General features: G+C 67.9%; 56 protein-coding genes (2 of these 56 cut by a window edge). 27 read left to right on the top strand and 29 right to left on the bottom strand.

Annotation, left to right across the window (positions count from 1 at the left end; all coding sequences use genetic code 11):
• From AC5LXK_RS16375 to AC5LXK_RS16365, 3 genes are all read left to right on the top strand, one after another.
• A protein-coding gene (locus tag AC5LXK_RS16375) for a cysteine-rich CWC family protein (protein WP_493389739.1) crosses the window boundary here: on the top strand, positions 1 to 92 show its end. Its footprint begins 133 nt before the window's first position; the window shows 92 of its 225 coding nt (coding positions 134-225); its start codon lies off the left edge, out of view; its stop codon occupies positions 90 to 92.
• Between the two features lie 91 nt (positions 93 to 183).
• On the top strand, positions 184 to 1,602 hold the full coding sequence (locus AC5LXK_RS16370) for an ATP-binding protein (RefSeq protein ID WP_493389738.1): 1,419 nt from the start codon (positions 184 to 186) through the stop codon (positions 1,600 to 1,602).
• Between the two features lie 13 nt (positions 1,603 to 1,615).
• Entirely contained in the window at positions 1,616 to 2,158 is a 543-nt protein-coding gene (locus AC5LXK_RS16365; RefSeq protein ID WP_493389737.1) for a response regulator transcription factor, read from the top strand.
• A gap of 67 nt (positions 2,159 to 2,225) precedes the next feature.
• Here the strand turns inward: AC5LXK_RS16365 and hslU are convergent, their stop codons facing one another.
• The 8 genes from hslU to dapF form a co-directional block, all read right to left on the bottom strand.
• Entirely contained in the window at positions 2,226 to 3,569 is a 1,344-nt protein-coding gene (gene hslU / locus AC5LXK_RS16360) for an ATP-dependent protease ATPase subunit HslU (RefSeq protein WP_493389736.1), read from the bottom strand.
• Between the two features lie 10 nt (positions 3,570 to 3,579).
• Positions 3,580 to 4,116 (bottom strand): ATP-dependent protease subunit HslV, encoded by a 537-nt coding sequence (gene hslV / locus AC5LXK_RS16355; RefSeq protein WP_006477497.1) that lies wholly within the window; start codon positions 4,114 to 4,116, stop codon positions 3,580 to 3,582.
• A gap of 234 nt (positions 4,117 to 4,350) precedes the next feature.
• Positions 4,351 to 4,767 (bottom strand): RNA polymerase-binding protein DksA, encoded by a 417-nt coding sequence (gene dksA, locus AC5LXK_RS16350; RefSeq protein WP_006477498.1) that lies wholly within the window; start codon positions 4,765 to 4,767, stop codon positions 4,351 to 4,353.
• Between the two features lie 495 nt (positions 4,768 to 5,262).
• Entirely contained in the window at positions 5,263 to 6,342 is a 1,080-nt protein-coding gene (locus tag AC5LXK_RS16345) for a CobW family GTP-binding protein (RefSeq protein WP_493389735.1), read from the bottom strand.
• 193 nt (positions 6,343 to 6,535) lie between these two features.
• Complete coding sequence (locus tag AC5LXK_RS16340; protein ID WP_493389734.1) at positions 6,536 to 7,750, bottom strand: class I SAM-dependent rRNA methyltransferase; 1,215 nt, start codon at positions 7,748 to 7,750, stop codon at positions 6,536 to 6,538.
• 76 nt (positions 7,751 to 7,826) lie between these two features.
• A complete protein-coding gene (xerC, locus tag AC5LXK_RS16335; RefSeq protein ID WP_493389733.1) occupies positions 7,827 to 8,747 on the bottom strand; it encodes a tyrosine recombinase XerC in 921 nt (306 codons plus the stop codon).
• Between the two features lie 13 nt (positions 8,748 to 8,760).
• On the bottom strand, positions 8,761 to 9,486 hold the full coding sequence (locus AC5LXK_RS16330) for a DUF484 family protein (RefSeq protein WP_493389732.1): 726 nt from the start codon (positions 9,484 to 9,486) through the stop codon (positions 8,761 to 8,763).
• A 37-nt stretch (positions 9,487 to 9,523) separates the two neighbouring features.
• A complete protein-coding gene (gene dapF / locus AC5LXK_RS16325) occupies positions 9,524 to 10,393 on the bottom strand; it encodes a diaminopimelate epimerase (RefSeq protein WP_493389731.1) in 870 nt (289 codons plus the stop codon).
• A gap of 226 nt (positions 10,394 to 10,619) precedes the next feature.
• Between dapF and AC5LXK_RS16320 the strand changes: the two genes are divergently transcribed.
• Positions 10,620 to 10,883, top strand: coding sequence for a HigA family addiction module antitoxin (locus tag AC5LXK_RS16320; protein ID WP_493389730.1), 264 nt, complete (start codon positions 10,620 to 10,622; stop codon positions 10,881 to 10,883).
• Between the two features lie 30 nt (positions 10,884 to 10,913).
• On the opposite strand, the gene AC5LXK_RS16315 is transcribed toward AC5LXK_RS16320, so the two are convergent.
• A complete protein-coding gene (locus tag AC5LXK_RS16315; protein WP_493389729.1) occupies positions 10,914 to 11,798 on the bottom strand; it encodes a lipid A biosynthesis lauroyl acyltransferase in 885 nt (294 codons plus the stop codon).
• Positions 11,799 to 12,061: 263 nt separating this feature from the next.
• Here AC5LXK_RS16315 and metK point away from each other — a divergent pair, with 263 nt between their 5' ends.
• The gene (gene metK / locus AC5LXK_RS16310) at positions 12,062 to 13,249 is read left to right on the top strand and encodes a methionine adenosyltransferase (protein WP_006482984.1); all 1,188 of its coding nucleotides are present in this window, start codon (positions 12,062 to 12,064) and stop codon (positions 13,247 to 13,249) included.
• A gap of 110 nt (positions 13,250 to 13,359) precedes the next feature.
• Here metK and AC5LXK_RS16305 read toward each other — a convergent pair whose 3' ends face one another.
• On the bottom strand, positions 13,360 to 13,701 hold the full coding sequence (locus AC5LXK_RS16305) for a hypothetical protein (RefSeq protein WP_493389728.1): 342 nt from the start codon (positions 13,699 to 13,701) through the stop codon (positions 13,360 to 13,362).
• Positions 13,702 to 14,053: 352 nt separating this feature from the next.
• Here AC5LXK_RS16305 and AC5LXK_RS16300 point away from each other — a divergent pair, with 352 nt between their 5' ends.
• Positions 14,054 to 14,827, top strand: coding sequence for a phytanoyl-CoA dioxygenase family protein (locus AC5LXK_RS16300; RefSeq protein WP_493389727.1), 774 nt, complete (start codon positions 14,054 to 14,056; stop codon positions 14,825 to 14,827).
• 149 nt (positions 14,828 to 14,976) lie between these two features.
• Here AC5LXK_RS16300 and AC5LXK_RS16295 read toward each other — a convergent pair whose 3' ends face one another.
• On the bottom strand, positions 14,977 to 15,183 hold the full coding sequence (locus AC5LXK_RS16295; protein ID WP_175885856.1) for a DUF3185 family protein: 207 nt from the start codon (positions 15,181 to 15,183) through the stop codon (positions 14,977 to 14,979).
• 185 nt (positions 15,184 to 15,368) lie between these two features.
• On the opposite strand from AC5LXK_RS16295, the gene mgrA reads away from it, so the two are divergent.
• Positions 15,369 to 16,412: an L-glyceraldehyde 3-phosphate reductase gene (gene mgrA / locus AC5LXK_RS16290; protein ID WP_493389726.1), complete on the top strand. Its 1,044-nt coding sequence runs from the start codon at positions 15,369 to 15,371 to the stop codon at positions 16,410 to 16,412.
• Positions 16,413 to 16,520: 108 nt separating this feature from the next.
• Here the strand turns inward: mgrA and AC5LXK_RS16285 are convergent, their stop codons facing one another.
• Both AC5LXK_RS16285 and AC5LXK_RS16280 read right to left on the bottom strand, forming a co-directional pair.
• Positions 16,521 to 16,706 carry a hypothetical protein gene (locus AC5LXK_RS16285; protein ID WP_493389725.1) on the bottom strand — a complete coding sequence of 62 codons (186 nt, stop codon included), beginning with the start codon at positions 16,704 to 16,706 and terminating at the stop codon, positions 16,521 to 16,523.
• Between the two features lie 303 nt (positions 16,707 to 17,009).
• Positions 17,010 to 17,897, bottom strand: a complete 888-nt coding sequence (locus tag AC5LXK_RS16280; protein ID WP_493389724.1) for a DMT family transporter — start codon at positions 17,895 to 17,897, stop codon at positions 17,010 to 17,012.
• Positions 17,898 to 18,226: 329 nt separating this feature from the next.
• Here AC5LXK_RS16280 and AC5LXK_RS16275 point away from each other — a divergent pair, with 329 nt between their 5' ends.
• From AC5LXK_RS16275 to AC5LXK_RS16265, 3 genes are all read left to right on the top strand, one after another.
• Complete coding sequence (locus tag AC5LXK_RS16275) at positions 18,227 to 18,481, top strand: hypothetical protein (protein ID WP_493389723.1); 255 nt, start codon at positions 18,227 to 18,229, stop codon at positions 18,479 to 18,481.
• Positions 18,482 to 18,583: 102 nt separating this feature from the next.
• Positions 18,584 to 18,796 (top strand): hypothetical protein, encoded by a 213-nt coding sequence (locus tag AC5LXK_RS16270; RefSeq protein WP_011353523.1) that lies wholly within the window; start codon positions 18,584 to 18,586, stop codon positions 18,794 to 18,796.
• Between the two features lie 58 nt (positions 18,797 to 18,854).
• On the top strand, positions 18,855 to 19,877 hold the full coding sequence (locus AC5LXK_RS16265; RefSeq protein WP_493389722.1) for a serine/threonine protein kinase: 1,023 nt from the start codon (positions 18,855 to 18,857) through the stop codon (positions 19,875 to 19,877).
• An 81-nt stretch (positions 19,878 to 19,958) separates the two neighbouring features.
• Here the strand turns inward: AC5LXK_RS16265 and AC5LXK_RS16260 are convergent, their stop codons facing one another.
• Positions 19,959 to 21,401: a coniferyl aldehyde dehydrogenase gene (locus AC5LXK_RS16260; protein ID WP_493389721.1), complete on the bottom strand. Its 1,443-nt coding sequence runs from the start codon at positions 21,399 to 21,401 to the stop codon at positions 19,959 to 19,961.
• A gap of 1,015 nt (positions 21,402 to 22,416) precedes the next feature.
• On the opposite strand from AC5LXK_RS16260, the gene AC5LXK_RS16255 reads away from it, so the two are divergent.
• Positions 22,417 to 24,057 carry a GMC family oxidoreductase gene (locus AC5LXK_RS16255; RefSeq protein ID WP_493389720.1) on the top strand — a complete coding sequence of 547 codons (1,641 nt, stop codon included), beginning with the start codon at positions 22,417 to 22,419 and terminating at the stop codon, positions 24,055 to 24,057.
• Positions 24,058 to 24,086: 29 nt separating this feature from the next.
• Here the strand turns inward: AC5LXK_RS16255 and AC5LXK_RS16250 are convergent, their stop codons facing one another.
• From AC5LXK_RS16250 to fliF, 6 genes are read right to left on the bottom strand one after another with little or no spacing between them, the layout of a single operon-like run.
• On the bottom strand, positions 24,087 to 25,436 hold the full coding sequence (locus tag AC5LXK_RS16250; protein WP_493389719.1) for a flagellar hook-length control protein FliK: 1,350 nt from the start codon (positions 25,434 to 25,436) through the stop codon (positions 24,087 to 24,089).
• Between the two features lie 31 nt (positions 25,437 to 25,467).
• Entirely contained in the window at positions 25,468 to 25,926 is a 459-nt protein-coding gene (gene fliJ / locus AC5LXK_RS16245) for a flagellar export protein FliJ (RefSeq protein ID WP_493389718.1), read from the bottom strand.
• 5 nt (positions 25,927 to 25,931) lie between these two features.
• Positions 25,932 to 27,446, bottom strand: coding sequence for a flagellar protein export ATPase FliI (gene fliI, locus AC5LXK_RS16240; RefSeq protein ID WP_493391235.1), 1,515 nt, complete (start codon positions 27,444 to 27,446; stop codon positions 25,932 to 25,934).
• Between the two features lie 32 nt (positions 27,447 to 27,478).
• Complete coding sequence (fliH, locus tag AC5LXK_RS16235; protein WP_493389717.1) at positions 27,479 to 28,162, bottom strand: flagellar assembly protein FliH; 684 nt, start codon at positions 28,160 to 28,162, stop codon at positions 27,479 to 27,481.
• Positions 28,155 to 29,150, bottom strand: coding sequence for a flagellar motor switch protein FliG (fliG, locus tag AC5LXK_RS16230; RefSeq protein ID WP_493389716.1), 996 nt, complete (start codon positions 29,148 to 29,150; stop codon positions 28,155 to 28,157). The genes fliH and fliG overlap by 8 nt, the downstream gene beginning before the upstream one ends.
• Positions 29,140 to 30,903, bottom strand: coding sequence for a flagellar basal-body MS-ring/collar protein FliF (gene fliF, locus AC5LXK_RS16225; protein WP_493389715.1), 1,764 nt, complete (start codon positions 30,901 to 30,903; stop codon positions 29,140 to 29,142). The genes fliG and fliF overlap by 11 nt, the downstream gene beginning before the upstream one ends.
• 249 nt (positions 30,904 to 31,152) lie before the next feature.
• Here fliF and fliE point away from each other — a divergent pair, with 249 nt between their 5' ends.
• From fliE to AC5LXK_RS16195, 6 genes are all read left to right on the top strand, one after another.
• Positions 31,153 to 31,497 carry a flagellar hook-basal body complex protein FliE gene (fliE, locus tag AC5LXK_RS16220; RefSeq protein WP_059232946.1) on the top strand — a complete coding sequence of 115 codons (345 nt, stop codon included), beginning with the start codon at positions 31,153 to 31,155 and terminating at the stop codon, positions 31,495 to 31,497.
• A gap of 280 nt (positions 31,498 to 31,777) precedes the next feature.
• Complete coding sequence (gene fliS / locus AC5LXK_RS16215) at positions 31,778 to 32,212, top strand: flagellar export chaperone FliS (RefSeq protein WP_493389714.1); 435 nt, start codon at positions 31,778 to 31,780, stop codon at positions 32,210 to 32,212.
• Positions 32,209 to 32,541, top strand: a complete 333-nt coding sequence (locus AC5LXK_RS16210) for a flagellar protein FliT (protein WP_493389713.1) — start codon at positions 32,209 to 32,211, stop codon at positions 32,539 to 32,541. Before fliS ends, AC5LXK_RS16210 begins: the two co-directional genes overlap by 4 nt.
• Positions 32,542 to 32,653: 112 nt before the next feature.
• Positions 32,654 to 34,000 carry a flagellar hook-length control protein FliK gene (gene fliK, locus AC5LXK_RS16205; RefSeq protein WP_493389712.1) on the top strand — a complete coding sequence of 449 codons (1,347 nt, stop codon included), beginning with the start codon at positions 32,654 to 32,656 and terminating at the stop codon, positions 33,998 to 34,000.
• Positions 33,997 to 34,314, top strand: a complete 318-nt coding sequence (locus tag AC5LXK_RS16200; RefSeq protein WP_174994159.1) for an EscU/YscU/HrcU family type III secretion system export apparatus switch protein — start codon at positions 33,997 to 33,999, stop codon at positions 34,312 to 34,314. The genes fliK and AC5LXK_RS16200 overlap by 4 nt, the downstream gene beginning before the upstream one ends.
• A gap of 269 nt (positions 34,315 to 34,583) precedes the next feature.
• Positions 34,584 to 35,318 carry a PepSY-associated TM helix domain-containing protein gene (locus tag AC5LXK_RS16195; RefSeq protein WP_493389711.1) on the top strand — a complete coding sequence of 245 codons (735 nt, stop codon included), beginning with the start codon at positions 34,584 to 34,586 and terminating at the stop codon, positions 35,316 to 35,318.
• 63 nt (positions 35,319 to 35,381) lie between these two features.
• Here AC5LXK_RS16195 and AC5LXK_RS16190 read toward each other — a convergent pair whose 3' ends face one another.
• The 9 genes from AC5LXK_RS16190 to AC5LXK_RS16150 form a co-directional block, all read right to left on the bottom strand.
• Positions 35,382 to 36,407, bottom strand: coding sequence for an XdhC family protein (locus AC5LXK_RS16190; protein WP_493389710.1), 1,026 nt, complete (start codon positions 36,405 to 36,407; stop codon positions 35,382 to 35,384).
• A 267-nt stretch (positions 36,408 to 36,674) separates the two neighbouring features.
• Entirely contained in the window at positions 36,675 to 38,081 is a 1,407-nt protein-coding gene (bcaP, locus tag AC5LXK_RS16185) for a branched-chain amino acid transporter BcaP (protein ID WP_493389709.1), read from the bottom strand.
• Positions 38,082 to 38,304: 223 nt separating this feature from the next.
• On the bottom strand, positions 38,305 to 38,961 hold the full coding sequence (gene rqpR / locus AC5LXK_RS16180) for a response regulator transcription factor RqpR (RefSeq protein WP_493382967.1): 657 nt from the start codon (positions 38,959 to 38,961) through the stop codon (positions 38,305 to 38,307).
• Positions 38,962 to 38,968: 7 nt separating this feature from the next.
• Positions 38,969 to 39,784 carry a quorum system sensor histidine kinase RqpS gene (rqpS, locus tag AC5LXK_RS16175; protein WP_493389708.1) on the bottom strand — a complete coding sequence of 272 codons (816 nt, stop codon included), beginning with the start codon at positions 39,782 to 39,784 and terminating at the stop codon, positions 38,969 to 38,971.
• A 417-nt stretch (positions 39,785 to 40,201) separates the two neighbouring features.
• On the bottom strand, positions 40,202 to 40,972 hold the full coding sequence (locus AC5LXK_RS16170) for a ferredoxin--NADP reductase (RefSeq protein ID WP_493389707.1): 771 nt from the start codon (positions 40,970 to 40,972) through the stop codon (positions 40,202 to 40,204).
• A 227-nt stretch (positions 40,973 to 41,199) separates the two neighbouring features.
• Positions 41,200 to 41,847, bottom strand: a complete 648-nt coding sequence (locus AC5LXK_RS16165) for a LysE family translocator (RefSeq protein ID WP_493389706.1) — start codon at positions 41,845 to 41,847, stop codon at positions 41,200 to 41,202.
• Between the two features lie 108 nt (positions 41,848 to 41,955).
• Positions 41,956 to 42,771 carry an endonuclease/exonuclease/phosphatase family protein gene (locus tag AC5LXK_RS16160; protein WP_493389705.1) on the bottom strand — a complete coding sequence of 272 codons (816 nt, stop codon included), beginning with the start codon at positions 42,769 to 42,771 and terminating at the stop codon, positions 41,956 to 41,958.
• A gap of 5 nt (positions 42,772 to 42,776) precedes the next feature.
• Positions 42,777 to 43,265, bottom strand: a complete 489-nt coding sequence (locus tag AC5LXK_RS16155; RefSeq protein WP_493389704.1) for a hypothetical protein — start codon at positions 43,263 to 43,265, stop codon at positions 42,777 to 42,779.
• Positions 43,266 to 43,411: 146 nt separating this feature from the next.
• A complete protein-coding gene (locus AC5LXK_RS16150) occupies positions 43,412 to 44,131 on the bottom strand; it encodes a nitroreductase (protein ID WP_493389703.1) in 720 nt (239 codons plus the stop codon).
• A gap of 249 nt (positions 44,132 to 44,380) precedes the next feature.
• Here AC5LXK_RS16150 and AC5LXK_RS16145 point away from each other — a divergent pair, with 249 nt between their 5' ends.
• From AC5LXK_RS16145 to AC5LXK_RS16100, 10 genes are all read left to right on the top strand, one after another.
• The gene (locus tag AC5LXK_RS16145) at positions 44,381 to 45,361 is read left to right on the top strand and encodes an AAA family ATPase (RefSeq protein ID WP_493389702.1); all 981 of its coding nucleotides are present in this window, start codon (positions 44,381 to 44,383) and stop codon (positions 45,359 to 45,361) included.
• A gap of 165 nt (positions 45,362 to 45,526) precedes the next feature.
• Positions 45,527 to 46,636 (top strand): NAD(P)/FAD-dependent oxidoreductase, encoded by a 1,110-nt coding sequence (locus AC5LXK_RS16140; protein ID WP_493389701.1) that lies wholly within the window; start codon positions 45,527 to 45,529, stop codon positions 46,634 to 46,636.
• 147 nt (positions 46,637 to 46,783) lie between these two features.
• Positions 46,784 to 47,095 (top strand): high-potential iron-sulfur protein, encoded by a 312-nt coding sequence (locus tag AC5LXK_RS16135; protein WP_493389700.1) that lies wholly within the window; start codon positions 46,784 to 46,786, stop codon positions 47,093 to 47,095.
• Positions 47,096 to 47,286: 191 nt separating this feature from the next.
• A complete protein-coding gene (locus AC5LXK_RS16130; RefSeq protein WP_493389699.1) occupies positions 47,287 to 48,594 on the top strand; it encodes an MFS transporter in 1,308 nt (435 codons plus the stop codon).
• A 320-nt stretch (positions 48,595 to 48,914) separates the two neighbouring features.
• A complete protein-coding gene (locus AC5LXK_RS16125) occupies positions 48,915 to 50,543 on the top strand; it encodes an ABC transporter substrate-binding protein (RefSeq protein ID WP_493389698.1) in 1,629 nt (542 codons plus the stop codon).
• 110 nt (positions 50,544 to 50,653) lie between these two features.
• A complete protein-coding gene (locus tag AC5LXK_RS16120) occupies positions 50,654 to 51,664 on the top strand; it encodes an ABC transporter permease subunit (protein WP_175847253.1) in 1,011 nt (336 codons plus the stop codon).
• A gap of 4 nt (positions 51,665 to 51,668) precedes the next feature.
• Positions 51,669 to 52,586 carry an ABC transporter permease subunit gene (locus AC5LXK_RS16115; RefSeq protein WP_493389697.1) on the top strand — a complete coding sequence of 306 codons (918 nt, stop codon included), beginning with the start codon at positions 51,669 to 51,671 and terminating at the stop codon, positions 52,584 to 52,586.
• A gap of 2 nt (positions 52,587 to 52,588) precedes the next feature.
• Entirely contained in the window at positions 52,589 to 53,584 is a 996-nt protein-coding gene (locus tag AC5LXK_RS16110; protein ID WP_493389696.1) for an ABC transporter ATP-binding protein, read from the top strand.
• The gene (locus AC5LXK_RS16105) at positions 53,581 to 54,594 is read left to right on the top strand and encodes a peptide ABC transporter ATP-binding protein (RefSeq protein WP_493389695.1); all 1,014 of its coding nucleotides are present in this window, start codon (positions 53,581 to 53,583) and stop codon (positions 54,592 to 54,594) included. The genes AC5LXK_RS16110 and AC5LXK_RS16105 overlap by 4 nt, the downstream gene beginning before the upstream one ends.
• A protein-coding gene (locus tag AC5LXK_RS16100; protein WP_493389694.1) for a TraB/GumN family protein crosses the window boundary here: on the top strand, positions 54,587 to 55,687 show its 5' portion. Its footprint extends 45 nt past the window's final position; 1,101 of the gene's 1,146 nt are visible here — the first part of the coding sequence; the start codon lies at positions 54,587 to 54,589; its stop codon lies beyond the right edge, outside the window. Before AC5LXK_RS16105 ends, AC5LXK_RS16100 begins: the two co-directional genes overlap by 8 nt.

Genomic DNA, 55,687 nt, shown 5'->3' with positions numbered 1-55,687 from the left:
GCGGCACGCTGCCTGCGGCCGGCGCGCGCTGCCGGTGCCCCGAGTGCCTGGCCGACGAGATCGCGCAGCGCATGGCCGGCGCGACCGGCTGACGATGCCGGCCGTGCATGCGGCGCGCCCGGCTCGCGCGAGCCGATCCGGCCCCGCTAGAGGCGCCGCCCGCTAAACGGGTAAACTGCTCGGATGCAACGAATCACCACCACCGGGCGCGTCAACCTCGGTCACCTGTTCTGGCTCCGCAATCTCGCGATCATCGGCCAGCTCGTGACGATCGGTGTCGTGCAGACCTATTTCGGCGTGCATCTGCCGTTGCCGGCGATGCTGATGGTCATCGCGCTCGAAATCGTTTTCAACGCGCTGACCTGGGTGCGCGTGCTGCGCGCGCGGCCCGAGACCAATTTCGAGCTGCTCGGCCAGCTGTGGGTCGACCTCGGCGCGCTGTCCGCGCTGCTGTTCCTGTCGGGCGGGACGACCAATCCGTTCGTGTCGCTGTACCTGCCGTCGCTCGCGATCGCGGCGGCCGTGCTGCCGTGGCACCTGATGATCTGGCTCGCGGCGTTCGCGGTCGCGTGCTATGCGGCGCTCGGCTTCGATTCGGTGCCGCTCAACATGGACAATCCGGCGAACCTGTTCGACTACTACCGTACCGGCATGTGGGCGAACTTCATGGTGAGCGTCGGGCTGATCGCGTGGTTCGTCGCGCGCATGTCGAATGCGCTGCGCCAGCGCGATTCGGCGCTCGGCGAGGCGCAGCAGCGCCTGCTGCGCGACGAGCGGGCCGTTGCGCTCGGCGTGCAGGCGGCCACCGTCGCGCACGAGATGGGCACCCCGTTGTCGACGATCGCGATGCTCGCGGAAGAGTTGCGCGACGCGGCACGTGCCGATCCGGGGCTGGCGCGCTACGAGGCCGACCTGAAGGTGCTCGAGGAACAGATGACGCTCTGCACGTCGGCGCTCGCGCGCCTGCGCAGCCGCGCGAGCGCGCCGGCGAGCCGCCAGTCGGTGGACGACTGGCTCGACACGTTCGTCGAGCACTGGCGCCTGCGGCATCCGCACGTGCAGTTCGAGCTGCTCGGCGCACGTCCGGCGGGCGTGGCGCTCGACGATACGGTCGCGGCCGGCCAGATCCTGACGATCCTGCTCGACAACGCCGCGCGCGCGAGCCCGCAGCGTGTGACGCTCGCCGCGAAGGTCGCGCACGGCGGCACGGCCGACGAGATCGCATTCGAGGTATGCGACGATGGGCCCGGCATTCCGGCCGCGCTGCGCGAATCGCTCGGCGCGATGCCGGTTGACAGCACGCAGGGCGGGCACGGGGTCGGCCTGTATCTCGCGTTCAGTGCGGCCGCGCGGCTCGGCGGCGAGATCGAACTGTTCGATGTCGTGCCGCGTGCGGCGGGCGGCAACGGGCGGGCCGGCGGTGCGGCGAATGGTCACGCCGCTGCTGCACCGAATTCACGCACCAGCGAACGTGCAGCCGAACGGACGGCCGGCACGCCGGACAGCCGCGCGGCCGGCGCCACCGCCGCACGCGGCACGCGGGCCGTGCTGCGCCTGCCGGTCGTGCGCGTCGCGGCGCAGGCTGCCTCAACCAACACGTAGACGGAGAAACCACATGAGCGAGAACAATTTCCTGGTGATCGACGACAACGAGGTGTTCGCGGGCACGCTCGCGCGCGGCCTCGAGCGCCGCGGTTACGCGGTCCAGCAGGCGCACGACAAGGAGGCGGCGCTCCGGCTCGCCGCCGGCGGCAAGTTCCAGTTCATCACCGTCGACCTGCATCTCGGCGAGGATTCGGGCCTGAGCCTGATCGCGCCGCTGTGCGACCTGCAGCCCGACGCGCGGATTCTGGTGCTGACCGGCTACGCGAGCATCGCGACGGCCGTGCAGGCCGTGAAGGAAGGCGCCGACAACTATCTCGCGAAGCCGGCGAACGTCGAGTCGATCCTGGCAGCGCTGCAGACCAACGCGACCGAAGTGCAGGCCGACGAGGCGCTCGAGAATCCGGTCGTGCTGTCGGTCGACCGGCTCGAATGGGAGCACATCCAGCGCGTGCTGGCCGAAAACAGCAACAACATCTCGGCGACCGCACGTGCGCTGAACATGCACCGCCGCACGCTGCAGCGCAAGCTCGCGAAGAAGCCGGTGCGGCAGTAAGCGGCGCATCAACGAAAACGGGCGACCCCCGAAGGGGCCGCCCGTTTTTCATTCGACGCCGCGCGCGTTACAGCACGTAGCGCGACAGGTCTTCGTCCTGCGACACCTCGCCGAGGGCGCGGTCGACATACTTCGCGTCGATCGTCACGCGCTCGCCGGCGTGGTTGCCGGCCGAGAACGACACTTCCTCGAGCAGCTTCTCGATCACCGTGTACAGCCGGCGCGCACCGATGTTCTCGGTCTTCTCGTTGACCGAGAACGCGATCTCCGCCAGCCGGCGGATGCCGTCGTCGGCGAATTCGAGCTGCACGTCTTCGGTCGCGAGCAGCGCCTGGTACTGCTTGACGAGGCTCGCGTCGGTCGCGACGAGGATCGCCTCGAAGTCGTTTACCGACAGCGAATCGAGCTCGACGCGGATCGGGAAGCGGCCTTGCAGTTCGGGGATCAGGTCGCTCGGCTTCGCGAGGTGGAACGCACCGCTCGCGATGAACAGGATGTGATCGGTCTTCACCATCCCGTACTTCGTGTTGACGGTCGTGCCTTCGACGAGCGGCAGCAGATCGCGCTGCACGCCCTGGCGCGACACTTCGCCGCCGCTGCCTTCGTTGTTGCGCGACGTGATCTTGTCGATCTCGTCCAGGAACACGATGCCGTTCTGCTCGACGTTCTGCACGGCCTTCGTCTTCACTTCCTCTTCGTTCAGCATCTTCGCCGCTTCCTCGTCGGTCAGCAGCTTCAGCGCTTCCTTGATCTTCACCTTGCGGCGCTGCTTCTTGCCGCTGCCGAGGTTCGAGAACATCGAGCGGATCTGCTCGGTCATCTCTTCCATGCCCGGCGGCGCCATGATGTCCATGCCGGCCGACGGCTGCTCGAGGTCGAGCTCGACTTCCTTGTCGTCGAGCTGGCCTTCGCGCAGGCGCTTGCGGAAGGTCTGGCGCGTCGCGTTGTTGTCGTCGTTCGCGTGATCGGCATTGCCGCCGAAGCCCACTGCGCGCGGTTGCGGCAGCAGGATGTCGAGGATGCGGTCTTCCGCCTGGTCGGTCGCCTTGCTGCGCACCTTGCGCATCTCGGTTTCGCGCGTCTGCTTGACCGAGATCTCGATCAGGTCGCGCACGATGCTGTCGACGTCGCGGCCGACGTAGCCGACTTCGGTGAACTTGGTCGCTTCGATCTTGATGAACGGCGCATCGGCGAGCTTCGCGAGGCGGCGCGCGATTTCGGTCTTGCCGACGCCCGTCGGCCCGATCATCAGGATGTTCTTCGGCGTGATTTCCTGGCGCAGCGGGTCGGCGACCTGCTGGCGGCGCCAGCGGTTGCGCAGCGCGACGGCGACGGCCTTCTTCGCCTTCGCCTGGCCGATGATGTGCTTGTCGAGTTCCGAGACGATCTCGGCAGGGGTCATGGTGCTCATGGTGCGGTCCTTACTCGATCGTTTCGATGATGCGATTGTGGTTCGTGTAGATGCACATGTCGCCGGCGATGCCGAGCGACTTCTCGACGATCTCGCGCGGCGACAGCTCGGTGTTCTCGACGAGCGCGCGGGCCGCGGCCTGCGCATAGGCGCCGCCCGAACCGATCGCGCAGATGCCGCCTTCGGGGTCGAGCACGTCGCCGTTGCCGGTGATCACGAGCGTGGTGGTGGCATCGGCCGTGATCAGCATCGCCTCGAGGCGGCGCAGCATCCGGTCGGTGCGCCAGTCCTTCGCGAGCTCGACGGCCGCACGGGTCAGGTTGCCCTGGTGCTTCTCGAGCTTCGCCTCGAAGCGGTCGAGCAGCGAGAACGCATCGGCGGTGCCGCCCGCGAATCCGACCAGAACCTGGTTGTTGTAGATCCGCCGCACTTTCCGCGCGCCACCCTTCATGACGATGTTGCCGAGGGTTACCTGGCCGTCGCCGCCGAGTGCGACCTTGTCGCCGCGCCGGACCGAAACGATGGTCGTGCCGTGAAATTGCTCCATCTGCGTTCCTTGAGAAAAACGGGGAAGAGTCGGGCAGCGCGAGGCGCCGCCGCGTGAATCCGCAGTGCGCCGGGAAGCGGCCCGGCGCGCGTCCGTTTCATTTTAGGGCGGGCGCCGGGATATCAAGAGGCGGGAGGCAAATCGGCGGCCGGGAACCGGTGCCGGAAAAACAAAAAGCGCGCGGCAGGCCGCGCGCTTTCGGGAAGCAGCGTGTCTGAGCGGAACGCCGCTCGATCAGTCGCCGAACAGCTTCTGGCGCAACTCGCGGCGCTCCTGCGCCTCGAGCGACAGCGTGGCGGTCGGCCGCGCGAGCAGGCGCGGAATGCCGATCGGCTCGCCGGTTTCCTCGCACCAGCCGTAATCGCCGGAATCGATGCGGGCGAGCGACTGCTGAACCTTCTTGAGGAGCTTGCGTTCGCGATCGCGCGTACGCAGTTCGAGCGCGTGCTCTTCCTCGATCGTCGCGCGATCGGCGGGATCGGGCACGATCACCGTCTCACGCAGGTTCTCGGTCGTCTGGCCTGCATTCTTGAGGATGTCCGCCTGCAACTGTTCGAGCCGATTTTTGAAGAAGGCGAGCTGATCCTCATTCATGTAATCCTTGTCGCTCATCTTCAGGATTTCGGCTTCGGTCAAGAGTTTCTTCGTCATCTGCTTGCTTCTTCAATGTGCGGCAAATCACGAGATATTGCCTGCACTTTGGGATTACCCGCAACCGCGCTTGCAATCATTTGCGATTTGCCGCCGCGGGGCCGAAAGCCTCTGGAAAACCGGTTCTCAAATACCAGGATAGGCCTGGCGCGGAGTTGTGCGCGCTGCGAACCGGTGTGCTGCGCGGCACATTGCATCGGCCGCGGCCGGGAGGCGGATGGGCGATCCGGCGCGGTTGCGATGCCCGGATAACTGGTTCAGCAAGAACCGGGCCTGTTTGTTGCCGTACTCCAGCGGGCACGTATTGTAACTGAATCGCAAGCGGGCGCCGTATCGGGTCGATCCCCGTCGGCTGCGCCAATATCTAGAAAATATAACGCGCAAATCGCGAAAAAGCGATGACGGCGAAACCCTGCCCGGAAAGGGCGCCGCGCGGCCGCCGCAACCGCCCGCGAAGGCGGCCGCGCGCGGGGGCGCGGCGGGTGCCCGCGCGGGTCAGGCGAGGCAGGCGTCGAGGCCGTCGGTGATCAGGTCCTGCGGCAGGTCGACGCCGATGAACACCATCTTGTTGGTCTTCTTCTCGACCGGCAGCCACTTCGCGGCGAGGTCGCTGCCCATCATCTGGTGCACGCCCTGGAACACGACCTTGCGGTCGACGCCCTTCATGTACAGCACGCCCTTGTAGCGCAGCATCCGCTCGCCGTAGATCTGCAGGATGCCGCCGAGGAAGTCTTCCAGCTTGTTCGGGTCGAACGGGCGGTCGTTGCGGTACACGAACGACTTGATCTTGTCGTCGTGGTGCGCATGGTGGTGATGGTGGTGGCCGTGGTCGTGATCGTGCGCGCATTGACCGTGATCGTGGTCGCAACCGGCGTGATCGTGATCATGGTCGTGATTGTGATGGTGGTGCGCGTGGTCGTCTTCGGCGAGGAAATCCGGGTCGATCTCGAGCTTCGCGTTCAGGTTGAAGCCGCGCAGGTCGAAGATTTCCTTGATGTCGGCTTCACCGAAGTTCACGACCTTGATCACGGCCTTCGGGTTCATGTGCATCAGGCGATGCTTGAGGCCGGCGACGGTCTGGTCGTCGACGAGGTCCGATTTCGTGATGAACAGGCGGTCGGCGAACCCGACCTGGCGCTGCACGACTTCGTGTTCGTCGAGCTGCGCGTTCGCGTGCTTCGCGTCGACGAGCGTGATGACCGCGTCGAGCAGGAAATCGTCGGCGATTTCGCTGTCGATGAAGAACGTTTGCGCGACGGGGCCCGGGTTCGCGAGGCCGGTCGTCTCGATCACGATGCGGTCGAAGTCGAGCTTGCCTTCGCGCTTCTTCGCGGCGAGATCGCCGAGCGCGCGGGCGAGGTCGCCGCGGATCGTGCAGCAGATGCAGCCGTTGCTCATCTGGATGATCTGCTCGTTCGAATCCTGCACGAGGATTTCGTTGTCGATGTTCTCTTCGCCGAATTCGTTCTCGATCACGGCGATCTTCATGCCGTGCTGTTCGTTCAGGATGCGCTTGAGCAGCGTCGTCTTGCCGCTGCCGAGAAAGCCGGTAAGGATGGTGACGGGAGTGGCCATGTCGGTCGCCTGTGGTTCGTGAATCGGGGTCAAAACCAGGATGTGCGTCGCGCCCTCGCGCTGCGAGCCGGGGCGCACAACCATCCATTGAAACATACCTGTCAAGCCCCCGCCCGTCGTCCGGACGACAGGGGAAAGCGCGGGCCCGACAGGCGGGGCCGGCGGACAGGCGTGTCCGCCCAGATCGGGGCGATCAGACGATTTGCAACAGCAGGCCCTTCAGATATTCGCCTTCCGGGAACGCGGCGAGCAGCGGGTGATCGACGCCCGCGCCGAGCCGCTTCAGGATGCGCGCGTCGACTTTCGCATCGGCGGCCGCGCCCGCGACGATCTTCTGGAACAGGTCCATGTCGATCGCGCCCGAGCACGAGTACGTGAACAGCAGGCCGCCCGGACGCAGCAGCTTGAAGCCGCTCAGGTTGATGTCCTTGTACGCGCGCGCCGCCCGATCGACGCTGTCGCGGGTCGGTGCGAACTTCGGCGGATCCAGCACGATCAGGTCGAAGCGCTCGCCTTCGTCGACGAGGCGGCGCAGCGTCTTGAACGCATCGGCGTCGAGCCAGGTCGCGCGCTCGGCGTCGAAGCCGTTGGCGACGACGTTCTGCTGCGCAAGCGCGAGGGCATCGCCCGACGAGTCGATCGACACGACGCGTTTCGCGCCGCCCTTGAGCGCCGCGAGCGAGAAGCCGCCCGTGTAGCAGAAGCAGTTCAGCACGTCGCGGTCGGCAGCGTACTGCGCAACCAGCGCGCGGTTGTCGCGCTGGTCGACGTAGAAGCCCGTCTTGTGGCCGTTCGGCACGTCGACGTGATAGCGCACGCCGTTTTCGTTCGAGATCAGCGTCGCGGGCGGCGCGTCGCCCGCCAGCACGCCGGTCGTCTGTTCGAGGCCTTCCTTGTCGCGGATCGACACGTCCGAGCGCTCGTACACGTTCGGGCAGCCCGTCGCGCCGGTGAGCGCCGCGACGATCGCGTCCTTCCACGCTTCGACGCCGGCCGCCATGAACTGGCAGACGAGCTGGCCGCGCGGCGCGGCGCCGGCTTCGGCGGTATCCGCCAGATAGTAGTCGACGATCAGCCCCGGCAGCCCGTCGGCCTCGCCGAACACGAGCCGCACCGCGCCCGTGCCCGACACCATCGTCGTGCGGTGCGCGACCGCGCGCTGCACGCGGCGCTTGAAGAATGCGTGATCGATCGGTTCGTTCTCGTCGAAGCTCCACACGCGCACGCGGATCTGCGACTGCGGGCTGTACGCGCCGCGCGCGAGGAAGCGGCCGTCGTGCGCGCGCACGAGCACGGTCGCGCCGGGCGCGGGCTTGCCGTCGACGCGGTCGATCGCATTGGCGTAGATCCACGGATGGCGGCGCAGCAGCGATTTTTCCTTGGACGGCTTGAGGGTGACGGTTTGCATGATGAGATCGAAATGGGCCGTGCGCGACGCCGGCCGTTGCCGGCCGCCGCACGCGGCGGGTAACACGGGAAGCGCGTCAGTCGCGCTTCTTCGCGCGCGGGTGCGCGCTGTCGTAAATCTTCGCGAGATGCTGGAAATCGAGCGACGTATAGACCTGCGTCGCGGAGACGCTCGCATGGCCGAGCAGTTCCTGCACCGCGCGCAGGTCGCCGCTCGACTGCAGCACGTGCGTCGCGAACGAGTGGCGCAGCACGTGCGGATGGACGTTGGCGGGGATGCCGGCGGCCATCGCCGCGCGCTTCACGCGCTCGCGGACGACGCCCGGCGACATCCGGTTGCCGCGCACCGACACGAACAGCGGATGCGGGTCGTGCTTCACGAATTCGCCGCGCACCGCGAGCCACGCATTCAGCGCGTCGATCGCCTTGCGGCCGACCGGCACCTTGCGCTCCTTGTTGCCCTTGCCGCGCACGGTGACTTCGGCTTCGGCGAGATCGAGCCAGCCTGCCGACCGGTAGCCGTCGGCCTGCGTGTACCTGACGTCGAGCCCGATCAGCTCGGCGAGGCGCAGCCCCGACGAATAGAACAGCTCGAGGATCGCGTGATCGCGGATGCTTTCGGTCGTGCCGGCTACCGGCGCGTCCATCAGTGCGGACGCGTCGTCGACCGACAGCGCCTTCGGCAAGGTCTTCGGGCGCTTCGGCGCGCGCACCGTGGCTACCGGGTTCGCGGGCATGTCGATGCGCTGCGCGAGCCAGCGGTAGAACGCGCGCCACGCGGACAGCCGGTGCGAGATCGACCGGGCGGACAGCCCGCCCGAATGTGCGCGCGCGACCGCACCGCGCATGTCGACCGCCGTCAGTGCTTCGAGCGGCCGGCCGGCCGCGAGCTTTTTCAGCTCGTCGAGTTCGTGCGTGTACGCGCGCAGCGTGTGTTCCGACAGCTGCCTGATGTGCTTCAGGTTCGACAGGTAGGCGGCGACCGGATCGTCTGTCATCGCGTGCGGCGGATCAGTGCGGCAGCAGGCGCGTGAGCGCGGCGCTCGCGAGCGTCGCGATCTGCGCGAGGAAGTCGGTGGCCATGCCGTCGTGGAAGCGGCGCGGATCGGGCGAGCCGAGCACCAGCAGGCCGAACGCGGGCGCATCGTTGCCGGCGAGCGGCGCACGCAGCGCGAGCAGCGCGACCGACGTGGCCGTGCCGTCGCCGGCCGGTGCGGCTTCGGCGCCTTCCGCCGCATTCGCGGCCGGCGCGGCAACCGCGGGCGCGAGCCACTGGGCAGCCTCGAAGCCCGTGTTCGCGCCGCAGTACGGCGTCGACAGCCCGTTCGTGAACAGGCGCACTTCCTCGCCGACCTGGCGGGCGAAGTCGGCTTGCGCGTAGGTGTCGGCGACGTCCCACACGCGCAGCGCCGTCTGCGGCACGTCGAACACGTCGGCGATGCCGTCGGCGATCGTGCGCGGCAGCGCGTACGGATCGCGTTCCGAGATCACGCGTGACGTCCAGCGGCTGAACTTCGCGGACAGGCTGTCGTTCTCGTGGCCGTAGCGCACGAGCTCGGCGAGCCGGCGCTCGAGATGCTTGTTCTTGTCGCGCAGCATCTCCATCTGCCGCTCCTGCAGCGAGATCGCGGCCTTGCCGTGCGGGTTCGCGAGACGGATCGTCGCGAGCAGTTCGGCGTGCTGCGCGAAGAATTCGGGATTGGCGAGCAGGTAGTCGGCGACTTCGCGATCGTTCATGTGGCTGGCGCGTTCAGTTATCAAGGACGTTGCAGGGTCAGGCGTTCAGGTCGATTTCGCCTTCGAACACGGTCGCGGCGGGGCCGGCCATCATCAGCGCGGCGGCTTCGTCGTGCGCGCCGTCCCAGCCGATCGTCAGCGTGCCGCCGTGCGTGTGCACGGTCACGGGCGAATCGAGCAGGCCGCGCCGGATGCCGGCCGCGACCGCCGCGCACGCACCGGTGCCGCACGCGAGCGTCTCGCCCGCGCCGCGTTCGTACACGCGCAGCTTCACTTCGCTGCGCGACACGATCTGCATGAAACCGGCGTTCACGCGCTGCGGGAAGCGCGGATGGCGTTCGACCAGCGGGCCTTCTTCCAGCACCGGATACGCTTCGGCGTCGTCGACGATCTGCACCGCATGCGGATTGCCCATCGACACCGTCGAGATCCAGCGCGTCGCGCCGCCGACGTCGAGCGGCCACAGCGTGTCGCGGCCTTCGTGGCGGCCGTCGAGGCCCGCCGCGTCGAACGGCACCTGCGCCGGCGCGAACACGGGCGCACCCATGTCGACGACGACTTCGCCGTTGTCCTGCAGCGTCAGTGTGATCAGGCCCTTCATGACCTGCACGCGCACGCTGCGCTTGTCGGTCAGGCCGCGGTCGCTGACGAATTTCACGAAGCAGCGCGCGCCGTTGCCGCAGTGTTCGACTTCACCGCCGTCGCAATTGAAGATCCGGTACTTGAAATCCGCACCGTCGACGGTCGGTTTCTCGACGAGCAGCAACTGGTCGGCGCCGATGCCGAAGTGGCGGTTGGCGAGTGCGCGCACCTGCGCTTCGGTGAGCGGCGGCAACGCGCGCGAATAGCCGTCGAGCACGACGAAGTCGTTGCCCGCGCCGTGCATCTTGGTGAACGAGAGTTTCACTGGGTCCGGAATTCCATGGCGAACAAGGCGGTCGGCACGGTGCGAACGGCCGGCGGCCACGCCGGGCGGCTTCGTTCGTCGTGCAGATCTCAACCGCAAATGATACATGCAGCCGACAGGGGCGTCCTGCGCGGGGGCGGTGCTTCGCGTCGTCCCTGCGGGCCGAGCGGGGCGGCATCTGCCGATTGGCCGACTGGTCAGGTGCGCGGCGAGCGGACAAATTGGCGTGGTGTCGCGGGCGCTGCCGGCGCTTGGCCTGACCGTCACCGAGGCCGCGTCGCCGCTCGGCGTGACGCGCGCGGCGCTGTCGCGGATCGTGCCCGGCCATGCCGGCATCTCGCCGGAAATGGCGCTGCGTCTCGAGGCGTGGCTCGGCGCGGAAAACGGGGGCAGGGCCGATCTGTGGCTCGCGCAGCAGTCGGCCCACGATCTGTGGCGGGCGCGTGCAAAGGCCGCGCCGAAGGTGGCGAGAGCGCAGGCGCGCGCATGACGGCACGCCTGCGAGTGTCGCGCGGCAGGGTCAGTACAGGCTCGGCTCGCCGGGCGGGCGCGTCTTGAAGCGCTTGTGGACCCAGTAGTACTGCTCGGGCATCAGCGGGATCTGTTCCTCGAGGAATTCGTTCATCCGCCGCGCATCGAGATCGTCGTCGCCGGTCGGGTAGTTTGCCCACGGCTTGAACACCTTCAGCCGGTAGCCCTTGTAGTTCGGCAGCACCTCGCCGATAAAGGGCAGAACCTGCGCGTGGCCCGTCTTGGCGAACCGGCCGACGGCCGTCAGCGTGCAGGCCGGCACGCCGAAGAAGGGCACGAACGTCGAGTTGCGCAGCCCGTAATCCATGTCGGCGCCGAGCATCACCGGCTTGCGGTCGCGCAGCCAGCGCAGCACGGTGCGCGCGCTGTCGGCCCGGCTCGCGAGTTCCGCACCGAAGCGGCTGCGGCCGGCTTTGGCCGCGGCTTCGATTTCCGGGCTCTTCATCGGCGTGTAGAGCGAGCCGCACGTCCGGCCGAGCGCGAGATTGATCGCCATCGAACCGGCCTCGATGCCGACGAAATGGAACCCGAGCAGCAGCGTCGGCGGCATGTCCGGATCGGTGAGATCGACCTCGCTTTCGACCGTAAACAGCTTGCGATAGGCCGCTTCCGACGCGAACCACTGGTAGCTGCGCTCGACATAGCTGCGGATCGCATGGCGAAAGTGCTTCCCCGCCACTTCCTCGCGCCGCGCGTCGCTCCAGTCCGGGAAGCAGAGTTTCAGATTGGTGTGTACGATGCGCTTTCGCCGGCTGGGGATCTGGTACAGCAGCCAGCCGAGACCATCGCCGAGCCGTGCGGTCAAGCCGTACGGCAGCAGGGCGAGCAGTTTCAGCAAGCCGATGGCGAGGTGCGTGCCTAGACGACCTAGCATGCGAAACCTCCGTGGGACCGGCTGGCCGGCATGTCGAGAACAGGGTGGGAAAACAGCGGAAGATGCAGCACGGGCGGCGCTCTGTGACAATTCAGGAAAGCCGCTATAATACGGTCTTCGCCGAGTTAACTGACAACTTGCGGGGCGAAGCCGGCTGGTGCGATACGCGCTGCCCGGTCCTGGTAATCCGCTAAAGCGTCGCCGCTTCAGGCCCAACGAAGCTGGCTACGTGAACCACCCGTAACCACACAGGAGCCTGAAAAGTGGCAAACGATTATCTCTTCACGTCCGAATCCGTCTCCGAAGGCCATCCGGACAAAGTCGCGGACCAGATCTCGGACGCGATTCTCGACGCCATCCTCGAGCAGGACAAGTATTCCCGCGTTGCCGCTGAAACGCTGTGCAACACGGGTCTCGTCGTTCTGGCCGGTGAAATCACCACGACGGCCAACATCGACTACATCCAGATCGCGCGCGACACGATCAAGCGCATCGGCTACGACAACACCGACTACGGCATCGACTACAAGGGTTGCGCGGTGCTCGTCGCGTACGACAAGCAGTCGCCGGACATCGCGCAGGGCGTCGATCGTGCACACGACGACAACCTCGACCAAGGTGCGGGCGACCAGGGCCTGATGTTCGGCTATGCGTGCGACGAAACGCCGGAACTGATGCCGCTGCCGATCTACCTGTCGCACCGTCTCGTCGAGCGCCAGGCCAGCCTGCGCCGCGACGGCCGCCTGCAATGGCTGCGTCCGGACGCGAAGTCGCAGGTGACGGTTCGCTACGTCGACGGCAAGCCCGATTCGATCGACACCGTCGTGCTGTCGACGCAGCACGCACCGGACATCGAACTGCCGGCGCTGCGCGAAGCCGTGATCGAGGAAATCATCAAGCCGACGCTGCCGGCCGACCTGATCAAGGGCGACATCAAGTTCCTCGTGAACCCGACCGGCCGGTTCGTGATCGGCGGCCCGCAGGGCGATTGCGGCCTGACCGGCCGCAAGATCATCGTCGACACGTACGGCGGTGCCGCACCGCACGGCGGCGGCGCGTTCTCGGGCAAGGATCCGTCGAAGGTCGACCGTTCGGCTGCGTATGCAGGCCGTTACGTCGCGAAGAACATCGTCGCCGCCGGCCTCGCGTCGCGCGCGCTGATCCAGGTGTCGTACGCGATCGGCGTCGCCGAGCCGACCTCGGTGATGGTCAACACGTTCGGCACGGGCCGCGTGTCGGATGCAGTGATCACGAAGCTCGTGCGCGAGCATTTCGACCTGCGTCCGAAGGGCATCATCAAGATGCTCGACCTGCTGCGCCCGATCTACGAAAAGACCGCTGCTTACGGCCACTTCGGCCGCGAAGAGCCGGAATTCTCGTGGGAAGCGACCGACAAGGCGCTCGCCCTGGCCGAAGCGGCCGGCGTCGAGCCGACGGCACGCGTCGCGTAAGCGTCGTTCGCCTGAAATGAAAAACCCCGGCCATGCCGGGGTTTTTTTATGGGTTTCGATCGCCGGCACGATGGCGGCGATCGTCGCGGGCCGTGCCCGCGGACGCGCGTTCAGCGTGCGCCGAACCCGAACCAGCCGTTGCTGGCCGCGAGGCGGCGCGGGCGGTTGACGCGGCGTTGCGGGCCGAGCGCGCGGCGCAGCGCGAGCGCGCGCAGCGACGACGGCTTCTGCAGCAGCGAGCGCAGGCCGGCGCGGCGTGCGAACGCCTGCGCGCTCATCATTGAGAAAAACGCGTGGAACCACGCGCGGATACCATCCAGCCGGCTGTGGGCGTGCGTACGCTCGGCCAGTGCCTGCGTGCGTGCGCGGTGATGGCGCAGCGAGCGGGCAGGAGCAGACGGCACGACGCGCTTCGCAGCGCGGCTGAGACGGGAAGTCAGACGGAATGGCATGTGAACGATGCTTCGCTTGTATGGATGGCGCCCTTGGGAGCGCACTGGTATGAACGGCCTCGGATGACGCAACGGATCTTACCGAAACGCGTTGCGCGCCGCGCCCGCCAGAATTGACAGGCCGCGACAGGCTACAGGGGATTCATGACGGGCAAAAGTCGCGATAAACCCTTGTGCCACAAGGCGTGTGCCGCATACCGCCTGTCGGTGAGGCAGGTGCCGTGCCGAACAGTTCCCTTGAGCCTGATCAAAGCCGCGATTGGCATGCCCCTGCGCACGATAATGGTGCTGTTCGCGGTATCCGGCGCCGATTTACAATCGTCACATTCACACAATAAACGTCTGGCATCCCATGTCGTCTCCATTGCAGTCGGAATCGATCCGCGCGCAAGTCGCGGAATTGCGCGAGCGCGGCTTCGTCGTCGCGCGTGGCCTCGTCGGTGAGCAGCAGTGCGCGGCGCTCAGGCAGATCGCGGAGCGCCAGTTGCGGGAAGCCGCCGAGCCGATCGAGTTCGAGGCCGACCTGCGCTATCCGGGCGCGCCCGAGTCGAAGCATGCGCCGGGCGGCCACACGGTGCGGCGGCTGCTCGATGCGTACTCGCGCGATCCGGCCTTCGCCGAGCGCGCGATCGCGCCCGAAATCGGCGCGTGGATGCGCGAGTATTTCGGGGAAGAACCCGTGCTGTCGCGTGCGCATCACAACTGCATGATGACGAAGCACCCGGCGTACGGCAGCCTGACCGGCTGGCATCGCGATTTCCGCTACTGGGCGTTCGAGCGTCCCGACATGGTGTCGGTGTGGCTCGCGCTCGGGCCCGAAACGAACGAGAACGGCGCGTTGTGGCTCGTGCCGGGTTCGCATACGGCCGAATTCGGGCCGGAAGCGTTCGACGACGCGAAGTTCTTCCGCAGCGACCTGCCGGCGAACCGCAAGATGATCGACGCGGCCACGTGCCCGTCGCTGCAGACGGGCGACGTCGTGTTCTTCCACAGCAACACGCTGCATTCGGCCGGGCAGAACCGCTCCGACCAGGTGAAGTTCTCGCTCGTGTACACGTATCACGGCGCGAGCAACCGGCCGGCGCCCGGCACGCGTTCGGCGTCGAAGTCGGAAGTACCGTTCTAGGCGCGGATCGGGCGGCAGGCGACGCCGCCGCGGTCACCCGATGCTGCGCATCGCGGGTGAACGAAGCAACGGGCGGCCTTGCCGCCCGTTTCGTTTGGTGCGGCCCGCGCGCGCGACGCGGGCCGTGCGTGCGTCGCGCCGCTGCGCGCTCAGCGCTTGCTACCTGGCATCGCGAGGCCGATCAGGCCGGCGAACGACGCGACGGCGCCGCCGACGATCAGCAGGATCGTCTTTGTCGCGGGCGAGCCGGTGAAGAAGCGCGACACGTTGTCGTTGATCGAATGAAACGACTGGCCGCCGAAATACAGCAGCACGACGCCGCCGACGAGCAGCGCAACCGAGATGACCCGGGACATACCAACCTCGCTGAAACGGTGATTCGAGACGCCGCAGTGTAGGCGACGGCCGCGGCCGCGTCCATCGCCGTGCGCGTATCGGTCGCCTTCGTTACCATAGCCGTCGTGCGTTTTCTTCGCCGCCGCCGCGTGATGCACGCGGCCGGTGTGCGCCCCTCCCTCCGACGTCCTGACGGGAAATACTCATGGCCTACGAAGCAGCTTCCGAACGTTATGCCGACATGCAATACCGCACCTGCGGCAAATCCGGGCTCAAACTGCCCGCGCTGTCGCTCGGCCTGTGGCACAACTTCGGCGATTCGACGCCGATCTCGACGCAGCGCGAGATCCTGCGCACCGCGTTCGACCTCGGCATCAACCACTTCGACCTCGCGAACAACTACGGGCCGCCGTACGGCAGCGCCGAAACCAACTTCGGACGGCTGCTGAAGGAGGATTTCAGGCCGTATCGCGACGAACTGCTGATCTCGACGAAGGCCGGCTGGGACATGTGGCCGGGGCCGTACGGCAGCGGCGGCGGGTCGCGCAAGTACGTGCTCGCGAGTCTCGACCAGAGCCTGCAGCGGATGGGGCTCGACTACGTCGACATCTTCTATTCGCACCGCTTCGATGCGCACACGCCGCTCGAGGAAACGGCGGGCGCGCTCGCGTCGGCCGTGCAGCAGGGCAAGGCGCTCTACATCGGCATTTCGTCGTACTCGGCCGCGAAGACGCGCGAGATGGCCGAACTGCTCGCGCAGTACCGCGTGCCGCTGCTGATCCACCAGCCGTCGTACAACATGCTGAACCGCTGGATCGAGAGCGACCTGCTCGGCACGCTCGACGACGTCGGCGCGGGCAGCATCGCGTTCACGCCGCTCGCGCAGGGGCTGCTCACGTCGAAGTACCTGAACGGCGTGCCGGCCGACGCGCGCGTGAACAAGCCGGGCGGCGGCTCGCTGAAGCAGGATCACCTGAGCGCGGACAACCTCGAGCACGTGCGCAAGCTCAACGCGATCGCCGAACGGCGCGGGCAGAGCCTCGCGCAGATGGCGCTGGCGTGGGTGCTGCGCAATGGCCGTGTGACGTCCGCGCTGATCGGCGCGAGCCGTGCGGAGCAGGTGCGCGAAAACGCAGGCGCGCTGAAGAACCTCGAGTTCTCGGCGGAGGAACTCGCGGAGATCGATCGCTACGCGACGGAAGGCGGCATCAATCTGTGGGAAAAGCCGTCCACCGACCAGGCGATCTGACCGGAAGTCGATATGGCATGCGAAATATCGCGTGCCGTATCGCTGTCTGGCAGGCAACACAGCGCATCGCTGCGCCGCAGCGATGCGCGTGATGCACGGATTGCGCCGCTAGATGAGCGCAGGCAGCCCTTCGACGAGCAATACCGCGACGCCGACGCCGAGGAGGACGCCGAGTACGCGCAGCAGGTTGTGACGGAATTCGGTTGCGCACGGTACCGCGCCGAGGAATAGCGCTCCGGCCAGCGCCATCGGAATCAACAGGATGAAGTCGCCGATCGTGAAATAGGTCGTCATGCGTGTCTCCAGGTGTTGACCAAAGTCAGCGCAGCAGCGCTTGATTCGGCCCCATGCCGGGTGTTTCTAGTGTTGGTCCGATCCGTTTGCGAGCGGACCGGTCAATTCGAGTATAGGCAACCGGCGACGTTTTTCGCTATCCGAACCATTAAAAATCAGCGGAAAGCCGCGGGAATCGCTCATTTTTCCTGCAAGCAGGACGAACGCCTTGCACGAATCTTTCCCGTTCCTTTCGATTTTCGCGGAATCGCCGTATGTGTCCGATGCCGGCCGCCGCATCCACGGAGGCGGCGGCCGGCCCGCTTACGCGCGGTCGGGTTGCGTGCGTGCGGCCGGGGCGCGGAACACGAGCGCGAGCCCTGCGATGATGGCGCCCATGCCCGCGAGCGCGAGCGGCTCGGGCCGGTTACCGAGCCAGACGGCATCCATCAGCGTGGTGACGACGGGCACGAGATAGAACAGGCTCGTCACGTTGACGAGATCGCCGCGCTGCATCAACCGGTAGAACAGCAGTTGCGCGATCACCGAGATCACGATGCCGAGCCACAGCAGCGGTACGACGAATGCCCAGCTCACGTCGAACGACACCGGCCGGAACGGCACGATCGCCACGCACAGCGCGAGGCCGATCGCATTCTGCAGCGGCAGCACGTCGGCGGGCGCCGCGCGCACGCGCTTCTGCAGCATCGAGCCGGCAGTCAGCGCGACGAGCGCCGTGAGCGCGCATGCGATGCCAGCAGCCGAGAGGCCGCCCGTACCGCCGCTTACGCCGCGGCACACGACGAGCGCAAGCCCGGTCAGCGACAGCGCGAGCCCCGCGACGCGCACCGGCTGCCAGCGACGCTCGACGATCGCGAGCGTGAGGATCGGCTGCACGCCGAGGATCGTCGCGAGCACGCCGGGCGCGATGCCGCGCTCGAGCGCGAGCAGGTAGAAGATCGAATACCCGCCCATCATCAGCAAGCCGGTCAGCGCGGCCATGCGCCGCTCGCCGCGCGGCGGCAGCCAGCGTTTGCGCATGCAGGCCACCCCGAGCAGCACGAGCGACGCGAGGGCGAAACGTGCGGTGAGAAAGGCGAACGCGGATGCGTGACGCAGACCGAGTTCAGAGAAGATCGCGCCGCTGCTCCACAGCAGCACGAAGAGCGACGTCGCGCCATGCGCGACGAGCGCGCGTTTGAACGAAACCATGTGAATCCACCTGTCGAACGGATCGGAACGTTCCATCCGCGCGCGCAGCGACACGCCGTGCGTTACGACGCACGAACGGAGGCCAACGGACGAATGGAAGACGAAACGGAAGCCGGCTGGTTAGCCGACGCGTGCCACCGGAGGGGGCGGCGCGGCGCAGACGAGCGGCGGTGCGACAGGAGGAGGAAGGACCGACGGATGCGCGCACGCCTGCGGCCGCGAGTCGAACTGCGGCCGGGATTTTGCGAGGGCGGACGTGAGCGGATGCATCGTGTCGGAATGCGGTTGAACGCGAATGAAAGCCAAAGGTACCGCAAGGCAGGCGTCCAGTGCAACAACTGTCGGCGGCCCGGTCATCCGAGATCATCGACGATCCGGCACCGGGCCAGCGCTGCGAGCATGGCGTCAATCGCATGTGCGCGGCGGTGCCGGGCGGTTTCGGCGGGCAGTCACATTCGACAGGGTATGATGGGGGTAACCGGGCAGGCAAGTACGTGCCCGGCGCAGTGGTTGATTGGAGACATTCGACGAATTCGCGGCACTTCGCCTGCTTCTTCTTCTTTTCGCGCTTCGATAAACCGTGAACAATGGGATTACGCGCAACGCTCCGTCGAGGGCAGCGCGGATCGTGCATTTGCCGGCTCGCCAGCGGGCCGGGTTTCAAGATTCAAGAGTGGGGAACCATCATGCATGTCGGGTCGATTGTCTGCACTACCCATATCGCGGTGCCGAAGGGCGCGCGCGGCATCGTCCAGCGCGTCCTGGGCGACATGGCCATGGTGACCTGGTACGCGGGCGTGCCGGGCGAGTCGAAAGAACTCAACACCGAGCCGTTCTTTCTCGAGGACCTGATCGACACCGGCGAATCCGTGCTGCCGGCCGGCGCGGCGCTTCACTGAGCGCACGCGCGGCACCGGACGCTCGTCTTTCGGCCCCGCTGACGGCACAATGCGGGGCATGAAAGACGTCACTTCCGCTCCCGCTTCTCCCGCCGGCCCGCCGTTCGCCGGCCTCACGCCCGAGTGCGTGCTCGATGCGCTCGACAGCGTGCTGATGCCGGCCGGCCTGCGCACCGACGGGCGCCTGCTCGCCCTCAACAGCTACGAAAACCGCGTCTACCAGGTCGGCATCGAAGACGGGCCGCCGGTCGTCGCGAAGTTCTACCGCCCGGCGCGCTGGTCGGACGATGCGATCCTCGAAGAGCATGCGTTCGTCGCCGAACTCGCTGCACGCGAGATCCCGGCAGTGCCTGCACGTGTTTTCGACGGCCGCACGCTGCACGCGTTCGACGGCTTCCGCTTCTCGATCTTCGAGCGGCGCGGCGGCCGCGCCCCCGATCTCGACCGCAGCGACACGCTCGAATGGCTCGGCCGCTTCATCGGCCGGATCCATGCGGTCGGTGCGACCGAACCGTATGTCGCACGTCCGGTGCTCGACATCGGCACGTTCGGCTACGAGCCGCGCGACTACCTGCTCGCGCACGATTTCATTCCGGATGACGTAAGACCGGCGTACGAGACGGCGGTCACGCTCGCGCTCGAAGGCGTCGAGGCCGCGTTCGAGCGCGCGGGCGAGATTCGCCTGCTGCGCACGCATGGCGACTGTCATCCGAGCAACGTGCTGTGGACCGATGGCGGCCCGCATTTCGTCGATTTCGACGACAGCCGGATGGCGCCGGCGATCCAGGATCTGTGGCTGCTGCTGCCGGGCGATCGCGAAGGCGCATCGCGCGCGCTGGCGGACCTGCTCGCCGGCTACGAGGATTTCTGCGAATTCGAGCCGCGCGAGCTGCATCTGGTCGAAGCGCTGCGCACGCTGCGGCTGATCCACTACGCGGCATGGCTCGCGCGGCGCTGGGACGATCCCGCGTTTCCGGCCGCATTCCCGTGGTTCAACACGCATCGTTACTGGGAAGCGCGCGTGCTCGAACTGCGCGAGCAGATCGGCGCGATGCAGGAAGGGCCGCTCTGGCCCGTGTGACGGCGCGCGCGGCATCCACGTCGCGCGGCAGGCTCGCAAGGGCCGCGGCGCGATGCGCGCGGCCCGTCCGGTGCGACTGCGTCAGAATTTCAGCATCAGCTTGATCAGCGCGCCGAAGCGCTTGCCGTACGGCGGCGCGAGCAGGTTGCGCGCGTTCAGGCGCGCCTGCGTGAGCACCGGCTTCATCTTCGAGAACGTCACGAAGCCGTCGTAGCCGTGATACGCGCCCATGCCGCTCGCACCGACCCCGCCGAACGGCAAGCTGCCGCATGCGATGTGCATCAGCGTTTCGTTGATCGATACGCCGCCCGAGATCGTTTCGCGCATCACGCGGTCGATCGTGCCGCCATCCTCGTCGAACAGGTACAGCGCGAGCGGACGCGGGCGCGCATTCACGTAGGCGATCGCTTCGTCGAGCCGCTCGTACGGCACGAGCGGCAGCAGCGGCCCGAAGATTTCCTCCTGCATCAGTTGCGACGCGGCCGGTACCTGCGTGACCGCGCACGGCACGAAGCGGCGCGATGCGGGATCGGACTGCGCGTCGGAGAGCGGATGCAGCTGCGCGCCGGCCGACTGCGCGTCGCTCGCGAGTTGCTGCAGACGGGCGTAGTGGCGCGGCGACACGATCGTCGTGTAGTCGCCGTTCGCCGACAGATCCGGGTACATCTTCGCGAAGCGTGCACGTGCGCGCTCGATGAACGCGGCTTCCATCCCGCGCGGCAGCAGCACGTAGTCGGGCGCGATGCAGGTCTGGCCGGCGTTCAGCGTCTTGCCGGCGACGATCGCATCGACGGCCGCATCGAAGCGCGCATTCGGGCCGACGATCGCCGGCGACTTGCCGCCGAGTTCGAGCGTGACCGGCGTGAGGTTGTCGGCTGCTGCACGCATCACGTGGCGGCCGACGTGTGTCGAGCCGGTGAACAGCAGATGGTCGAACGGCAGCGCGCTGAACGCGGCGCCGACTTCCGCATCGCCGTTCACGACCGCGACGTGGTCGCGCGTGAAGGTCTTGCCGATGAGCTGCTCGAACAGTGCCGACGTGCGCGGCGTCAGTTCGGACATCTTGATGATTGCGCGGTTGCCCGCCGCGAGCGCGCAGATCAGCGGGCCGGCCGCGAGCAGCACCGGGTAGTTCCACGGCACGACGATGCCGACCACGCCGAGCGGCTGCGGAATCACCTTCGCGCGCGCCGGGCGCAGCCACTTGTTCATCGGCTTGCGGATCGACTTCATCCAGCGCTTGCCGTGCTTCAGCGCGTCGTCGATCTCTTCCTTCGCCATCCAGATTTCCGACAGCAGCACTTCCTGCTTCGCGCGATGGCCGAAATCGGCGCTGATCGCTTCGGCGAGCGCATCCGCGTGGTCGATCAGCATCGTGCGCAGCGCGCGCAGGTGCTGCACGCGCGTTTCCCATGCCGGGTACGGTGCGCGCAGGTACGCCGCGCGCTGGTCGTGCAGCAGCGACGTCAGCGCATCGACCGACGGCAGTGCTTGCGGGGCCAGTTCGGGCAGGTCGTTCTTCATGTCGTCTCCTCCAGTTGGGCCTGGCTGGTCGGCCGGCCGTCACGCCGCACGCGCACGCTCGGCGAGCGCGGCGACGCGGATCGGGTGCTGCGGGTCGCGCGGCGCGGGGCCGGATGCGACGTGTGCTCGAAAACCGGTTGCAGCCTGCGGCGGGCGTCGCATCCGCGCGACGGTGCCCACCCCTGAAAGTCGTGCCGGACGGCATGCGTGCACGCCCCGGTGCGGTGGCAATCCCCCACGCGATGCTGCCGTGCACTCGCCTGCCGGTGCACCGAAGCAGGGCGGCGCGACGGGTACGCGATTGCGCGCCGCGGCGCATCGTGCGGTTGCGGCGACATACCGTCCAAACGGTCGGCGACGGCACACGCCGTTCGATTTCGATCGACTGTGCGCATGACGCCGTGCCTCCTCGCGCGGGCAGCCGTTTGAAATGAAATGCAGGCTGCGCGCACGACGTCCGGGCAACCCGGTCGGCACGTGGCCTGCAGAATCCGGCGCTGCATCGTCGTTCCTCCCGTTTCGCGACGGATCGGCTTCTCGTGGCCGGTGTATCGCGCGAAGCGAATCGATATATCTTAAATTTAGTTCACGCAGACGTTTAGAGGAATCGCTCTTGAATCCGCGCGCCGCGTGCGCCGCGGCCATTCCTACAATGCCCGAACACGAGGGTCTGTTTGCAGATGGAACGCGCATGCGTTGCCATGAGAACGGCCGCTCGCGAGGCGCGCGACGCCGCGAATACTGGCGTATTCGCAAGGAGCGCAACGCGGCGAGCGGCCGTTCTCATGGCAACCCCAAATCAAGAAAATCCCTGTCAGGGGAATGCCCGAAATCGCCCGTATGGCGGCGTCGCCCGTCGCTTGTTTGGCTCGGCCAAACGGCGCTCCTCGCTCCTGGCCCTACGAGCGATTTCGGGCATTCGCATGCGTGTTCCATCTGCAAACAGACCCTCCAAAGAGGGGACGCGGTCGCGCGGCGGTGCCGGGCGCCTTCCATGACACGACGGAGACGTGACATGCAATACGACTACATCATCGTCGGCGGCGGTTCGGGCGGGTCGAGCCTGGCAGGCCGTCTCGCCGATGCCTGCCCCGATGCGACGATCGCGCTGATCGAGGCCGGCTCGCATACGGAGCGCAACCTGCTGGTCAACATGCCGGTCGGCATCGCGGCGCTGGTGCCGTACAAGCTCGGCACGAACTACGGCTACGAGACGGTGCCGCAACCGGGCCTCGGCGGGCGACGCGGCTATCAGCCGCGCGGGCGCGGGATGGGTGGGTCGAGCGCGATCAACGCGATGATCTATACGCGTGGCCACCCGGGCGACTACGACGAGTGGGCGCAGCTCGGCGCGACGGGCTGGGGGTGGCAGGACGTGCTGCCGTATTTCCGCCGCGCGGAAGGCAACGAACGCGGCGCCGACGCATGGCACGGCGCGGACGGCCCGCTGTCGGTATCGGATCTGCGCTTTCGCAATCCGTTCTCCGAACGATTCATCCAGGCCGCGCATGCAGCCGGCTATCCGCTGAACGACGACTTCAATGGCGCGACGCAGGAAGGCGTCGGCTTCTATCAGGTCACGCACCGCGACGGTTCGCGCTGCAGCGTGGCGCGTGCGTACATTTACGGCCGCAACCGGCCGAACCTGCACGTGATCACCGATGCGACGGTGCTGCGCGTCGGCTTCGACGGCAAGCGCGCGGTCGGCGTCGCGGTGTCGCGCAACGGACGCGTCGAGACGCTCGGCGCCCGCGCGGAAGTGATCCTGTCGGCCGGCGCGTTCAATTCGCCGCAACTGCTGATGTGTTCGGGGATCGGTCCGGCGGAACAACTGCGCCGGCACGGGATCGCGGTCGTGCAGGATGCGCCGGACGTCGGCACGAACCTGATCGATCACATCGACTTCATCATCAACACGCGCGTGAATTCGTCGGAGCTGGTCGGCGTGTGCCTGCGCGGGATCGCGAAGATGACGCCCGCGCTCGCGCGCTATTTCTCGAGCCGCACCGGGATGATGACGAGCAACGTCGCGGAGGCCGGCGGCTTCATCAAGAGCGATCCGTCGCTCGAGCGTCCCGACCTGCAGCTGCATTTCTGCACGGCGCTCGTCGACGATCACAACCGCAAGATGCACTGGGGTTTCGGCTATTCGCTGCACGTGTGCGCGCTGCGGCCGTTCAGCCGCGGCACGGTCGCGCTCGCGACCGGCGATGCGCGCGACGCGCCGCTGATCGATCCGCGCTTCTTCAGCGATTCACGCGATCTCGACCTGCTCGTGCGCGGCACGCAGGCGATGCGCCGCATCCTGTCGCAGGCGCCGCTCGCATCGCAGGGCGGGCGCGAGCTGTACACGCGGCCGGACCAGAGCGAAGCCGAGCTGCGTGCGACGATCGTCGCGCATGCCGACACGATCTATCACCCGGTCGGCACGTGCCGGATGGGGACCGATGCGCGCGCGGTCGTCGATCCGCAACTGCGTGTGCACGGGGTCGAAGGGCTGCGCGTGGTGGATGCGTCGGTGATGCCGACGCTGGTCGGCGGGAATACGAATGCGCCGTCGGTGATGATCGGCGAACGCGCGGCGGACTTCATCGTCGCGGCGCGCAAGGGCGGTGTGCCGCGCGGCGAAGCGGCTGCCGCGGTGCACGGCCGCTGAACGCGGCGCGCGCACGGCGGCGGTCATGCTCAGGCAAACGTATCGACGAGGCCGGCGCGGCTCACGCTCGCGGCGGCCGGTGCGGATTGCGCAACGTCGGCGGGTGCATCGACGGATGACGATCCGCCGCTTCCGCGCCGCGACGATTGGCCGCCGGCGAAGGTTTGCTGCGGGTTCTGCTGCTGCGAAGCGAAGCCGCCGTCGCTGACGGTCGCGCTACCGAGCCCGAGCCCGCCCGCTTCCATCGCCTCGCGCAGCTTCGGCAGGGCGGCTTCGACCGCGTCGCGCACCTGCGCGTGCTGCGAGACGAACAGCGCGTGCGCATGATTGTCCGCAACGCGCAGCACGACCTGCAGCGGCCCGAGATCGGGCGGATTGAGCGTCAGCTCGGCGGTCTGCTGGTGCGCATTCGACAGGAACACGACCTTCTGGCTCAGGGCATCCGTCCAGTCGGCGGTGCCGACGTGCGGAGCGAGCATTTGCGCGTTGGCGGCGGCGATTGCCCCGGCTGCCGGCGACAGCTGCAGGTTCGCCTGCGCTGCGGCGGCGGCCGATGCGCCGGCTGCGAGCGTCGCGCTGGCGGCCGGATCCGCGGCGTTGCTGGCCGCCGCGAGTGCGTGCTGCATGCCGGACTGCGCGTTCGCGTCGGCCTGCAGCGCCTGCGCGGTGGCTTGCGTCGGCGTTTGCTGGGGCGCGAGCGCGCCCTTCGCGTCCGCGAGCGTGCGGTCGAACGTCGGCACCTTCGGCGTCAGCGGTGCGGCGGCGCTCGAGGCGGTTGCTGCCGGTGCCGAGGGCGTGGCAGCGGCGGTCGTGCCGGTCGCGGGCATCGCAATCGCGCCTGCGCCGCCCGTCAGCTTGGCGAGCGCCGCTTGCAGCGCGTCGCGGCTCGATGCCGGGTCGGTCGGCTGGGCGGCCGCGTCCTTGGTTGCCTGGCTCGCCAGCGTCGCGGTGGCGTCGGGCTGACCGGACACGGCCGCCTTCTGCGCAGCGGCAGCGGCGGTCGCTGTATCGGCCGGCTTCGCGTTGTCCGTGCGCGCCTGCAGCTGCGCCTGTACGGCCGCGGCGGCCGCGAGCGCGGCGGCGTCCGGGTTGGCGGCGGCGTTCGCGGTCGTGTCGTCGGTCGCGTCGTCGTCCGTGCCGGACGGCTTCGCGCCGGCGGCCGGCTTCGACGAAGCCTGTTTCGTCGACACGTCCGGCGTGCCGGCGTGATCCGTATCGCGGCGCGTGACGACGCTTTGCTTCAGCGTCTGCGCGAACGGCGCGGCGGTCGTGACAGCCGAGGCATCGTTGCCGGCGGCGGACGAACCCGAGCCGCGGGCAGCCTTGAGTGCGGCGCCGGCGGTGTCGATCAGTGCGCCGAGCAGGGGCAGGGGTGGCATGTCGGTTCTCTCGTTCGAATGCGGTGGTCGGTTACGACGAGCGGGCCGCGTCGGCCCGCATGCGCAGGATTTTCGCGGCATGTTCGTCGGCGTCGCGCTGTTCGCGCCGGGCGTCGAGCTTCGCTTCCTGCGCCACGCCGCGCGCCTGCAGGATTTCGTACGAGCCGACGGTGCGTTTCTTCTGTTGCCAGTTCGGGCGCGCCTCGTCGATGCGGACTTCCGCCGCGGCGAGCACGTTGCGCTGCTGCGCGATTGCCGCGTCGAGCGTATCGATGAACGCCTGGAAATTGCGCCAGTTGCCGGCCGGCATCCCGCTCTGCGCGGATTGCGCGAAGCGCGCGTGATATTCGTCGCGGTAGCGCAGCAGCGCGTCGAGCTGTTCGGCCGCCGAGGTGCGGTCGCGCTGCGCGGTGCCGAGCTGCTTCGCGGCCGAGTCGAGGTCTTCCTGCGCACGGTCGAGCAGCAACTGAAGGGGAAAGCCGTGAGCCATCTGGATCAGCCTCCGTAAGCGTCGAACAGCGCATCGAGCGCGGTCAGGCTCGATGCGAACGGCGCGCATTCGCGGAAGCCCTGCTGCAGGAATGCCTCGATGCGCGGGTAGAGCGCGATCGCGCGGTCGAGTTGCGCGTCGCGACCGGGCGCATACGCGCCGACCGCGATCAGGTCGCGATTGCGCTGGTAGCGCGACAGCATCTGCTTGAACTGCCGCACGTGGTCGAGATGCGTTTCGTCGATCAGCGCGGTCATCGCGCGGCTGATCGATGCCTCGATGTCGATTGCCGGATAGTGGCCGGCCTCGGCGAGCGAGCGCGACAGCACGACGTGGCCGTCGAGGATCGCGCGCGCCGAATCGGCGATCGGGTCCTGCTGGTCGTCGCCTTCGGTCAGCACCGTGTAGAACGCGGTGATCGAGCCGCCGCCTTCGGGCCCGTTGCCGGTGCGCTCGACGAGCGCGGGCAGCTTCGCGAACACCGACGGCGGATAGCCCTTCGTCGCGGGCGGTTCGCCGATCGCCAGCGCGATCTCGCGCTGCGCCATCGCATAGCGCGTCAGCGAATCCATCAGCAGCAGCACGTGCTTGCCCTGGTCGCGGAAATACTCGGCGAGCGACGTGGCGTAGGCAGCGCCCTGCATCCGCAGCAGCGGCGACACGTCGGCCGGCGCCGCGACGACGACCGAGCGCGCGAGCCCGTCCTCGCCGAGGATCTGTTCGATGAATTCCTTCACTTCGCGGCCGCGTTCGCCGATCAGCCCGATCACGATCACTTCCGCGCTCGTGTAGCGCGCCATCGTGCCGAGCAGCACCGACTTGCCGACGCCGGAGCCGGCGAACAGGCCCATCCGTTGTCCGCGGCCGACGGTGAGCAACCCGTTGATCGCACGCACGCCGACGTCGAGCACGTGATGGATCGGCTCGCGTTCGAGCGGGTTGATCGACGGCGCCGACAGCGGCGCATCGATCTTCGACCCGAGCGGGCCGAGGCCGTCGAGCGGGCGGCCCGATGCGTCGACGACGCGCCCGAGCATCTCCCAGCCGACCGGCAGCCGCTTCGCGCCCGCGAGCGGATCGGTGACGGGCGCGCTTTCGAGCGGCCACACGCGCGCGCCGGGCAGCACGCCCGCGACGTCGGTGGTCGGCATCAGGAACAGGCGGTCGCCGGCGAAGCCGACGACTTCGGCTTCCGCGTGCGGCAGCGTGCTGCCGGGCGGCAGTTCGATCGTGCATTCGGCGCCGACCGACAGGCGCAGCCCGATCGCCTCGAGCACGAGGCCGGCGGCGCGCGTGAGGCGCCCGCACGGCCGCAGCGGCAGCGCGCGGTGGCTGCGCGCGGCGAGCCCGTTCAGGTGCGAGCGCCAGTGGGCGAGATGCGGGTTGTGCGGCGCACGCGGCGCGGCGCCGGCGGTGTCGACGGCCGGCGGCGCTGCGTGCGGCGTGGCGTCGTGTGCCGATTCGTGCGCGGCAGCGGGTCCGAACGATGCGAGCGCGAGCTCGCGTTCGAGCGGCGTCATGCCGTCGTGCGCGAGCGCGTCGGACGGCCGCGTCACCACGTGCTCACCTTGCCGATCGCGGCGGCGACGCGCTGCCAGCGCGTGGGCATCGTTGCGTCGACCTCGCCGGTCGCGGCGTGCGCGCGGCAGCCGCCGCGCTCGATCGACGCGTCGGTGCGCACGTTCCAGCCGAGCGTATCGAGATCGTCCTGCAGATAGGCTTCGACGACGGGCAGGTCGGCCGGATTCACCGCGAGATGCGGCGCGCCGGACAGCGCGGGTTCGGCCGCGAGTACGTCGCGCACGGCCGCGACCAGCGCGGCCGGGTCATGCTTCACGTGCTGGCGCACGACCTGCTGCGCGATGTCGAGCGCGAGCTGCGCGATGTCGGCGGCGAGATCGTGCTCGACGGTCGATACGGCTTCGCGGAACGACGCGGCGAGCGCCGCGAGCTGCGCGGCCTGTTCGCGTGCGTCGGTCTGGCCGGCCTCGAAACCCTGTGCGCGGCCCTGCTCGAAACCGGCCTGGTAGCCGAGCGCCTGGCCTTCGACGTGGCCGGCCGCATGGCCTTCGGCGTGCGCGGCATCGCGCACGCGCTGCAGTTCTTCCGCGAGCGCGGCGGCAGCGGCCGCCGCGTCGTCGGGCGGCGGCGGGGGCGGCGGCGGGTCGAACGACGCCATCTCCCACCGCTGGTAAGCGGTGAGGGTGCCCACGCGATCGCTCGCCGAATCAGACATACGCGTCTTCCGCCTTGCCGCCGATCGCGATCTGGCCGCTCTCGGCGAGGTTGCGCACGATCTGCAGGATGCGGCGCTGCTGCGTCTCGACTTCGGACACGCGCACCGGGCCGCGCGCGTCGAGATCCTCGGCGAGCAGTTCGGCCGCGCGCTGCGACATGTTCGCGAGGAATTTCTGGCGCAGCGCGGGCGGCGCGCCCTTCAGCGCGACGATCAGCGTTTCCGACTCGACTTCCTTGAGCACCATCTGGATCGCGCGGTCCTCGAGGTCGAGCAGGTTCTCGAACACGAACATCTGGTCGACGATCTTCTGCGCGAGATCGGCGTCGTACTGGCGCACGCTCTCGAGCACGCCTTCCTCATGCACGCTCGTCATGAAGTTCAGGATCTCGGCCGCGGTGCGGATGCCGCCCATCGGGCTGCGCTTCAGGTTGTCGCTGCCGGACAGCAGGCCCGTCAGCACGTCGTCGAGTTCGCGCAGCGCGGCCGGCTGGATGCCGTCGAGCGTCGCGATCCGCAGCATCACGTCGTTACGCAGCCGTTCGGTGAAGCACGACGCGATCTCGGACGCCTGGTCGCGGTCGAGGTGCACGAGGATCGTCGCGATGATCTGCGGGTGCTCGTTCTTGATCAGCTCGGCCACGGCGCCCGAGTCCATCCATTTCAGGCCCTCGATGCCGCTCGTGTCGCTGCCCTGCAGGATGCGGTCGATCAGCACGCCGGCCTTGTCCTCGCCGAGCGCCTTCGTCAGCACCGAGCGGATGTACTCGCTCGAATCGAGCGACAGCGCGGTGTGCTGCTCGGCTTCCTTCACGAAGTCCTGCAGCACGTCCTCGACCTGCTCGCGCGTGACGTTCTTCAGCGCGGCCATCGCGGCGCCGATCTTCTGGACCTCGCGCGGCGCGAGGAACTTGAATACCTGCGCGGCCTCTTCCTCGCCGATCGACATCAGCAGCAGCGCGCTCTTGGTCAAGCCTTCAGCGTTCATCGGACACCCAGTTCTTCACGACGGTGGCGACGATCTTCGGATCCTGGCGGGCGATCGTGCGCGCGTAGTCGAGGTTGCGTTCGTAGCGGTTCTTCTCGTTTTCGAAGCCGAGCAGCATCGGGTCGGGCTCCTCCGTCTTGACCGGCGCGGGCAGGCCGTCGAGCGCGACCGGATCGTCCGGTGCCGCGAGGGCCGGCGCGACCGGCTCGGGCGGCGGGAACGCGCGGCGCATCGCCGGGCGCACGAACATGAAGTAGAGCGCTGCCGCGGCCGCCGCGATGCCGAGCCACTTCGCGGCTTGCTTCGCCATCTCGATCATGTCGGGCTGGCGCCACCACGGCAGGTCGGCGTACGGGTCGCTGACGGTCGAGAACGCGCTGTTCACGACGTTCACCGAGTCGCCGCGCTTCTCGTCGTAGCCCATCGCGTCCTTCACGAGCTGCTCGACCTGCGCGAGCTTCGCGGGCGGCAGCGGCTGCATCGTCACGTGGCCCTTCGCGTCTGCGACCGGCTGGTAGTTGACGACGACCGCGACCGACAGCCGCTTCACGCTGCCCATCGGCTGTTCGAGATGGCGGATCGTCTTGTCGAGCTCGTAGTTGGTCGTCTGGTCCTTGCGGTCGCTGACCGGCGTCGTTTGCGGCCCGTTCTGGCCGTTGCCGGCGACGATCGGCGCGGAAGCTGGCTGCGGCGGCGTGTTCGACAACGCGCCCGGCACGCCCGATGCGCCGCCCTGCGCGAGTTCGGTCGCGCTGCTGGTCTGCTGGCTGCGGATCGCGGATTGCTGCGGATTGCCGTTCGGGCCGTAGCTTTCCGACGTCTGCTCGATCTTCGAGAAATCGAGATCCGCGCTGACCTGCGAACGTGCGTTGCCGGCGCCGAAGATCGGCGCGAGGATCGCGTCGATGCGCTTCTGCGTGTTGTGCTCGACCTGCTGCACGTACTTGAGCTGGCTCGCGTCGAGGCCGGAGGCGGACGCGGTCTGGGTCAGCAGGTTGCCGTCCTGGTCGACGATCGTCACGTTCTTTGCCGGCATGTCGGGCACGCCGGACGACACCATCCGCGTGATCGCCTGGACCTGGCCCTCGTCGAGCACGCGGCCCGGGTAGAGATCGATGAACACCGACGCGCTCGGCGCTTCCTTGTCGCGCACGAACACCGACGGCTTCGGGATCGCGAGATGCACGCGCGCGCCGCGCACGGCGTTGATCGATTCGATGGTGCGCTGCAGCTCGCCTTCGAGCGCACGCTGGTAGTTGACCTGTTCGGCGAACTGGCTGATGCCGAATTTCTGGTTGTCCATCAGCTCGAAGCCGACCGAGCCGCCCTTCGGCAGCCCCATCGCGGCGAGCTTCAGGCGCGTTTCATGGACCTGGTTCGACGGCACGAGGATCGCGCCGCCGGCATCGGCGAACTTGTAGGGAACGTTTGCCTGCTGGAGCGCGGCAATGATCGCGCCGCCGTCGCGGTCCGACAGGTTGCTGTACAGCACGCGGTAGTCGGGCGTGCGGCTCCACAGCACGAGCGCGGTGATCGCGGCGATCGCGAACGCGACGACGATCAGGAACGGCAGTTTCGGGTTGCCCTTCATCCGCGAGATGCCGGGAATGCGTTCCGCGAAGCCGCCCAGACCGAAGTCTGCGCCTGCGCCACCCGCGCCCGGCAACGCGGTGGCCGCGGCGGCGCCGGGCGCCGGGCTGGCGAGGCCCGCGCGGGCGTCTGGGTTGATCAGCGAGTTGGCCTGCGAATCCATGCGTCGAGTTTCTCCGGAGCGGGACGACTGAGCTCGCTCGGACGAGCGGGCGGACAATGACACGATGCGATTATCGTGACCCGGGGCGTACTCCGATCGACCGAAAAGAGCGGGGTTTCCCCCGTACTTTCTCGGCTTTGACGCGCGGCGCGCTGCTATCCTTTTTCGCGATCCGGCATGGTGCGCGTGGTGCGGCACCGGCGGACACGCCCGGCGCGTCCGGGTCTCTTCTCTAAGTCTGGGGACAGCATGACTGCGAACGTCAGCGGAATCGGTTCGGTGTTGCAACAGATGCAGTCGATGGCCGCGCAGGCCTCCGGCGGCGTCGCGAGCCCGACGGCAGCGCTTGCCGGCTCCGGCGCGGCGACGGCCGGCACGTTCGCGAGCGCGATGAAGGCATCGCTCGACAAGATCAGCGGCGACCAGCAGCACGCGCTCGGCGAGGCGAAGGCGTTCGAGGTCGGCGCGCCGAACGTGTCGCTGAACGACGTGATGGTCGACATGCAGAAAGCCAACATCGGCTTCCAGTTCGGGCTCCAGGTCCGAAACAAGCTAGTGAGCGCTTACAACGACATCATGCAGATGTCGGTGTGACGCGACGGGCATCCGGGGGCGGCTATCCGACGACGGGCATCCGGGGGCGGCTATCCGGGGACGGGCATCCGGGGACGGCTATCCGGCGACGGGCATCCGGGAGCGGTTAACCGGTGACAGCTTGCCGGACACGGGCAACGGGCCGGTATCGCTTGCCCGGCGGCAGGCCCCGCGCACCTAAAGCTTTTCAAATCCCTTCCGATAACTCCGGTGTGAAGGCCGCGTCGTGCGATGCACGGCGGCGGCTCCCGTATAGCCAAGGCATAACAAGGAGAAGCGCATGTTTTCCCCAGGACACGCTGGAGCCAGTGCATACGCGCGTGTCGGCGTCGAGACGGGGGTGATGGGCGCCTCCCCGCACCGGCTGATCGCGATGCTGTACCAGGGCGCGCGGCAGGCGATTGCGTTGGCGCGCATGCATTTGCAGCAGGACAACGTGTCCGCGCGCGGTGAAGCGATCGGCAAGGCGATCCGGATCGTCGAGAACGGGCTGCAGGCGTCGCTGAACCGCGACGCGGGCGGCGAGATCGCGGACCGGCTCCATACGCTGTATGCGTATATCGGCCGGCGCCTGCTGGAAGCGAACGCGCAGGCGAGCGACGCGATGCTGGTCGAGGTCGACGGGCTGCTCGCCACGCTCGAGGAAGCATGGACGGGCATCGCCCCGGAAGTCGCGCGGATGGCCGCGCAACAGGCAGTGGAAGCGTCAAGATGAATCACAAGGCCGAATACTTCGCACGTTACGAGGCGCTCGCCGCCGTGTCGGGCCGCATGCTGTGCGCCGCGCGCGGCGCCGACTGGAGCGCGCTGCCGGGGTTGCAGGCCGAATTCATGCTGCTCGTCGACAGGCTCAAGGAGGCCGATCCGGGCGTTGCACTCGACGAATCGGATCTCGGCCGCAAGCTCGACCTGATCCGCCGGATCCTGGCCGACGACGCCGCGATCCGCGATCTCGCGAGCCCGGACGTCGCGCGGCTGTCCGCGCTGTTCGAGGCGCGGCGCTCGACCAAGGTATTGACCGATCTCTACCGCGCGCGCGGGTAGGGCCGTTTTCCGGGGAGACGGGCGCGTTGCCGCACGCGCAGTCGCTGCGGGCAGCAACGGCGTGCGGTGCCCGGATTCGCAACGATGTGGCTGAGGTGAGCAGGCTCCGATCATGACCGGTATCGACTCCGTTGCGGCCGCGCTGCTGGCGAGCCGCCTCGACAGCCTGCTGACCGGCACCGTGTCGGCGCCCGCCGGCGGCAGCGCGACCTCGCAGGTCGGCACGCCGGGCGCCGGCGCGTCGTCCCCGCCGCCCGCCGGCAGTCCTCCCGCCGCGCCGCCGGCTTCCACGCAGACCGCGCTGTCCGACGTCGGGCGCGTGCTCGACGCGATCTCGCGCTCGGGCGGCGATGCGACGCCGGCGATCGCCGGTCGCGGGCCGCTGCTGGCCGACCCCACCGTGCTGCTGACCGATACGGTCGTGCCGGTCGCATCCGGCCCGGCGCCGTCTTCCACACCGGCTTCCACCGAGGCATCGTCCGCAGCGGTGGTGCGCGATGCGGCGGCGCTGCTGCCGGTCGTGGCGTTGCGCGCGGCGCTGGCACAGGCCGTGAGCGAAAGCGGCCTCTTCTACGAATCCCATCTCGCGCAGTGGCTGGCCGGCCAGCGCCCGCTCGCGGCGCTGATGCGGGAGCCGCAGGCGCGCCTCGCGGCCGCGCTCGCGCCGGCCGACCCGGATGCCGCGCCGCACGATTCGACCGACGTGCTCGACGAACTGCTCGCGCAGCGCCTGCCGCTGCCGGCGTCCGCGCGGGCAACCGCGCAACCGGGCGCACCGGCCCAGGGCGGCGCGCCGGCGCGCGATCCCGCGCAGGCCATGCAGGCGGCGGCCCGGCAGGGTGCGTCGTCTCCGTCCGGCAGCGCCGATCCGCTGGATGGGCGCGCCGATACGCGCTGGACGCCCGCGCGTGCCGAACTGGCTGCCGCGTCGTCCGATCCGCAGGCGCAGACGCTCGCCACCGTCCACCCGGCCGCGGTGCCGCTCGTCCGGCAGCAGCTCGATGCGCTCGCGACCGATCAGTTCCGCTGGACCGGCGAGGCGTGGCCCGGCGCGCGGCTCGACTGGACGATCGAACCCGACGAGCCGGGCAACCGGGGCACGCGCGGCGGCGGTGACGACGCCGGCGACGGCATCGCGTGGCGCACGCGCCTCACGCTGACGCTGCCGTCGCTCGGCACGGTCGACGCCGAGCTGGTGCTGAACGGCGCGCAGCTCGTCGCGCGGCTGCGTGCGAACCAGACGGGCGCCGACCGCCTCACGCGAAACGAGGGCGCGCTGCGGCAGCGGCTCGAAGGGTCGGGGCTCAAGGTGGGCGGGCTGTCGATCCGTGCGGTCGACGACGGGCCGGACGGCTTCGACCTGTTTGCCGCGCAGGCGGCCGCCGCCGCGTATGCGCGCGGCGCGGCCGGCGGACCGGACGTGCGGGTGCCGGGTGCCGACGACGAGGCGCTGTCATGAGCATGACGTCCCGCAAGCGCGCGGCCGCGCTCGTCTACGACCCGAAAGGCGGCGACGCGGCACCGCGCGTGGTCGCGAAGGGGTATGGCGTGCTCGCCGAGATGATCGTCGCGCGTGCGCACGACGCGGGGCTGTATGTCCATACGGCGCCGGAGATGGTGTCGCTGCTGATGCAGGTCGATCTCGACGACCGGATTCCGCCGCAGCTCTACCAGGCCGTCGCGGACCTACTCGCGTGGCTGTACGCGCTCGATCGCACCGAGCCCGAGCCGGGCGACGCCGCCCCGCGTTTTCCGCTGCCGCCGTTGCGCTGAACGGCCTGCCGCGGCGCGGCTCATTACGAAATGCTGTCTTGGTCTTGCAGAATCATTCTGCTGACATCTTTCGCCTATTTTCCGGTATCGCTCCGCAACGCGGGCTGTTCTCCTGCGATTCTTCGTCTGTCGAATCCGCCGTCGCGTACCCGTACGGATTGAGCCGGGCATTGATTTGTGTAATGATATCCATTCTCATTTTCATGTTGACCGGGCGGCGCGCATTCCCTGCGCGCCGCCCGTTGTTTTGAACGAATGGATACTTTCGCGTGAACGCGCCCGAAACGATCGACCCGCCCAAGGCGGGCATGCCGCGCGCCGGCGTCACCGTGCTGCACCCGGCGGCCCGTCCGCTGGGCGATGACGAGCTGGCCGCGCGCCGCCAGCGCTCGCGTCGCGCAACCTTCATCAAGTGGCTGCGCAAGGTGCACGGCTGGGTCGGGTTGTGGGGCGCGGTGCTCGGGCTGCTGTTCGGCGTGACGGGCGTGCTGCTGAATCACCGCGCACCGCCGCTGAAGATACCGACCGGCGAGCCGCAGGTCGAGGAGATGCAGCTCGCGCTGCCGGATCCGGTGCCGAAGACGCCCGCCGCGATGACGAAGTGGCTGCAGCAGGAACTGCATTTCGACGGCAAGCCGGGGCGCATGCGCAAGGAGCCGGCGCAGGCCGTCGCGTGGGGCGACAAACGCGTGATGCAGCCGGAGCACTGGCAATTCGGCGTGTTCGGGCCGCACCAGAACCTGCAGGCCGAGTACTGGGTCGGCAACGGCTACGTGTCGGTGAAGCGCACGGGCAACACGTTCCTGACAACGCTGAACAACCTGCATCGCGGTGTCGGGATGAACGTCGGCTGGGTGCTGTTGATGGACACGATCGCAGGCTCGCTGATCCTGCTGTCGCTGACGGGCGTGCTGCTGTGGACCGAGCTGAACAAGCGCCGCACCGTCGGTGTCGTGCTGGTGGTCGGTTCGGTCGCCGCGGCGCTGGCTGCCGGCCTCACCTGACCTGACGATCGATGCTCGCGCGCGGCTGCGGCCGGCGCGAGCGTCGTCGGCCGCAGCCGCGGATCAGAGTCCGCAGGCCGCGCCGCTGTTCGCCGCGATTTCGCGCGCGGCCTTCGCGCCTTCGACCTGCAGGATCGTCGGCAGCGACACGTGGTTCTTCGCGGCGGTGATCTCGGCGAGGATCGAGATCGCGATTTCCGGCGGCGTCCGGCTGCCGATGTAGATGCCGGCCGGCCCGTGCAGCCGGCCCAGTTCCGCTTCGTTCAGGTCGAATTCGAGCAGCCGTTCGCGCCTTGCCGCGTTGTTGCGCCGCGAGCCGAGCGCGCCCACGTAGAACGCGGGCGTTTTCAGCGCTTCCATCAGCGCGAGATCGTCGAGCTTCGGATCGTGCGTGAGCGCGATCACGGCCGAACGCGCGTCGAGCTTCATGTCGAGCACCGTATCGTCGGGCATCGTGCGCACGACGCGCGTGCCCGGCACGTCCCACGCATCCGTGTATTCCTCGCGCGGATCGCACACCGTCACCTGGTAGTCGAGCCCGACCGCGATCTGGCACAGATAGCGCGACAGCTGGCCGGCGCCGATCACGAGCATCCGGTAACGCGGCCCATGGATCGTCACGAGCCGCTCGCCGTCGAATGCGAGTCCGTCGGCCGCCTGCGCGGGCGACAGCGACGCGCGGCCGGTCGCGAGCGTCATCGTGCGCGTGACGAGGCGGCCGGCCTCGACCTCCGCGCACAGCGCGGCAACGCCGCTGTCGCGCGTGAGCGGCTCGAGCACGAGCTGGATCGTGCCGCCGCACGGCAGCCCGAAGCGGTGCGCTTCCTCGGCCGTCACGCCGTACTTGAGCGCTTCCGGGCGCGCATCGGCGGCGATTCCGCTCGCGTGCACGCGAGCGATCAGGTCGTCCTCGATGCACCCGCCGGACACGGAGCCGACCACCAGACCGTCCTCGCGTACCGCGAGCATCGCGCCCTCGGGGCGCGGCGACGAGCCCCAGGTCTTCACGACGGTCACGAGCAGCACGCGGCGCCCTTCTTCGAGCCAGCGCGCGCTGGATTTCAGTACATCGAGATCGACGCTTTCCATCATCTTTTCCTGTTGCCGGACGGCCCGTTGCGCGGGACCGTCGTTCGATGGCGGGATTATGAACCGCGCGGCGCGCACGTGCAGGCGCTGCGGCGGAACGTGCGGGCAAATCCGGAGGATCGGGCAAGACATCGCGACGATCGGACAGCGATCGATCGCGGCGACGGCGCGGCGGCCGGTTCGGGGAAGGAAGTTGCCGCGCGGGGCCAGTGGTGGCCCCGCGCGGTGTGGGTCATGGCGCGCGGCACGCGCGCGCCGTGACGGCGCTCAGTGCGCGTCTTGGTGGCCGTGTGCGAGCTTCGAGTGGTGCCGCGAGTACAGGAAGTAGATCACGAGGCCGATCACGAGCCAGATGCCGAATGCGGCCCACGTGACGGGCTGCAGGTTCAGCATCAGGAACAGGCACGATGCGACCGCGAGGATCGGCACCACGGGCACGCCCGGGCAGCGGAACGCGCGCGGCAGGTCGGGGTGCGTGCGACGCAGCACGAGCACCGCGATCGACACCATCGAGAATGCCGCGAGCGTGCCGATGTTGATCAGCTCGGCGAGCACGTTGAGCGGCACGAGCGCGGCGATCAGCCCGAAGAACAGGCCGACGAGCCAGGTCGTCAGGAACGGCGTCGCATAACGCGGATGCACGCGCGACAGCCTCGCGGGCAGCAGCCCGTCGCGCGACATCGCGAAGATCACGCGCGTCTGGCCGTAGCTCATCACGAGGATCACGGTCAGCATGCCGAGCACGGCGCCGAGATCGATGAAGCCCGCGACCCACTTCTCGCCGGCGACCTGCAGCGCGTACGAGATCGGGTGCGAGATGTTCGCGTAATCGGCCGACGGCACGATGCCGGTCGCGACCGCGGCGACCGTCACGTACAGCACCGCGCACACCGCGAGCGACGCGATGATGCCGATCGGCAGGTCGCGCTTCGGGTTCTTCACTTCCTCGGCCGCCGACGACACCGCGTCGAAGCCGATGAACGCGAAGAACATCACGGCCGCCGCGCCGAACACGCCGTTCCAGCCGTGCGGCATGAACGGCTTCCAGTTCGCGGGCGTCACGTGGAACACGCCAACCGCGATCACGAGCAGCACGACCGACACCTTGATGAACACCATGATGTTGTTGATGCGGGTCGATTCGCGGATGCCGATCGACAGCAGCGTCGTGATCACGATCATCACGAGGAACGCGGGCAGGTTGAACCACGTGGTGACGCCCGGCACCGCGCCCGGCGCGGCCGTCAGCACGGTCGGCAGCGACAGCCCGAAGCCCTGCAGCAGCGACTGCAGGTAGCCCGACCAGCCGACCGACACGGCCGACGACGCGAGGCCGTATTCCAGCATCAGGTCCCAGCCGATGATCCACGCGACGAGCTCGCCGAGCGTGGCATACGAATACGTGTAGATCGAGCCGGCGACGGGGATCGTCGACGCGAATTCCGCGTACGACAGTGCCGCGAGGCCGCACGCGATCGCGGCGATCACGAACGACAGCATCAGCGCGGGGCCGGCCTGCACGGCGCCGGTGCCGGTCAGCACGAAGATGCCGGTGCCGATGATCGCGCCGATGCCGAGGAAGGTGAGGTCGATCGCGCCGAGCGCTTTCTTGAGCCCGGCGGCGTGCGCGCCGGCGATCATGTGATCGACGTTTTTCTTGCGGAAGAGAGACATTGCGGATGAATCGCCAGCGCGCGCAGGTGCGAGGGCGCTGACTGAGTGAAAACCCGTAATTTTAGCCGATTTGACGAACAAGACCCGCTGCAGCGCAGCGGCGCGTCGCGGAATCGTCCGATAAAACAAGCGCTTGCGCGCAAAACGGGCGGCGGTTGAAGGCGACGCGGCGTGCGCCGCGTCGTGGGATCGGACGAGTCCGAGGTATCGGGCGAATCGGGTATCAGGCGCCGGCTGTGGGCGCCATGTCGACGAGCTGGTTGCTCATCACGTAGAACGTGAGTTCCGCGTTGTTCGACAGCCGCATCTTCTCGAGCAGCCGCGACCGGTACACGCTCACCGTCTTCACGGACAGCGACAGCGTGTTCGCGATGTCGGTGAGCCGCTTGCCCGACGCGAGCATGCAGAGCGTCTGGTATTCGCGGTCGGACAGCTTCTCGTGCGGCAGCGGCTCGTTCTCGAACGACACGTATTCGGCGAGCGCCTCGGCCATCGCGGGGCTCACGTACTTGCGGCCGGCCGCGACCTGCTGGATCGCGCCGATCATCTGCGCGGCGTTGACCGTCTTCGACAGGTAGCCGGCGGCACCGGCCTTCAGCGCGCGCACGGCGTACTGGTCCTCGCGATACATCGAGAACATCAGCACCGGCGTGCGCGACAGCTTGCGCTTGAGGCGCTTGAGCACCTCGATGCCGTTCGTGTCGGGCAGCGAGATGTCGAGCAGGATCACGTCGAATTCCTGTTTGTCGACGGCCGTCATTGCGTCGCCGCCGGTTTCGGCCTCGGTCACGTCGCGCGCGACGCCGCGGTCGATCAGCAACTGACGGATCCCTTGCCGGACGATCGCGTGATCGTCCACGAGCAGGATGTTCAGGCTCATGACGACCTCACGAAAGCGACGCGCGGCGTGCCGCGACAGGCACCGCGAGGAGCGAATCCCACGCGAAGCGCGCGGTGACGCGCGTGCCCTGGCCGGTTGCCGGCGTGGCCGTCTCGAAGCTGCCGCCGAACGCTTCGCAGCGGGCGCGCATGCCGGCGAGGCCGTAGCCGCTGCGGCGGTTCCGCGCGAAACCGGTCCCATCGTCGGCGACAATCAGCGACAGATGCGTGCCGTCGGTGACGATCCGTACGTCGACCGACGTCGCGCGTGCATGCTTCGCGACGTTCGACAGCGCTTCCTGTGCGACGCGGAACACCGCGAGCGCGCTGGCGCCGGCGATTTGCGTGAGGCGCGCGTCGGCCGCGCACACGAAGCTCGTGCGCAGGCGCGTGCGGGCCGCATGGGTGTCGATCCACGATGAAAGCGCGCCGACCACACCTGCGTCGAGCGCCGGCGTGTCGCGTTCGTCGATCAGCCGGCGATTCGCGTCGGTGGCGGCGTCGAGCGCCTGCTGCGCAAGCTCCAGCGCGCGCAGGCAGCCGTCCGGCGCATCGGCCGGCAGCCACGTTTGAACGTTTGCGAGCGCGAAACGAGCAGCGGTCAATTCGGCGCCCAGTCCGTCATGCAGCTCGCCTGCCAGGTGGCGGCGGGCTGCTTCGTCGGCGGCGAGCAGTTGGGCGGAAAGTGCGGCGATCCGCGCGGCGGAGGCGTCGCGTTTCGACGCTGCGCCGGCGATGGGCGGAGTAACGGCGCCGCTGTGCATGAGCTGCCGCGGCGGGAACGGGGCGTGGGCGCCCGAGGGCGCGTTAAGCGACGTATCCATGACTCTCCCTGCTGTCAGAAAGCGGTTCAGACACCGGCTGGCTGCGTGGATCGGCTGCCGTTTTGATGACGGTTGCCGCCAGAGAATCGCTCCATGCCGAGGTAACAAAAGTTACGTCTTGTAACACTTGCATCCGACCCTTCCACTCTCATTCAAACGGCAACCACGCGCGGCGAATAATATCTCAAAATTTCTGAAAAGGTCATGTCAGGCGGACATTTAAGGGTAAATGTGAATAATCGGATTGAACGTGTTGTAGGAAAAACACTGACACCCGAACACCGGACGATGACGTATCCAAATGTAACTATTTGAGATGGGATGGTCCCAGTTTGTTACGAATTCGCCAAGTGGGGGGCGAAAAAAAACCGGAGCTTTTGCTCCGGTTCTTGATGCGGCACAAATTTCGGGGGCGGATCAGTCCACGAATGCGCGCTCGATCACGTAGTGGCCCGGCGCGCTGTTCTTGCCTTCGACGAGGCCAGCCTGCTTCAGCAGGTCGGTCGTGTCCTTCAGCATCGCGGTGCTGCCGCACAGCATCACGCGGTCGTTTTCCGGCGAGAACGGCGGGACGTCGAGATCCGTGAACAGCTTGCCCGTCGCGATCAGGTCGGTGATCCGGCCTTCGTTGTCGAACGCTTCGCGCGTGACCGTCGGGTAGTAGACGAGCTTTTCCTTGATGATGTCGCCGAGGTACTCGTGGCCCGGCAGGTCGTGCTTGATGTAGTCCATGTACGCGAGCTCGCCCTTCAGGCGGCACGTGTGCGTCAGGATCACCTTGTCGAAGCGCTCGTAGATCTCCGGATCGCGGATGATCGACATGAACGGCGCGAGGCCCGTGCCCGTCGACAGCATCCACAGCGTCTTGCCCGGCAGCAGGTTGTCGGCGACCAGCGTGCCCGTCGGCTTCTTGCCGATCAGCACCGAGTCGCCCACCTTCAGGTGTTGCAGGCGCGACGTCAGCGGGCCGTTCTGGACCTTGATGCTGAAGAATTCGAGGTGCTCTTCGTAGTTCGGGCTGACGATCGAGTAGGCGCGCGCGAGCGGCTTGCCGTCGACTTCGAGGCCGACCATCGTGAATTCGCCGTTGTTGAAGCGCAGGCTCGCCTCACGGGTGCAGGTGAAGCTGAAAAGCGTGTCGGTCCAGTGATGGACGGATTGGACGGTGGCGGTGTCGTATTTGCTCATGGCTTTGAAAACGGACGCGCGTAGCGAACGCGTGTAACGGGCCCAAAAACGGGCAAAAAAACCGAGTGCGACGGCCCGATCGCAGATCGGCCGGCCGGCGCGTCGGACACGCGCCTTCTCGATGACAGACGTTTGAGGAACTCGTTATTTTACCCTGTTGACGCTGATCGCGGGCTTGACCCCCGTGACTGCGCGGATTTGGCGCAACAAATCCTTGCAACGAGCTTTCAGCGATCGGCCGCGAGTTTCGCGCCGAGGCCGACGAGCGCGACGCCGCACAGCGCGTCGAGCGGGCGGCGCACGCGCCGGTAGCCGCGCTGCGCGCGCGGGCTCGCGAACAGGTACGCGACGCACGAATACCAGCCGGCGGACAGCATGCCGATCGTCACCAGTACCGCGCCGTTGAACCACAGCGGCACGTGCGCGGGCAGCATCGCCGCGAACACGCTGGTCCAGAACGCGCACGACTTCGGGTTCGTCAGGCACGTGAACAGGCCGCTGCGATAGGCGCGCAGGTAGTCGCGCGCGTGCGGCGCGGCCAGCGGCACCGGTTCGTCCGGTGCGCCGGACGGCGCGGCGTCGCGGCGCACGCCCGAGCGCAGCAGCTTGAAGCCGAAGTAGACGAGATACACGGCGCCGCCGATCCGGATCGCCTCGTACAGCCATTCGACCTGGTGCAGCACGGCCGCGAGGCCGAGCATCGCGAGCGTCGCCCACGCGATCGACGCGGTGCCGACGCCGAGCGCCGACGCGGCGCCGAGGCTGCGCCGGCCGGCGAGCGACAGTTGCGAAATCATGAAGAAATTCGGGCCGGGCGTGATCGCCGCGACGAGGTAGACGACGGCGATTTGCAGCAGGATCGGCAGGTAGGTCATGGCGGCGCGGCCCGGAGGCAGGCGGTGGCGGAATGGGCAAGCCGCTACTGTAGCGCGCGCCGCTCGGTTGCGCTCCGGCGGCGTGCGATCGGGTCGTGATCCCGGTCGTTATTGCGGATCGAGGCGCAGGCGTGCGATGTACGGCAGGTGGTCCGACAGCCAGGCGGCTTCGCCGGACGGTGCGCGCCATTCGAGCGGCGTCAGGCCGCGCACGAACATCTTGTCGAGCGCGAGCGCCGGCGAGAACGCGGGGAACGTTCGCCCCGATTCGCCGAGCAGCGTCGCGACCTCGGACATCCCGATCTCGCCGAACAGCGCGACCGAATCGTTGCGCCAGTCGTTGAAGTCGCCGGCGAGCATCAGCGGGCCGTCGCCCGCGTTGCGCACGATCCAGTGCGCGATCCAGTGCATCTGGCGCAGCCGCGCGGCGCGCGTGAGCGCGAGGTGCGCGCACAGCAGCGTGACCGGCCGCGCACCCGCGAGCGTCGCGCGCGCGACGAGCAGCCCGCGCCGCTCGAAGCGGTGCGCGGAGATGTCCCAGCGGCCGCCGAGATCGAGCGGATGCGGCGACAGGATCGCGTTGCCGTGCCGCCACGACGGCTTGAACACGTTCGGCCCGAGCGCGATCTGCCAGTCGAGCGCATGCGCGATCTCGGTGGCCTGGCAGTGCCACACGTCGTCGACGGCCTCGTCCATCGGCGCACCGAAGCCGGGCGCGAGCACGGGGCGCGGCATGCGGCGCGCCATCGCTTCCTGCAGGAAATACACGTCGGCGTGCGTCGACTGCATCCAGTTGCGCATCGCGTTCCACGCGGTGAAGCCGAGCGGCGAGCGACCCTTGTGCAGGTTCCAGCTGACCGCGGTGATTTCGTCGGGCGCGGCGTGCGGTTCGGCGAACGGCAGGGACAGGGCGTCGGCGGACATGACGCTCAGTCCTTCGCGACGTGCGCACGCACGCGGTACACGAGATGCGGATGCTGCTCGACGAGCGTCCAGTCGGTCCATGCGTCGCTGCCGACGGACAGGCCGGGGTGGCTCGCGACGATCTGCCGCGGCGACGCGGGCACGCACGGGTCGCTGCGCGTCGCGTTTTCGTCGTCGAGGGTTTCCTGCACGTCGAGCGCGAGCGATACCGTGTTCGCGTTCGGATCGACGGTGAGCGGCGCGACCGTCACCGAGCGCGAGCGCTCGGTCGGCACGACGCGCGCGGCATTGCCGCAGCCGACCGGCACGGCGGACGGATAGCGATGGGTATCGGTGCGGGTCTGACCCACGGTGGTGTTTTGCTGGAACGTGTCGATCGTCTGACCGTCGCGCACCACCTGGATCTCCCACGCGACGACGGCCGGCGCGGGGCTCTGCGCATGGGCGGCGAGCGCAACGCTCGCAAGCAGGACGGCCAGGCCGTGTTTCAGCATGAAACGTCTCCGGAAACGCGGAATAGCGGGGAACGGACGCACATCTTACGCCCGATCGATTTCGATCGCGATGCGACGGGGCGCAGCGCGACGGGTTCGCCGCAAGATGCGGTCCTGTTCGAAAGGTAGGGCCGCGCCGTGCGTTTTCAAGCGAAAAAGCGCGCGAACTCGGCCACCGGCGCGCGCTCGGTGACGAGGCGGTTCTCGATCGCGCCGGGGTCGGCATGGCCGAGCGACATGCCGCAGACGAACTGTTCGTTGGGCGGAATGCCGAGGTGTTCGGCGACGATCCGGTGAAACGGCACGAATGCGGCCTGCGGGCAGGTATCGAGCCCGCGGGCGCGCGCGGCCGTCATCACGCCTTGCAGGAACATCCCGCAATCGAGCCACGCGCCGTGCGTCATCACGCGGTCGAGCGTGAAGAACAGTGCGACCGGCGCATCGAAGAAACGGAAATTGCGCGCGTGCTGCGCGTGCATGCGCGCCTTTTCGTCGCGGCCGATGTTCAACAGGCCGTACAGGTCCCAGCCGACCTTGCGGCGCCGGTCGATGTACGGCGACACCCATTCGCGCGGGTAGTAGTCGTATTCGGCGACGTATTTCTCGTCGCGCGCGGGATCGTCGTGGGCCGCGGTCAGCGCGGCGGCGAGCGCATCGCGCGTGGCGCCCGTCGCGACGTACACGCGCCACGGCTGGATGTTGGTGCCCGACGGCGCCCGGCTCGCCGCTTCGAGGATCGCCTCGAGCGTGTCGCGCGGCACGGGCGTGGGCAGGAATGCGCGGATCGCGCGGCGCGACGTGAGCGCCGCGTCGACGGCGTCGATCGCGGCGGCATCGGCGCGCGGAGAAGCAGCGGGGACGGACATCGGAATACCTTCGGGACGGGGCGTCGGGCGAGGTGCGGGCAGCATGTGCGCGGCGCGCGGACGCCATCGGCGAGCCCGGCGTGCGCCACGTGAATTTTCGATCATACGCCGCGGCGCGCAGCTGTGCAGCGCGCGCCCGCTGTTAGCAGCAGCCTCGCTTGGCTGCTTGCTTGCACGGGGATGCGGGATCGCTACACTGAAATCGTAAGGGTCTGATGGGTGTGTAACGGCAAGTGCAGCGAGGTTGGTATGACGACGGCGATGGTGAAACAGGAACTGGCGGTGGCGTCCTTCAGCACGGTGTACGACCTCGAGCAGGTCGAGACGGCGCTGAGCGACCTGAACGAGAGCGCGAGCGACGCACTGCGCGCCACCTACGAGCGGATGCTCAAGACGGGGAATCTGCGCTTCTGCGTGAAGCCGAACCGGATGCCGTCGTTCGACGAACTCGGCGACGCGTTGCCGAATTTCGGCGAGCCGCTCGACGACGTGCGCAAGCAGGTCGCGCTGTGCCTCGAGACGGACGACCGGCTCGAGCTGATGCCGATCCTGCTGCTCGGGCCGCCCGGGATCGGCAAGACGCATTTCGCGAAGGCGCTCGCGCAACTGCTCGGCACCGCGTACCACTACGTGCCGATGAGTTCGCTGACGGCCGGCTGGATCCTGTCGGGCGCGTCGTCGCAATGGAAGAACGCGAAGCCCGGCAAGGTGTTCGAGGCGCTCGTGAACGGCAGCTACGCGAACCCGGTGATCGCGGTCGACGAGATCGACAAGGCCGGCAGCGATGCGCAATACGATCCGCTCGGCGCGCTGTACGCGTTGCTCGAGCACGACACCGCGCGCGCGTTCGTCGACGAATTCGCGGAAGTGCCGATCGATGCGGGCAACGTGATCTGGATCGCGACCGCGAACGACGCGCAGGCGATTCCGGAGCCGCTGCTCAATCGGATGAACGTGTACGAGATCGCGCCGCCCGATGCGGCCGGCGCGCGCCGGATCGCACAGACGATCTACGACGAGATCCGCACGTCGCATGCGTGGGGGCGGCGTTTCCCCGAGACGCTCGGCGACGATGCGCTCGACGTGCTGGCCGCGACGCCGCCGCGCACGATGCGCCGTGCGCTGCTGCACGCATTCGGCGCCGCGCGGCTCGACGGCCGCGATGCGATCGGGCCGCACGACATCCGTGCCGACGAGGGAGCCGCGAAGCGGCGGCCGATCGGCTTTTGACGCGGCGGCGCGCGCACGACGGCGGCGTGCGCGCGTCGTCGTGCGTGGGGTGTGCGTGGGGGGGGCGGCGTCGTCGCGACGCGATGCGCAGGCGTTCGGCAAACGGTTGAACCGGGACGTACAATTCCTTTCTCTCCCTTCGACGCGCGAGCAGCGCGAACAGTCATGGAGCAGATGGATTGTGTCGTGATCGGCGCGGGTGTCGTCGGTCTGGCGATTGCGCGGGAACTGGCCGCGCGCGGGCGTGAAACGATCGTGCTCGAGGCCGCCGATGCGATCGGCACGGGCACGAGTTCGCGCAACAGCGAAGTGATCCACGCGGGGCTCTACTATCCGCGCGGGTCGCTGAAGGCGACGTCGTGCGTGCACGGGCGCGACCTGCTGTACGAATTCTGCGAGACGCATCACGTGCCGCACCGGCGCGCGGGCAAGCTGCTCGTCGCGACGAGCGCCGCGCAGGTGAAGCAGCTGAAGGCGATCGCCGCGCGCGCGGTCGAGAACGGCGTGCTCGACCTGATGCCGCTGACGCGCGCCGAGGCGCAGACGCTCGAGCCCCAGCTCGAATGCGTGGAGGCGCTGTTCTCGCCGTCCACGGGCATCGTCGACAGTCACCAGCTGATGCTTGCGCTGCTCGGCGACGCGGAGCGCGACGGCGCCGTCTGCGCGCTGAAATCCCCGGTCGAATCGATCGACGTGCTGCGCGGCGGGCGCTTCATCGTGCGCACGGGCGGCGACGCGCCGACCGAGATCGACGCCGCATGCGTGATCAACAGCGCGGGCCTCGGCGCGCAGGCGCTTGCGCGCCGCACGCGCGGCCTCGATCCGCGCTGGGTGCCGCCGCTCTATCTCGCGCGCGGCAACTACTTCAGCCTGTCGGGCCGTGCGCCGTTCTCGCACCTGATCTACCCGATGCCCGATCGCGCGGGGCTCGGCGTGCACCTGACGCTCGATCTCGGCGGGCAGGCGCGCTTCGGCCCGGACGTCGAATGGTGCGATGCGCTGCGCTACGAAGTCGATCCGGCGCGCGCCGGCGCGTTCTACACGTCGATCCGCGCATTCTGGCCGGGCCTGCCCGACGATGCGCTGCAGCCGGCGTACGCGGGCATCCGGCCGAAGGTCGCGGGGCCCGGCGAGCCGCCGGCCGACTTCCTCGTGCAGGGCGCCGCGCAGCATGGCGTGCGCGGGCTCGTGAACCTGTTCGGCATCGAGTCGCCGGGGCTCACCGCATCGCTCGCGCTCGCGCAGCGTGTGGGCGAGATGACCGCGTACCGCTGACGCACCGGCGCGGCGCGCGCGTGACGGCCGTGTGGAATTCCTTATCTCTGGAATTTCGGCGCGCACATTTATTCGCTTGGGCGTTATTCTGTCGAACGGCTGTCGCCAGAACAGCTTTCAAACCGATAACGTTGGAGCGAGTCCCCCATGAAAACATCCCGTCGGAGTTTCCTGATTACGAGCATTGGTGCCGTGTCCGCGCTGGCGCTGTCGCGCGAAGCGCTGGCCGATGCGCCGATGCTGTCGGAAACGGATCCGACCGCCGTGGCGCTCGGCTACAAGGCCGATGCCACGAAGGTCGACAAGACGAAGTACCCGAAATACGCAGCGGGCCAGGATTGTGCGGCCTGCATGCTGTTCCAGGGCAAGAAGGGTTCGGCTTCGGGCCCGTGCGGCGCCTTCCCCGGCAAGCAGGTGTCGGCGAAGGGCTGGTGCAGCGCATTCTCGAAGATGGGTTGAGTCCCGTGCGGCATCGTGCGATGCCGCATTGTGGCGAAAACCGCAAAACGCCCGCAGTCGAAAGACGGCGGGCGTTTTTTATTGCTTGAAAACGGTTCCGTCGCTTTCTACACTCGCTGCAAACCTGCGCGCCGCGACCCACCTGCGCGCCGCGCCGCCCGACACGGCGAATTCACGAGGATGAGGCACGCATGGCGACGATTGCGAATTCAACGAAAACGGTCCGGCCCGAGCGTGCGCTGAACCGGCGCGCGGTGGCGGCCGCCGTGATCGGCAACGCGCTCGAGTGGTACGACTTCACGGTGTTCGGCTTCATGACGGTCGTGATCGCCGAGCTGTTCTTCCCGACCTCCAGTGAATACTCGTCGCTGCTCCTGACCACCGCGACGTTCGGCGTCGCGTTCTTCATGCGCCCGATCGGCGGCATCGTGTTCGGGCTGTATGCGGACCGCGCGGGCCGCAAGGCCGCGCTGTCGCTCGTGATCCTGTTGATGACGGTCGGCATCTTCCTGCTCGCGATCGCGCCGCCCTATGCGGCGATCGGCATCGGCGGCCCGATCCTGATCGTGCTCGGCCGGCTGCTGCAGGGCTTCTCCGCGGGCGGTGAATTCGGCAGCTCGACCGCGCTGCTGATCGAAGCCGCGCCGTTCTCGAAACGCGGTTTCTACGGCAGCTGGCAGATGGCGAGCCAGGCGGCCGCGCTGCTGATCGGCGCGCTCGTCGGCGCGGCCGTCACGCGCGGCCTCTCGCACGACGCGCTGCGCAGCTGGGGCTGGCGCGTGCCGTTCATCCTCGGGCTCGTGATCGGCCCGATCGGTTTCTACATCCGCCGCCACCTCGCCGATTCCGAAGCCTTCCTGCATGCGCAGCAGAGCGCGCGCCGCGCGACGCTCGGTGAAGTGTTCACGCGCCACCCGCGCGAGGTGCTGTGCGGGCTCGGCTCGGTGATCGCGCTGACGGTGACGATCTACGTGCTGATCAGCTATCTGCCGACCTTCGCGGTGAAGCAGCTGAAGCTGCCTTATGCGCAATCGTTCTACGCGGTGATCGTCGGCAACCTGCTGCTGATGGTGCTGTCGCCGGTCGCGGGCGCGTGGTCGGACCGCATCGGCCGCAAGGGGCTGTCGCTGTGGTCGCTCGTGCTGACGTTCGCGCTGATGTACCCGCTGTTCGCATGGCTCGATGCGGCGCCGAGCATCGAGCGGCTGATCGTGGTGCAGGCCGTGCTGTCGGTGACGCTCGCGGGCTACTACGGGCCGTTCGGCGCGATGATCGCCGAACTGTTTCCCGCCAACGTGCGCTCGACCGGGCTGTCGATCGCGTACAACGTCGCGGTGATGCTGTTCGGCGGCTTCGGGCAGTTCATCGTCACGTGGCTGATCAAGGTCACGGGCACGCCGCTCGCGCCGACCTACTATGTGATGGCCGGGATCGCGCTGTCGATCGTCGCGGTTGCGTTCGTGCCCGCGCGCAGCGCCGACCTCGATGCGCCGGCGTGATCGCATGACGATTTGAAGACCGTCATCGGATCATTTCGCAAAACGCAACGATGGGCGGCCGGACGATGAAAATGGCGTGTCGAACCTTCGCGTTCGCGCCCGAATTGTTTAGTCACCGAACGAAACTTGCGCGGGATGAACGGAACTGTCGCTCGCGCGCGTTTTCGCATTTTTTACCCACACTAAACATCGGCACAAACCCGTGCGTGGGTATCTAGAAGAGTTTTTTCTCCAGCTTGTTGCCACATCGTTAGCTCAAGTAATATCCGCGTACGCCGGCCCCTGGCGGGCCGGTTCCGATCTGGAGACCTGGAGGAAACATGGAATACAACCGTCTGTTGCACACCCTGCGTGTTACCGCCATTGCAGGCGTGGCAGCGGCATCGCTCGGCGTCGCGGGCTCTGCATTCGCACAGATCCCGAACAAAACGCTCGTCTACTGCTCAGAAGGCAGCCCGGCGGGTTTCGATTCCGCGCAATTTACGACCGGCGTCGATTTCACCGCCGCCACGTTCACCGTCTACAACCGTCTCGTCGAATTCGAGCGCGGCGGCACGAAGGTCGAGCCGGGCCTCGCCGAGAAGTGGGACGTATCGCCGGACGGCAAGGTGTACACGTTCCACCTGCGCCACGGCGTGAAGTTCCACACGACCGACTTCTTCAAGCCGACGCGTGAATTCAACGCGGACGACGTGCTGTTCACGTTCCAGCGCATGCTCGATCCGAACCAGGCGTTCCGCAAGGCGTACCCGGTGTCGTTCCCGTACTTCACCGACATGGGCCTCGACAAGCTGATCACGAAGGTCGAGAAGGTCGATCCGTACACCGTGAAGTTCACGCTGTCCGAGCCGAATGCGCCGTTCATCCAGAACATGGCGATGGAATTCGCGTCGATCCTGTCGGCCGAATACGGCGACCAGCTGATGAAGGCCGGCAAGGCCGCCGACATCAACCAGAAGCCGATCGGCACGGGCCCGTTCATCTTCCGCAGCTACACGAAGGACGCGACGATCCGGTTCGACGGCAATCCTGATTACTGGAAGAAGGGCGAAGTGAAGCTGTCGAAGCTGATCTTCTCGATCACGCCGGATCCGGGCGTGCGCGTGCAGAAGATCAAGCGCAACGAATGCCAGGTGATGAGCTATCCGCGTCCGGCCGACATCGCGACGCTGAAGGCCGACTCGGGCGTCGACATGCCGTCGCAGGCAGGCTTCAACCTCGGCTATCTCGCGTACAACGTCGAGCACAAGCCGGTCGACAAGCTCGAAGTGCGTCAGGCGCTCGACATGGCGATCAACAAGAAGGCGATCCTCGAGTCCGTCTACCAGGGTGCCGGCCAGGCCGCGACCGCGCCGATGCCGCCGACCCAATGGTCGTACGACAAGAACCTGAAGACGGCCACCTACGACACCGCGAAGGCGAAGGCGCTGCTCGCGAAGGCAGGCTTCCCGAACGGTTTCGACATCACGCTGTGGGCGATGCCCGTGCAGCGCGCGTACAACCCGAACGCCCGCCTGATGGCCGAGATGATCCAGGCCGACTGGGCGAAGATCGGCGTGAAGGCGAAGATCGTCACGTACGAGTGGGGCGAGTACATCAAGCGTGCGCACGCAGGCGAGCAGGACACGATGCTGATCGGCTGGACGGGCGACAACGGCGATCCGGACAACTGGCTCGGCACGCTGCTCGGCTGCGACGCGATCAAGGGCAACAACTTCTCGCACTGGTGCTACAAGCCGTTCGACGATCTGGTCCAGAAGGGCCGCACGACGACGGGCCAGGATGCGCGGACGAAGCTCTATACGCAGGCCCAGCAGATCTTCGCGCAACAGCTGCCGTTCTCGCCGATCGCGAACTCGACGGTCTACCAGCCGACGCGCAAGAACGTGGTCGACATGCGCATCGAACCGCTCGGCTATGCCCGTTTCGACGGTGTTAGCGTGAAGTAACGCACCTGTCGTAAGCTGTCGCGAAGACCGGCTAACTCATCCGGCGGCGGGAGGCCAAAAGCTTCCCGTCGCCGGTCGCACATTTCCCACAAGAAAATACGAGACGCATCATGTTCACATTCGTGTTGCGCCGCGTGGGCATGGTGATCCCGACCTTCATCGGCATCACCATCCTGGCGTTTGCGCTGATTCACCTGATACCGGGCGACCCCATCGAAGTGATGATGGGCGAGCGCGGCGTCGATCCCGCGATGCATGCAGAGGCGATGAAACGCCTCGGGCTCGACCAGCCGCTGCCCATGCAGTACCTGCACTACATCGGCCGTGCGCTGCACGGGGATCTCGGCACGTCGATCATCACCAACACGAGCGTCGGGGGCGAGTTCTTCGCGCGCTTCCCGGCGACCGTCGAGCTGTCGCTGTGCGCGCTCGTGTTCGCGCTCGCGGTCGGGCTGCCGGCCGGCGTGATTGCCGCGCTGCGGCGCGGCTCGGTCGTCGACCACGGCGTGATGGGCACCGCGCTCACCGGCTACTCGATGCCGATCTTCTGGTGGGGGCTGATCCTCATCATGGTGTTTTCGTCATACCTCGGCTGGACGCCCGTATCGGGGCGCATCGCCGTCGAATACGATTTCCCGCACCCGACGGGCTTCATGCTGATCGATGCGCTGCTCGCGCCGGACGAAGGCTCGTTCAAGTCGGCGGTCAGCCACCTGATCCTGCCCGCGATCGTGCTCGGCACGATCCCGCTCGCGGTGATCGCGCGGATGACGCGCTCGTCGATGCTCGAAGTGCTGCGCGAGGACTACATCCGCACCGCACGCGCGAAGGGGCTGTCGCCCGTGCGCGTGGTCGTCGTGCATGCGCTGCGCAACGCGCTGATCCCGGTCGTCACCGTGATCGGCCTGCAGATCGGCACGCTGCTCGCGGGCGCCGTGCTGACCGAGACGCTCTTTTCGTGGCCCGGTGTCGGCAAGTGGCTGATCGATGCGATCGGCCGCCGCGACTATCCGGTCGTCCAGGGCGGCATCCTGTTGATCGCGACGCTCGTGATCGTCGTGAACCTGGTCGTCGACCTGCTGTACGGCGTGCTGAATCCGCGCATCCGCCACACGAGGTAATCCCATGAGCAATCTGCAAAATACCCTGCCGACCGAATCCGCGCCGGCCGGCGGCCGTGCGCTCGCGCTGCGCGAGTTCTGGGCCAACTTCTCGCGCAATCGCGGCGCCGTCGGCGCCGGCATCATCGTGCTCGTGCTGATCGCAGTCGCGCTGCTCGCGCCGCTGATCGCGCCGCACAGCCCGGTCGAGCAATACCGCGACTACGTGAAGATTCCGCCCGCGTGGCTCGACGGCGGCAACTGGAAATTCATCCTCGGCACCGACGAAGCGGGCCGCGACATCCTTTCGCGGCTGATGTTCGGCGCGCGGATGTCGTTCTGGATCGGCTTCGTGTCGGTCGTGCTCGCGCTGATCCCCGGCATCGTGCTCGGGCTCGTGGCCGCGTTCTTCCAGAAGTGGGCCGACACGCCCGTGATGCGCATCATGGACGTGCTGCTCGCACTGCCGTCGCTGCTGCTCGCGGTCGCGGTCGTCGCGATCATCGGCCCGGGCCTCACCAACACGATGTTCGCGATCGCGATCGTCGCGCTGCCGGCCTACGTGCGCCTGACGCGCGCGTCGGCGCTCGGCGAGCTGCAGAAGGAATACGTGACGGCGTCGCGCGTGGCCGGTGCCGGCACGCTGCGCCTGATGTTCTCGCAGGTGCTGCCCAACTGCACGGCGCCGCTGATCGTGCAGGCGACGCTCGGCTTCTCGTCGGCGATCCTCGACGCGGCGGCCCTCGGCTTCCTCGGCCTCGGCGTACAGCCGCCGACCGCCGAGTGGGGCGCGATGCTGGCCTCCGCGCGCGACTACATCGACAACGCGTGGTGGATCGTGACGATGCCGGGCCTGTCGATCCTGATTTCGGTGCTCGCGATCAACCTGCTCGGCGACGGGCTGCGTGACGCGCTCGATCCCAAACTGAAACGGATGGCGTGACCATGAGCAATCTTCTGACCATCCGCAATCTCGCGGTGAACTTCAACGGCCTGCCCGCTGTCGACCGGATCAACATGTCGATCGCGCCGGGAGAGGTGGTAGGCGTCGTCGGCGAATCGGGCTCGGGCAAGAGCGTGACGATGATGGCGCTGATGGGCCTGATCGACGCGCCGGGCAAGGTGACGGCCGACGAGGTCACGTTCAACGGCGTCGACCTGCTGAAGGCGTCGGCGAAGGCGCGCCGCAAGATCGTCGGCAAGGACATCGCGATGGTGTTCCAGGACGCGCTGACGAGCCTGAACCCGAGCTACACGGTCGGCTACCAGATCAAGGAGGTGCTGAAGCTGCACGAAGGCCTGCGCGGCGACGCGCTGCACCGGCGCGCGCTCGAACTGCTCGACCAGGTCGGCATTCCCGATGCGAAGAACCGCATCACGTCGTTTCCGCACCAGATGTCGGGCGGGATGAACCAGCGCGTGATGATCGCGATGGCCGTCGCGTGCAACCCGAAGCTGCTGATCGCCGACGAACCGACCACCGCGCTCGACGTGACGATCCAGGCGCAGATCATGGATCTGCTCGTGAAGCTGCAGAAGGAGCGCGGGATGGCGCTCGTGCTGATTTCGCACGATCTGGCCGTGGTGTCGGAGGTCGCGCAGCGCGTCGCGGTGATGTACGCGGGCGAGATCATCGAGACCAACAGCGTGCCCGAGATCTTCCGTGCGCCGCATCATCCGTACACCGAAGCGCTGCTCGCGGCGATTCCCGAGCACAATAAGGGGGCGAGTCGCCTTGCCGCATTGCCCGGCATGGTGCCGGGCCGCGATGATCGCCCGTCCGGGTGCCTGTTCGCACCGCGCTGCAAGTACGTCGTCGACGATTGCCGCAAGGCGCGGCCGGCGCTCGACACGCTGGTGTCCGGCAACGATGCGATGCGCGCACGCTGCATCAAGCCGCTCAACGTTTCCAACCTCGACCTGACGGGAGGCGCACGATGAATGCAGTCCACGAAACGCGTGCCACTTCGCACGACGAGGACGTACTGGTGGCCGACGGCCTCGCGAAGCACTATGCGGTGAAGCGCGGGATGTTCGGCCAGGGCACCGTGAAGGCGCTGAACGGCGTGTCGTTCTCGCTGAAGCGCGGCAAGACGCTCGCCGTCGTCGGCGAGTCGGGCTGCGGGAAGTCGACGCTCGCGCGCCAGCTCACGATGATCGAGACGCCCACCTCGGGCAGCCTGACGATCGACGGCAAGAACGTGGCCGGCGCGAGCCGCGAGATGGTCGCCGACCTGCGCCGCCGCGTGCAGATGGTGTTCCAGAACCCGTTCGCGTCGCTGAACCCGCGCAAGACCGTCGAGCAGACGCTCGCGGAACCGCTCGAGATCAACGCGAACCTGACGGCTGCCGAGCGCGCGCAGCGCATCGCGCAGATCATGCGCACGGTCGGCCTGCGGCCCGAGCATGCGAAGCGCTATCCGCACATGTTCTCGGGCGGCCAGCGCCAGCGCGTCGCGATCGCACGCGCGATGATCCTCGATCCGCGGATCGTCGTCGCCGACGAGCCGGTGTCGGCGCTCGACGTGTCGATCCAGGCGCAGATCCTGAACCTGTTCATGGATCTGCAGGAGCAGTTCAAGACGAGCTACGTGTTCATCTCGCACAACCTGTCGGTGGTCGAGCACGTCGCCGACGACGTGATGGTGATGTACTTCGGCAGCGTCGCCGAGCTCGGCGACAAGGCGACCATCTACGCGCGGCCGCGCCATCCGTACACGCGTGCGCTGATGTCGGCGACGCCGGCGATGTTCGAGGAAGACCGTCGCGTGCAGATCAAGCTGCAGGGCGAACTGCCGTCGCCGCTCAATCCGCCGTCGGGCTGCGCGTTCCACCAGCGCTGCCCGTATGCGGTCGAGCGGTGTCGCGCCGAGGAGCCGCAACTGCGCGACGTCGACGGCCGGCGCGTGGCCTGCCATCGTGCCGAGGAGGTAGGGGAGGCGAATGCCTGAAGCGTTGGCGGCGCGCGCGTCCGGCGTGCGCCGTGCGGGGGCAAGCAGCGCGCGCGTGATGCGCGCGTACCGCTACGCGCGGCGCTGGAGCGTGCGTACCGTCACGGGCGCGGCGCTGGCCGGCGCGTGCGTGGCGGCCAGCCTCGTGGTCCCCGTCGAGTCGGCGCGTGCCGAAGGGCGCGCGCCGGCGACTTCGCCGATCCATCCGTCGCAGGTTCCGCCGCCCGGCATGAGCCTGCCGGGCTTCCATGCACCGTCCGTATCGGACGGCACGGTGTCGCGCGGCACCGTGCGCGTGCAGCCTGCGCGCATGCCGTTCTACGTCGCGACCAAGGGCAAGGTCACGCTGTACGTGCTCGGCACGCTGCACACGGGCGACCCGTCCGATTACCCGAGCGCGCAGCCGTTCCGGCCGCGGATCCTCGCGGCGCTCGCCGCGTCGCCGACGCTCGCGCTCGAGCTGTCGCCGGACGACCTGCTCGAATCGCAGGACGACGTGTCGAAGTACGGCGTGTGCCGTTACCCCTGCCTGCAGCGTCTGCTGCCCGAACCGCTGTGGCAGCGGCTCGCGGCGCGCCTGCGCGGCAACCCGGCCGCGCTCGCCGAGATCCGCAAGATGCGGCCGTGGCTCGCGGCGCTCGTCGTCGAGACCTACGATTCGCTGTCGGCCGGCCTGCAGACCGAATACGGCACCGAAGCGCAACTGCAGAACGTATTCCTGAAGAAGAAGGGCGGCCGCGTGATCGGGCTCGAGACGCTCGCCGAACAGATGCGCGCGTTCACCGGGCTCACGCTGGCCGAGCAGCGCGAGATGCTCGCGCAGGACATGGTGCAGACTCCTGCGCAGAACGCCGACGACATCAAGGCGCTGCACCGGCTGTGGCGAATTGGCGACGCCGATGCGATCTCCGCATGGTCGGTCGCGAAGAGCGAGCGGCTCGCGCGTTCGAAGGCGTTGTCGGCGTCGATCGACAACAAGATCGTGTACGAGCGCAACCGGCGCTTCGTTGCACGGATGACGGCAATCGCCGCACCGAACCGGCCGCTGTTCGTCGCGATCGGCGCGCTGCATCTGGGCGGCCCGCGCGGCGTG

This window comes from Burkholderia pulmonis, assembly GCF_984667975.1.
This window is presented reverse-complemented; position numbering and strand designations above follow the sequence as displayed.

Coding starts and splice junctions, on each gene's coding strand:
- AC5LXK_RS16160 (WP_493389705.1), bottom strand. CDS start 42,771: ATGTCCGCCGACGCCCTGTCCCTGCCGTTCGCCGAACCGCACGCCGCG.
- fliI (WP_493391235.1), bottom strand. CDS start 27,446: ATGACGCCGCTCGAACGCGAGCTCGCGCTCGCATCGTTCGGACCCGCT.
- AC5LXK_RS16270 (WP_011353523.1), top strand. CDS start 18,584: ATGCATGTCGGGTCGATTGTCTGCACTACCCATATCGCGGTGCCGAAG.
- rqpS (WP_493389708.1), bottom strand. CDS start 39,784: ATGGATACGTCGCTTAACGCGCCCTCGGGCGCCCACGCCCCGTTCCCG.
- AC5LXK_RS16265 (WP_493389722.1), top strand. CDS start 18,855: ATGAAAGACGTCACTTCCGCTCCCGCTTCTCCCGCCGGCCCGCCGTTC.
- fliE (WP_059232946.1), top strand. CDS start 31,153: ATGACTGCGAACGTCAGCGGAATCGGTTCGGTGTTGCAACAGATGCAG.
- AC5LXK_RS16255 (WP_493389720.1), top strand. CDS start 22,417: ATGCAATACGACTACATCATCGTCGGCGGCGGTTCGGGCGGGTCGAGC.
- AC5LXK_RS16135 (WP_493389700.1), top strand. CDS start 46,784: ATGAAAACATCCCGTCGGAGTTTCCTGATTACGAGCATTGGTGCCGTG.
- AC5LXK_RS16155 (WP_493389704.1), bottom strand. CDS start 43,265: ATGCTGAAACACGGCCTGGCCGTCCTGCTTGCGAGCGTTGCGCTCGCC.
- AC5LXK_RS16120 (WP_175847253.1), top strand. CDS start 50,654: ATGTTCACATTCGTGTTGCGCCGCGTGGGCATGGTGATCCCGACCTTC.
- fliS (WP_493389714.1), top strand. CDS start 31,778: ATGTTTTCCCCAGGACACGCTGGAGCCAGTGCATACGCGCGTGTCGGC.
- fliG (WP_493389716.1), bottom strand. CDS start 29,150: ATGAACGCTGAAGGCTTGACCAAGAGCGCGCTGCTGCTGATGTCGATC.
- AC5LXK_RS16105 (WP_493389695.1), top strand. CDS start 53,581: ATGAATGCAGTCCACGAAACGCGTGCCACTTCGCACGACGAGGACGTA.
- AC5LXK_RS16145 (WP_493389702.1), top strand. CDS start 44,381: ATGACGACGGCGATGGTGAAACAGGAACTGGCGGTGGCGTCCTTCAGC.
- AC5LXK_RS16345 (WP_493389735.1), bottom strand. CDS start 6,342: ATGGCCACTCCCGTCACCATCCTTACCGGCTTTCTCGGCAGCGGCAAG.
- AC5LXK_RS16315 (WP_493389729.1), bottom strand. CDS start 11,798: ATGCTAGGTCGTCTAGGCACGCACCTCGCCATCGGCTTGCTGAAACTG.
- rqpR (WP_493382967.1), bottom strand. CDS start 38,961: ATGAGCCTGAACATCCTGCTCGTGGACGATCACGCGATCGTCCGGCAA.
- AC5LXK_RS16365 (WP_493389737.1), top strand. CDS start 1,616: ATGAGCGAGAACAATTTCCTGGTGATCGACGACAACGAGGTGTTCGCG.
- AC5LXK_RS16170 (WP_493389707.1), bottom strand. CDS start 40,972: ATGAGCAAATACGACACCGCCACCGTCCAATCCGTCCATCACTGGACC.
- mgrA (WP_493389726.1), top strand. CDS start 15,369: ATGGCCTACGAAGCAGCTTCCGAACGTTATGCCGACATGCAATACCGC.
- fliJ (WP_493389718.1), bottom strand. CDS start 25,926: ATGGCTCACGGCTTTCCCCTTCAGTTGCTGCTCGACCGTGCGCAGGAA.
- AC5LXK_RS16280 (WP_493389724.1), bottom strand. CDS start 17,897: ATGGTTTCGTTCAAACGCGCGCTCGTCGCGCATGGCGCGACGTCGCTC.
- AC5LXK_RS16130 (WP_493389699.1), top strand. CDS start 47,287: ATGGCGACGATTGCGAATTCAACGAAAACGGTCCGGCCCGAGCGTGCG.
- dksA (WP_006477498.1), bottom strand. CDS start 4,767: ATGACGAAGAAACTCTTGACCGAAGCCGAAATCCTGAAGATGAGCGAC.
- hslV (WP_006477497.1), bottom strand. CDS start 4,116: ATGGAGCAATTTCACGGCACGACCATCGTTTCGGTCCGGCGCGGCGAC.
- AC5LXK_RS16340 (WP_493389734.1), bottom strand. CDS start 7,750: ATGCAAACCGTCACCCTCAAGCCGTCCAAGGAAAAATCGCTGCTGCGC.
- AC5LXK_RS16140 (WP_493389701.1), top strand. CDS start 45,527: ATGGAGCAGATGGATTGTGTCGTGATCGGCGCGGGTGTCGTCGGTCTG.
- AC5LXK_RS16190 (WP_493389710.1), bottom strand. CDS start 36,407: ATGGAAAGCGTCGATCTCGATGTACTGAAATCCAGCGCGCGCTGGCTC.
- AC5LXK_RS16305 (WP_493389728.1), bottom strand. CDS start 13,701: ATGCCATTCCGTCTGACTTCCCGTCTCAGCCGCGCTGCGAAGCGCGTC.
- hslU (WP_493389736.1), bottom strand. CDS start 3,569: ATGAGCACCATGACCCCTGCCGAGATCGTCTCGGAACTCGACAAGCAC.
- AC5LXK_RS16260 (WP_493389721.1), bottom strand. CDS start 21,401: ATGAAGAACGACCTGCCCGAACTGGCCCCGCAAGCACTGCCGTCGGTC.
- bcaP (WP_493389709.1), bottom strand. CDS start 38,081: ATGTCTCTCTTCCGCAAGAAAAACGTCGATCACATGATCGCCGGCGCG.
- AC5LXK_RS16285 (WP_493389725.1), bottom strand. CDS start 16,706: ATGACGACCTATTTCACGATCGGCGACTTCATCCTGTTGATTCCGATG.
- fliH (WP_493389717.1), bottom strand. CDS start 28,162: ATGTCTGATTCGGCGAGCGATCGCGTGGGCACCCTCACCGCTTACCAG.
- xerC (WP_493389733.1), bottom strand. CDS start 8,747: ATGACAGACGATCCGGTCGCCGCCTACCTGTCGAACCTGAAGCACATC.
- AC5LXK_RS16110 (WP_493389696.1), top strand. CDS start 52,589: ATGAGCAATCTTCTGACCATCCGCAATCTCGCGGTGAACTTCAACGGC.
- AC5LXK_RS16300 (WP_493389727.1), top strand. CDS start 14,054: ATGTCGTCTCCATTGCAGTCGGAATCGATCCGCGCGCAAGTCGCGGAA.
- fliF (WP_493389715.1), bottom strand. CDS start 30,903: ATGGATTCGCAGGCCAACTCGCTGATCAACCCAGACGCCCGCGCGGGC.
- AC5LXK_RS16150 (WP_493389703.1), bottom strand. CDS start 44,131: ATGTCCGTCCCCGCTGCTTCTCCGCGCGCCGATGCCGCCGCGATCGAC.
- AC5LXK_RS16330 (WP_493389732.1), bottom strand. CDS start 9,486: ATGAACGATCGCGAAGTCGCCGACTACCTGCTCGCCAATCCCGAATTC.
- AC5LXK_RS16210 (WP_493389713.1), top strand. CDS start 32,209: ATGAATCACAAGGCCGAATACTTCGCACGTTACGAGGCGCTCGCCGCC.
- AC5LXK_RS16115 (WP_493389697.1), top strand. CDS start 51,669: ATGAGCAATCTGCAAAATACCCTGCCGACCGAATCCGCGCCGGCCGGC.
- fliK (WP_493389712.1), top strand. CDS start 32,654: ATGACCGGTATCGACTCCGTTGCGGCCGCGCTGCTGGCGAGCCGCCTC.
- AC5LXK_RS16370 (WP_493389738.1), top strand. CDS start 184: ATGCAACGAATCACCACCACCGGGCGCGTCAACCTCGGTCACCTGTTC.
- AC5LXK_RS16165 (WP_493389706.1), bottom strand. CDS start 41,847: ATGACCTACCTGCCGATCCTGCTGCAAATCGCCGTCGTCTACCTCGTC.
- AC5LXK_RS16125 (WP_493389698.1), top strand. CDS start 48,915: ATGGAATACAACCGTCTGTTGCACACCCTGCGTGTTACCGCCATTGCA.
- AC5LXK_RS16295 (WP_175885856.1), bottom strand. CDS start 15,183: ATGTCCCGGGTCATCTCGGTTGCGCTGCTCGTCGGCGGCGTCGTGCTG.
- AC5LXK_RS16200 (WP_174994159.1), top strand. CDS start 33,997: ATGAGCATGACGTCCCGCAAGCGCGCGGCCGCGCTCGTCTACGACCCG.
- AC5LXK_RS16250 (WP_493389719.1), bottom strand. CDS start 25,436: ATGCCACCCCTGCCCCTGCTCGGCGCACTGATCGACACCGCCGGCGCC.